Genomic DNA, 47,150 nt, shown 5'->3' with positions numbered 1-47,150 from the left:
AGAACTTTAGTGATTGCTGCTGTTAAAGTAGTTTTACCATGGTCAACGTGACCGATAGTACCAATGTTAACGTGTGGCTTATTACGTTCAAATTTTGCTTTTGCCATTTTGAATTGTCCTCCCGGATAATTAAAACTTTATATATAGTAATCCTGTGGGGCGTATAGCCCCACTAGATACACTTTTGATTAGCCATTTTTCTTAGCTTGAATTTCTTCAGCAATTTTCTTAGGCACTTCTTCATAATGATCGAATGTCATGGAGTAGTTACCGCGACCTTGTGTTTTGGAACGAAGGTCAGTAGCATATCCGAACATTTCGCTCAATGGAACATATGCTTTGATATGTTGGGAGCCGTTGCGAGCTTCCATTCCATCCATACGGCCACGACGGGAGTTCAAATCACCGATTACGTCGCCCATGTATTCTTCAGGAACTTCTACTTCAACAGCCATGTATGGTTCAAGTAATGCTGGGTCAGCTTTACGAGCACCCTCTTTGAAGCCCATGGAACCTGCAATTTTGAAGGCCATTTCAGAGGAGTCAACATCATGGTAAGAACCGTCAAATACGATAACTTTGATGTCAACCATTGGATAACCAGCGATAACACCGGATTCCATAGCCTCTTTAACACCGTTCTCAACTGGTCCAATGTATTCACGAGGAATAGAACCACCAACAACTTTATTTTCAAATTCGAAACCAGCACCTGGCTCTTGAGGAATGATTTCCAACCAGCAATGGCCGTATTGACCTTTACCACCAGATTGGCGAACGAATTTACCTTCAGATTTAACTGCTTTACGAATTGTTTCGCGGTATGCTACTTGAGGTTTACCTACATTACAGTCAACTTTGAACTCACGGTTCATACGGTCAACGATGATGTCAAGGTGAAGCTCACCCATACCGGAAATGATTGTTTGACCAGTTTCTTCATCAGTACGAACTTTGAAAGTTGGATCTTCTTCAGCCAAACGAGCTAATGCCATACCCATTTTTTCTTGGTCCGCTTTAGTTTTTGGTTCCACAGCAACAGAGATAACTGGTTCTGGGAATTCCATGGATTCAAGAATAACTTGCGCTTTGTCATCGCAAAGTGTATCGCCAGTAGTAGTATCTTTAAGACCTACTGCTGCAGCGATGTCACCAGCGTATACGCGGTCGATTTCTTGACGGCTGTTAGCATGCATTTGCAAGATACGGCCGATACGTTCTTTTTTACCTTTTGTAGAGTTGAATACATAAGAACCAGACTCTAATGTACCGGAGTACACACGGAAGAACGCTAATTTACCAACATAAGGGTCAGCCATAATTTTGAAAGCTAACGCAGCGAAAGGACCGTCATCAGTGGAAGGACGAGTTGTCTCTTCACCAGTGTTAGGGTCGATACCTTTAATCGCTGGTACATCTGTTGGAGCTGGCATGTAGTCAACTACAGCATCTAACAACATTTGTACACCTTTGTTTTTGTAGGAAGAACCGCAAAGAACTGGGAACAATGTGTTTTCACACACAGCTTTACGAAGAGCTGCTTTAATTTGTTCTTCAGAAATTTCTTCACCTTCCAAATATTTTTCCATCAATTCGTCATCAGTTTCAGCAACTGCATCCACTAACATTTCACGACGCTCTGCTGCAACATCAGCATATTCTTCTGGAATTTCAGTGATTTCGTATTCTTTTCCGTCATCACTGATGTAGATTTCAGCTTTCATAGTTACCAAGTCAATGATACCTTTGAAAGTGTCTTCTGCGCCGATAGGCACTTGGATAGCTACGCTATTAGCACCTAAACGAGCTTTCATCATATCAACTACGCGGAAGAAGTCAGCACCTACTGTATCCATTTTATTTACATAAGCGATACGAGGTACGCCGTATTTATCCGCTTGACGCCATACTGTTTCAGATTGAGGCTCTACGCCACCTTTCGCACTGAATACAGCTACGGAACCGTCTAATACACGAAGGGAACGTTCTACTTCTACTGTAAAGTCTACGTGACCAGGAGTATCGATAATGTTGATGCGATGACCTTTCCATTGAGTAGTAGTCGCAGCGGACGTGATAGTGATACCACGTTCTTGCTCCTGCTCCATCCAGTCCATCGTAGCAGCACCTTCATGTACTTCACCGATTTTGTGAACTCGACCAGTATAGTAAAGGATACGTTCCGTTGTGGTTGTTTTACCAGCATCGATGTGAGCCATGATACCGATATTACGAGTTTTCTCTAAAGAAACTTCTCTTGCCACTATATTTCTCCTTAACTAATTACCATTTGTAATGAGCAAATGCTTTATTAGCCTCTGCCATTTTATGAGTATCTTCTTTTTTCTTAATAGCTGCGCCAGTATTATTGAACGCGTCCATTAATTCGCCTGCTAAACGTTCTTTCATAGTGCGTTCACCACGAAGACGAGCATAGTTTACCATCCAGCGAATACCTAGAGATAAACGGCGATCAGCACGAACTTCAACCGGCACTTGGTAGTTAGCACCACCGATACGGCGAGCACGTACTTCTAATACAGGCATTACATTTTTTAAAGCCTGATCAAAAACTTCCATAGGGTCTTGACCCATTTTGGAACGAATAATTTCAAATGCATCATATACGATGGATTCAGCAATGCCTTTTTTGCCATCGTACATTACTTTGTTAATGAAACGTGTTACTAATTTGCTATTGTACACCGGATCTGGTAGTACATCGCGTTTCACAACAGGGCCTTTTCTTGGCATGTCAATTCCTCCTTTAACGATGTGTGTTCTCTAATCTTATGCTAAATTATTTTTTAGCACGTTTCGCGCCATATTTGGAGCGGCTTTGCATACGATTTTGTACGCCAGCTGTATCCAATGCACCACGAACGATGTGATAACGCACACCAGGAAGGTCCTTAACACGACCGCCTCTGATAAGTACAACGCTGTGTTCTTGTAAATTGTGACCAATGCCTGGGATGTATGCAGTTACTTCAATACCGTTTGTCAAACGAACACGGGCAACTTTACGAAGCGCGGAGTTCGGTTTTTTAGGCGTAGCTGTGTATACACGAGTACAAACACCACGTTTTTGTGGACACTCTTTCAAAGCTGGAGAGTCAGATTTACGCACTAAAGTTTTACGGCCTTTACGTACTAACTGGTTAATAGTTGGCATGTGGGCACCTCCTTTCCAAACAATTAGATTTATAATTGATCCGCTCGATAATATATCGTTCGGATATTACCAAAACTAGCGAAGCACGCCGATTGCGGCAGCTCCTACTTTAATATGAGCAGCTTGCCCAAGTTCTTCCATCGTATGATTTCGATCTACAGGCACATTGTGCTCTAAACAAATTTCCAGAATCGGCAAGATAATTCGGTCATCGCTATCAAGACCTACAAATACACACTCTACTTCATCGCGCCCCACGGCTTTGCGGGTTTGTTTCGCTCCTATTATGAGATTTGCATTTGAAAGCATATCGATTGTCATATGCGTCTCCTTCTTATTCGTTACTTGCTTTAGGGCGCACTGCTCCTTAAGCACTTTACTAGTTTACCATTGTTTATATGCCCTGTCAAACGATTTTATCCCTTACAAATCGCTAGAATAAAGCATTTTATATGTACATGCTTCCGTGCGGTTCAAAAATGTGTTTTTCTGTATATTTTGAGTTGGTTTTATACAGCTATCGTGCTTTATTTGTATGTATATGCATTGTATTTTCTTTTTTGTATTTTATCTATGCAAAATTGATATAACAAAATTATTTGTTTTTATATGACATAAAGAAATAAGCGGATAACTTCCTGCAGGTTGTTATCCGCTATTCCTTCCAACAATGTTAACTAGCTATCTATGCTCGTCTGATTGTCTTATATTATTCTGCTGTCTCTACATCTGTAGTTTCACTTGCTACATCTGCACTGACTACTTCTGTATCCACTACTAGATCTTCTAATTCAGGCGTATGTTTTACTACCTTAATTTTACGATAGCGGCTCATGCCTGTACCAGCTGGTATTAATTTACCAATGATAACATTTTCTTTTAAGCCAAGTAATGGATCAATTTTACCTTTGATCGCTGCTTCTGTAAGAACACGTGTTGTTTCTTGGAAGGAAGCTGCTGACAAGAAGCTGTCGGTTGCCAAGGCTGCTTTGGTAATACCCAATAGTGTACGAACACCAGTAGCTTCTTTTTTACCATTTAAGCGTAAACGACGGTTTTCATCTTCAAATGTATTTACATCGATAGAATCTCCTGGTAATACATCTGCATCGCCAGCATCTTCAATTTTCACTTTATGTAACATTTGACGAACGATAACCTCGATGTGTTTATCGTTAATTTCTACACCTTGAGATTTGTATACTTTTTGTACTTCATATACTAGGTAACGTTGCGTTGCTTCTGTACCCATTACACGCATAATGTCATGAGGGTTAATGGAACCTTCTGTTAAACGTGCGCCTAAAGATACTACGTCACCATCTTTCACAATGATGCGAGATCCATAAGGGATTAAGTAATCAAACTCTTCACCCTCAGCTGTAGTAATAAAGATGGTATTGGTACCTTTTTTATTATCGTTAGGAACGACACGTACAGTACCTTCTACTTCTGCAATGATAGCATTACGTTTTGGACGACGTGCTTCAAACAATTCTTCGACACGAGGTAAACCTTGTGTGATATCATCACCGGCAACACCGCCTGTATGGAATGTACGCATTGTTAACTGTGTACCTGGTTCACCGATGGATTGTGCCGCAATAATACCTACTGCTTCACCAACTTGTACTTGTCCACCAGTACCTAAGTCACGGCCATAGCATTTCATACATACGCCATATGGAGAACGACAAGTCAATACAGAACGGATTTTCACTGTGTCGTAATGTTTTACTACTTCATCAGCTAATTCATCAGTAATTTCACCATTCAATGGAACGATGACTTCACCAGTTTCTTTATTGATTAATTCTTCTGCTGCTGTACGGCCCACGATACGATCTTTCAATGGTTCGATAACGCCAGTACCTTCCACGATAGCTTCTACTTCAATGCCATGAATTTCATTGTTGCGTACTTGAACTTCTTTTACATCAGAGTTCAAGATAGCTTCGATAGCTTCTTCTGTTAATGCTGTATGGGCAGGGAAGATTTCTACACCTTCACTATCAATAACAGGATACACAGTATCTTTACCCAACATATTTTCAATCATTGTATTGCGTAATGTCGTACGAATGGTATCGTCCACTTCACCTAACGCAATGGTTTGAACAATATTAGTATGGTTGATGTCGCTGTCGCTACCCAATTGTGCGCCACGTAATGCGATAGATTTCACTTGAGATTCTGCTAATACTTCAATAGTTGCTTCTGTTACGATGCTTTCAGCGTCAGCAATCACTTCCCCAGTCATAGGGTCTACTACATCGCGATCTAACACACGACCGATTAAATCATCTTTTAAGTATGTTAACGCATCTTTTGTATTACGCGCTAAGCGAGCTCTTTCACGAGCTAAGTCGATACCTACCACATCGCAATCTTCCTCACGAACGATTACGTCTTGAGATACGTCAACAAGACGACGTGTTAAGTAACCAGAGTCAGCTGTACGAAGGGCTGTATCGGCCAAACCTTTACGGGCACCATGAGAGGACGTAAAGTAATCCAATACAGTCAAACCTTCTTTAAAGTTTGCTTTAATAGGCAAGTCGATGATACGACCAGATGGGTCCGCCATCAAACCACGCATACCTGCCAACTGACGAATCTGTTGTTTGTTACCACGGGCTCCGGAAATCGCCATCATATATACTGGGTTGAAACCATCTTGGTCAGCCGCCATATTATCCATCATGGCTTCTGTTACATTGTCGATAGCTTCATTCCAAAGTTCGATCGTTTTACGGTAACGTTCTTCTTCTGTAATTAAACCACGACGATATAGACGGGATACTTTATTAACTTCTGTATCTGCTTCTTCTACGATACCAGCTTTTACTTCTGGTACTTTAATATCCGCAATAGCAATTGTCATACCAGCACGGCGAGCGAAGGAGTAACCCAAGGATTTAATACGGTCCAATAGTTCTGCAGTTTTTTCGTTGCCGAACGCTTGGAAACATTGGTCGACTAATTTACCAACCATTTTCTTATCCATGACTTTACCCAAGGACCATGTGCCGTCTTCTTCTTTCACAAATTGACGGATTTCTGGATATAAAGCTTCGTTGAATATCAAACGACCTGCTGTTGTTTTAACTAGACCATATCCTTCGATACGAATGTAGATAACGTCTTGTAAGCCGATGGCACCAGAGTCATATGCCAACATCACTTCATCGTAATTTGCAAAGCGTTTTGCCTTATCTTCTGTACCTTTACGAACTACTGTTAGGTAGTAAGTACCCAAGATCATATCCTGAGATGGAACTGCTACTGGTTTACCATCTTTAGTAGATAAGATGTTATGGGATGAAAGCATCAAGGTACGTGCTTCTGATTGCGCTTCTACGGACAATGGTAAGTGACACGCCATTTGGTCACCGTCAAAGTCGGCGTTGAAGGCTGTACATACTAATGGATGCAATTTGATAGCACGGCCTTCCCAAAGGATTGGTTCGAAGGCTTGGATGCCTAATCTATGCAATGTAGGGGCACGGTTTAGTAATACTGGATGTTCTTTAATAACTTCTTCTAAAGCTTCCCAAACACCAGCACCGATACGCTCTACTTGACGTTTTGCGGCTTTAATATTGCTAGCTTGTCCACGTTCTACCAATCGTTTCATAACGAATGGCTTGAATAATTCCAATGCCATCTCTTTTGGAAGACCACATTGATGCATTTTCAATTCTGGACCAACTACGATAACGGAACGGCCGGAATAGTCAACACGTTTACCCAACAAGTTTTGACGGAAGCGACCTTGCTTACCTTTTAACATATCGGATAAGGATTTCAATGGACGGTTGCCAGGACCAGTCACAGGACGGCCACGACGACCATTGTCAATCAACGCATCCACAGCTTCTTGTAGCATACGTTTTTCGTTGCGCACGATAATATCAGGAGCGCCTAAATCCAGTAAACGATTTAAACGGTTATTACGATTGATAACACGACGATACAAATCATTCAAGTCAGAGGTAGCGAAACGACCACCATCTAATTGCACCATTGGGCGCAATTCAGGTGGGATAACTGGCACTACATCCATAATCATCCATTCTGGGCGATTGCCAGATTGACGGAATGCTTCTACTACTTCTAAACGGCGAACGGCACGAACTTTACGTTGACCTGTAGCAGTTTCTAATTCACTGCGCAACTCATCATTCAATGCTTCTAAGTCTAATTCGCAAAGTAATTCTTTAATCGCTTCTGCACCCATATCGATACACACGAATGTATTCTCTTCTAAGGCACCAAGCTCTAATTTTTCTTCACGAGTTAATACTTCGTATTCTTTTTCTTCTTCTGGAATTTCTGTATTCGCCGCAAGCTCTGCATTCACTTCTTCTTTGTGTTTTGCAGAATTGATTAATTGCAAACGTTCACGACGTTGTGCAATGGTTTCAATGATGACACTTTTACCACCGATTTTATAGTCAGCATCATTGAACATGGCTTCGTATTCACGGAATTCAGTTTCAAATAACAATTGTTGTTTAGACAATGGAGATTGACCTGGATCCACTACGATATACGCAGCAAAGTATAATACACGTTCCAAGGAACGAGGGGATATGTCAAGGATCAATCCCATGCGAGATGGGATACCCTTGAAATACCAAATATGAGACACTGGTGTAGCCAATTCAATATGGCCCATACGTTCACGACGCACTTTAGCACGAGTAACTTCTACACCACATTTATCACAGACAACACCTTTATAACGGATGCGTTTATATTTTCCACAATGACATTCCCAGTCCTTTGTTGGTCCGAAAATGCGCTCACAGAATAAACCATCTCGCTCTGGTTTTAAGGTGCGGTAGTTAATTGTTTCAGGTTTTTTAACTTCTCCATGAGACCACTCCAAAATTTGTTGTGGTGAAGCTAAACCGATTCGCATGGAATCAAATTCATTTACGTCTAGCACTGTATGCTCCCTCCTTTACGAGATAGTGGTACTTACTCATTATCAGAAGATTCTACATAGCCACTGATTTGGCTGATAATATCATCTTCTTCACCTGCTGTTACAGGCTCTTCTTCTACAATGTATCCGTCAGGTGTTCCTTCTACTGTGGAAGCTTCTCCTTCTGTAGTCGCTTCTGTAGTACCTTCTTCCATCACTTCACGAATATCATCATGACGTGGTACATCCTCATCATCTAATTCCTTGATAAGAACTTCTTCTTGATCTTCATTCAAGATTTTTACGTCAAGGCCAATACTTTGCAATTCTTTCAACAATACTTTGAAAGATTCAGGTACACCAGGTTCAGGAATATTTTCACCTTTTACGATTTTTTCGTAAGCTTTTACACGGCCCACAACATCGTCAGATTTCACAGTTAACAACTCTTGTAGTGTATACGCTGCGCCATACGCTTCAAGAGCCCACACTTCCATCTCACCGAAACGTTGTCCACCGAATTGAGCTTTACCACCCAATGGTTGTTGTGTAACAAGAGAGTACGGACCAGTAGAACGAGCATGGATTTTATCATCTACTAGATGGTGAAGTTTTAACATGTATACGTAACCAACGGTAACTTTGTTATCCATTTTCTCGCCTGTACGGCCATCGTATAATACAGTTTTACCATCATCATCACGACCAGCTATGCTAAGTGTATCGAACACATCACTTTCATGAGCACCATCAAATACTGGTGTCGCAATATGAATACCAGCCACGTCAGGTTTTGGCATACCATACATATCATAGTCATAACCAAATTTTTCCAATTCAGTACGTAAATGACTACGTTTTTCACGAACTTGCTGAATCGTTTCAATCACATATACTACACGACGAATTGCACGCAATTCCTCTTCTAAGGCTGGCTCCATTTCTGGACGTTCGGCTTCTACATCATCAAATGTTTCAATGCCTAATTCATAGATACGTTTTTCTTCAGCCAATAAGAAGTTATAGCGTTTTTCTCCACCAAGATCTTCAAATTTTTCTTGAGCTCGATGTAAAATTTTATCTAAGGCTACTACTTTTTGACTATCAATTTGTTTATCTGTTTCAAGGTAGTTAGCAATCATAGGATCTGCAATGGCTTGTTCTAAACTTTCAATTTCTGCATAGATATCTTTGATGCCATCAATTTCATCCCAATATGTACCGTTTAATTTAGCTTCTTTCAGTACTTCTTTGATTTTTAGATCAGTTGCCTTAATTTGCATACCTAATCCTTGTACTGCCCAACCTAAATGCGTTTCCAATACCTGTCCGATGTTCATACGAGACGGTACGCCTAATGGGTTCAATACGATTTGTACTGGTGTACCATCTGGTAAGAATGGCATATCTTCTTGACGCATAACGCGAGAAACGACACCTTTGTTACCATGACGACCCGCCATTTTATCGCCTTCGTGGATTTTACGTTTTTGCGCAATATATACACGAACTACTTTATTAACACCTGGTTGTAATTCATCACCGTTTTCACGCGTGAAGATTTTAACGTCCACAATCTTACCTGCTTCACCATGTGGTACACGCAAGGAAGTATCGCGAACTTCACGTTCTTTGTCGCCAAAAATAGCGCGTAATAAGCGTTCTTCTGGAGTTAATTCAGTTTCCCCTTTAGGAGTTACTTTACCAACTAAGATATCACCAGGTTTAACTTCTGCACCGATGCAGATAATACCATTTTCATCCAAGTTTTTAAGGTTATCATCACCAGTATTTGGCAATTCACGAGTGATTTCTTCGGCACCTAATTTCGTATCACGAGCATCACATTCGTACTCTTCGATATGGATGGATGTGTAGATATCTTCTTTACAAAGTTCTTCACTTAATAAGATCGCATCCTCGTAGTTATAACCTTCCCAAGGCATGAACGCTACCAATACATTGAAGCCTAATGCTAATTCGCCCCCATCTGTAGCTGGACCATCTGCCAATACTTGACCTTTCACCACGGATTGACCACGGTATACGATTGGTTTTTGGTTAAAGCATGTAGATTGGTTAGAACGCATGAATTTGTTCATTTTATATACGTCTACACGACCATTATCACGTTGTACATGAACTTCATTACCCCAACAACGTGTAACAATACCAGCTTCTTTTGCTAATACGCAAACGCCGGAGTCTGTTGCCGCTTTGTATTCCATACCTGTACCTACTAAAGGTGCTTGTGCACGAAGTAGAGGCACCGCTTGACGCTGCATGTTCGCACCCATCAAGGCACGGTTCGCATCGTCATTCTCTAAGAATGGAATCATAGCAGTACCGATAGATACTACTTCTTTTGGGCTTACGTCCATGTAGTCTACTTTATCTGGAGATACTTCTAATACATCATGACCACGACGACATGCAATGTTCTCAGATACGAAGTAACCTTCTTCATCAATACGAGAGTTCGCTTGGGCAATTGTCATGCCTTCTTCTTCATCTGCTGTCATATATACAACTTGGTCTGTAACACGAACTTTCAATACTTTGTTAGCATCTTCGCCTGTACCATATACTTTTTCAATTTTACGGTATGGTGCTTCGATGAAACCAAATTCATTCACTTTCGCATAGTTAGACAAGGAGTTAATCAAACCGATGTTTGGACCCTCTGGAGTTTCGATTGGACACATACGACCATAATGGGAATGATGCACGTCACGAACTTCGAAGCCTGCACGCTCACGAGATAAACCACCAGGTCCTAACGCGGATAGACGACGTTTATGTGTTAATTCGCCCAATGGGTTAGTTTGGTCCATGAACTGAGACAACTGAGAAGAACCAAAGAATTCTTTGATTGCTGCCACAACTGGACGGATATTCAATAATGCTTGTGGTGTAATAACAGATACGTCTTGGATTGTCATACGTTCTTTCACCACACGTTCCATACGAGTTAAACCGATACGGAATTGGTTTTGTAACAATTCGCCTACGCAACGAAGACGACGGTTACCCAAATGGTCAATATCATCAGTTTGACCAATGTTTTCGATCAAGTTCATCATGTAACTTACGTTAGCAATCATATCTTCACGAGTCACAGTACGATGACTAAATGGCAAATTGCTATTGTTACAAATCACTTTTACTACAGTGCCATCTGTATTCACTACGAAGAACTCAGGTACTACATCACCACTGTACACACCGCTATTAGCCACTACGTCAAGAACTTCTTCGTTCACATAGGTATTCGCTTCTACGATGATTTCGCCATTTTCGTCTACGATTGGTTCTGCCAAAGTTTGACCGAACATGCGTTGACGCCAGCCTAATTTTTTATTTAATTTATAACGACCTACACGAGCTAAATCATAGCGACGAGGATCAAAGAATAAGTTATCGAATAAGTTACGAGCACTTTCCACAGTTGGTGGTTCGCCTGGACGAAGTTTTTTGTAGATTTCTACTAATGCTTCATCAGAGGATTGTGTGCTGTCTTTTTCTAATGTACGAAGTAAACGTTCATCGTATTCAGGATGACCATTTTCGTCCACTTGTCCATTCCAGAATAATTCCAAGATGGATTCGTTAGTTTCCCAACCTAATGCACGTACTAATACTGTAGCTGGTAATTTACGGTTACGGTCGATACGTACGGACACAATGTCGTTCGCATCTTTTTCTAACTCGATCCAAGCACCACGGTTCGGAATTACTGTGGAATCATACAAACGGTTACCCATGGTATCGATACTGCCACCGTAGTACACACCTGGGGAACGAACTAATTGGGATACGATAACACGTTCCGCACCATTGATGATGAAAGTTCCTGTATCTGTCATCAATGGGAAGTCGCCCATGAATACTTCTTGTTCTTTAATATCTGGATTTTCTGGATCATTGTTAACGAGACGAACATTGACGCGCAATGGTGCTGCATACGTAGCATCACGATTTTTGCATTCGTTAATGTCATATTTTGGTTCTCCAAGGCTGAAACCTTCAAAGGAAAGAGCTAACTTTCCTGAATTGTCTTTAATCGGAGAAATATCGTTAAAAATATCTTGTAAACCGCTCTCTAAAAACCACTCATAGGACTTGCGTTGCACGTCTAACAAATGTGGCATTTCGAGAACTTCGTTGATCTTAGCGTAGGTATATCGAGTACGCTTACCCACTTGCTCAGGTTTGAACATGTTCTTTTCACCCCTCATAAAAATTGGCTTACATATTCTATAACGGTATGACTGCAGACGATTCCAGGTCTCAGTTTTCCTGCTGACCAATGACAAAATAAGCAAGGCTCGTAATTTTTTCTTGTGAACCTTGCTTTCCTCATTTCAGCACAACCTTGGATATATTCCTTCATCAATTCAATGTTATAGTTACTTTTTTGCAATTAAATATTATAATCTTCTTATATCTATTTGTCAATAGCTATTATACTAAAAGTTCTCCATAGTACGAATACCATGTAATACTCCATACCATTAACAACTAAAAAAGACTTGGTACACAAACATTTTATTCGTTCGTATCCAAGTCCTTTTCCTTTACCATCTGCACGGCACCTACTGGGCATATGGCATAACAGTCACCACAGTGAATGCACATGTCCTGATGGATGACATAGCGATCACCTTTGCGTGTAATAGCCTCTGCAGGGCAATCCATAGCACACCCTGCACAACAAACGCAGGTATCATTAATATAAAAGTACATAAGCAAGCCTCCTAGCCTTAGTATACTACGAGGCTCCCCACATGTCACTCTTCCACAATACACTGACACATCTTCATAGTCAATAGTGCCGCTTCATGGGATTCTTGTGTCACCCCTGCACAACATTTCGGATCCACATGAAGTGGAATTTCTGGCAATCCTGCTTTTAGAATCAAAGCATTGGAAACCACGCAAATATCCGTACATAAACCAATCAAGGTTAAAGATTCGATAGGTTCCTCTTCGTGCATTCCTTTAAGATGAGCCAACAAATCTAAGGACCCAAAGTTAGGTTTATCTAGTACATCCACCCGTTGACCTCGTTCACGAGCCACTTCCAATAGATCATCAGCAATCTCCCAACCTTTAGTGCCACGGGCACAATGTTCCACTGGCAAATGTTTACCCTCTTGGCTTTCAAGGTAACTACTATCGTGTGTATCACGAGTGAACACCATAGGACCAGTAAAATTGCGGATTTTTTCACGTACCGCCGGTACAATAGCCTGCGCCTGCGGCGAACCTAATGTTCCATCAATAAAATCATGTTGCATATCTATCACAATCAATACGTTCATAGGGTATCTCCTTTGTTAGAAAGTAGGCAAGGAAATGATACACTCCCTTGCCTCACCTAAATTGATAGTACTTAAACCTTTGACTACTTATGCTATTATCATTATCTCTTTACTACGTCAGCACAACGAGCACATAATGTTGGATGATCTGTATCTTGACCAACTGTGTCGCGGTGAATCCAACAGCGTTCACATTTTTCTAAGGCAGATGGAGTTACCACGATGGATAAGGCTCCGTCTTCTACTGTTACTGCGTTGGCTGGTGCATTGTCACGGCCTTCTACTACATGTGCTTCAGACACGATCAACAAGCTAGCTAGGGAATCACCGAATCCAGTCAATGCTTGGTACGCATCGCCATCTGCATAGACAGTGATGGATGCATCCAAGGAGTGACCGATGGCTTTATCACGGCGAGCGCCTTCTAAAGCTCTTGTCATTTCACTACGAAGGTCTAACATCGTTGCCCAACGTGCAGACAATTCCCCGTCCACATGCTCTGCATGACCTTGTGGCCAATCTGCCAACATTACGCTTTCTTCCATACCATCTTCTTTTGGCATGTATTGCCATACTTCTTCAGCTGTGAAAGAAAGAACTGGGGACACCATTTTAACTAGTGTTGTCAAGATTTCATAGATAGCAGTTTGCGCACTACGACGAGCCACGTTGTTTTCTTTCTCTGCATACATTGTATCTTTCAACACGTCTAAGTAGAAGGAAGATAAATCTACAGTACAGAAGTTATGAATTGTGTGATACAAGATGTGGAATTCATAGTTTTCGTAAGCATTTGTTACTTTTTGACGAACTTCTTCTAAACGATGCAACGCCCAACGATCCAATTCTGTTAACTCTTTATAAGCTACTTTATCAGTGTTAGGGTTAAAGTTATCTAAGTTACCCAACAAGAAACGGAATGTGTTACGGATTTTACGATATACTTCTGCCAATTGTTTTACGATGTCTTTGGACAAACGCACGTCTGCTTGGTAATCTGCAGAGGATACCCACAAACGCATTACGTCAGCACCGTGTACATCGATGATATCAGAAGGAGCCACTGTATTGCCTACAGATTTAGACATTTTACGGCCTTCCCCGTCCACTACGAAACCGTGAGTCAATACGGCGTTGTATGGTGCATGACCACGTGTAGCGATACCTGTTAACAAAGAAGAGTTAAACCAACCGCGATGTTGGTCAGAACCTTCTAAGTACATAGCGCAAGGCACATCCATTTCATTTTGTTCCAATACGCCAGACCAAGAGCTACCGCTGTCGAACCATACGTCCATGATATCTGTTTCTTTGTGGAAAGAATCATGTCCACAAGATGGACATGTGAATCCTGCTGGCAATAATTCTTTCGCTTCATGAGCCCACCAAGCATTAGAGCCTTCTTTGGCAAACCATTCTTGTAAGGAAGAGATAGTATCATCATTGATGATGTGCTCTCCACAATGATCACAATAGTAGATAGGAATTGGCACACCCCACGCACGTTGACGAGAGATAACCCAGTCCCCACGGTCTGCGATCATATTATAAATACGGTCATGGCCCCATTTAGGAATCCATTGTACTTGTTCATCGATGGCTTTCAAAGCTTCTTGACGGTAGCCATCCACAGAGGAGAACCATTGTTCTGTAGCACGATAGATAACAGGGTTTTTACAACGCCAGCAATGAGCATATTGGTGGCGGATATTGCCTTTTTGCACCAATGCACCATTGTGAGCCAAGATTTTGATCACTGGCACTTCTGCATCATGGATTTCAACGCCCGCTAGTGGTTGTTCTGTATCACCATAGCGAGGTTCATCTACTTTGGCAATATAACGACCAGTAGCATCTACTAAAGATAAAATTTCAAAGTCGATTTTACCCGCATCTTTGTATGCTTTTACTACATTAAAGTCATCTTCACCATGAGCAGGAGCTGTATGTACGCAACCTGTACCAGCGTCTAATGTAACGTGAGAACCCAACAAGATAGGAGCATTACGATCTGCAAATGGATGTTTAAAGTTCGCCAATTCTAATTCGCTACCTTTGAACGTATTCAACACTTCATAGGATTCTACGCCCATTTCTTTGGTAGCTGTTTCGATTAAACCATTCGCTAATAACCATGCCTCATCGCCGATTTTCACCCAAGAGTAATCTAATTCTGGGTTCACAGAGATAGCTTGGTTGGCAGGCATTGTCCAAGGAGTTGTTGTCCAGATGACGGAAAACAATTTGCTAGTGTCAAAACCTGCTGGCAATGTGCTGTCAGCACCGTTTACGTAAGCAAATTTAACATAGATGGAGAAAGATTTTTTCTCAGCATATTCAATTTCCGCTTCCGCCAAAGCAGTTTCACAATGCGTACACCAGTACACAGTTTTCAAACCTTTGTAGATGTAGCCACGTTTCGCCATTTCACCAAATACGCCGATTTGTTTCACTTCGAACTCAGGGCGCAATGTTAAATAAGGACGATCCCATTCACCAAGCACACCGAAACGGATGAAATCTTTCTTTTGTTCTTCTACACAATTCAATGCGTATTCACGACATTGATTGCGAAGATCCAATGGACTCATTTCATGACGATTCAATCCAGTGTTTTTGATAACTGCATGCTCGATAGGAAGACCATGTGTATCCCAACCAGGAATGTATGGTGTGTAATGACCTTGCATTGTTTTATATTTCATCACAATGTCTTTTAATGTTTTGTTCAAGGCATGACCGATGTGCAATTTACCATTTGCGTACGGAGGGCCATCATGTAAGATAAAAGATTTTTTACCTTTATTTTTCGCTAAGCGTTTTTCATAAATTTTATTATCTTCCCAAAACTTGATAAATTCTGGTTCGCGCTTTGGCAAATTACCGCGCATAGGAAATTCTGTTTCAGGCAAGTGCAAGGTCTTACCATAATCTACTTCATTAGACATTCTATTTCTCCTCTCAATAAAAAAAGCACCCGCTCCCCGAAGGGACGAATGCAAATCCGTGGTACCACCCTACTGATGATTCTTGTGAAAGATACCCCCAACGAATCATCGCTCAAACATATAACGGTGTCCACCGATGTGAGTACCCCCAGTACGGGCTCCCCAACATATACTCAAAAGTGATCCGCCATGCATTCACCCATGAGGCTTTCACCATCCCTCACTCGCTCGGAGCTACCTTGCATGACCGTCTTTATCAACGTATTAACATATATCGTTGTCAAATACAGATACAATTATATACTATCTGCAGAGTAGTTGCAATAGACCCAATCACATTCTATCCATGTTAGAAACGTATATCCCCTGACTGTGACGCTATTATATAGTCAAACGATCGTACTTCCTCATACATCATAAATGCTAGAACCATATGTATAAAAATCTACTCGGAATCCTACAAGAAACTATTAGAGGTATACCTAGATTAGGGGTATAATAAATCTCACTGATATGCTACCATAGATACATACATAGTTGGAAATTTATAGTAGGGTCGCCTACACGTACATAGGAGTCAGTATGGAACTTTGGAAACGCACCTTATACGTTTGTTTATTCGGGGCCTTCATGGCATCGGTGGGGCTCAGTCAAGCAGCTCCCCTCATTCCCTTATATTTACAGGACCTAGGAGTCCACGATCAAGGATCTCTTGCCAATTGGTCTGGTATCGCCATGGGTGTCACCTATCTTATGGTGGCCCTCGTCTCACCTTTTTGGGGAAAACTAGCTGATAGAAAAGGAAGAAAATTAATTTTACTACGAGCTAGTTTTGGAATGATGGTCACCAATGCACTTCTTGGGTTCGCACAAAGCCCTGAACATGTTGTGATGATCCGCATTCTAAATGGTATGGTATCTGGATTTTTTTCTGGATCCATTACGTTAGTAGCCACCCAAACTCCAGAGTCCAGAACTGGTTGGTCCTTAGGTCTATTATCCGCTGCCAACTTGGGAGGCTCTTTATTAGGACCTATGATTGGTGGTTATATGGGAAGTACCTTTGGTATTCGGTATGCTTTTTTTGTGGTATCCGCTTTACTAGGCATAGCTTTTTTATCTTCCTTATTATTCATAAAAGAAGACTTTACTCCTAAAGTAAAGGGCCCAGCTCCTTCTTTCAAAGACTTACAACAATCTATCTCCAATTGGAAAGGTCTTATCTTCGTATCTATCGCTTCTTTCATTTTTGCCTTCACTACCATGGCATCAGCTCCTATCCTTTCTGTATTCGTGCAACATATTGTAGGCCGTGGCCACGAACACATCGCATTACTAGCTGGTTTAGCTTTCACCTCTACAGGAATTGCTCAAATGTTAGCTAGCTCTGTACTCGGTCGCTACATCGATAAACTAGGCCCTCAATTCATTCTTTGGACAAGCTTTATTTATGTAGGATGCCTAACAATTCCACAAGCCTTTACAGATTCTATTATCGTCTTATGTATCATTCGATTTTTACTAGGCTTTGGATTAGGCGGACTATTGCCAGGAATCAACACCTATATTGCGAGTATTACACCAAAACATTTAGCTGGACAAATTTTTGCTTACAACCAATCCACTCTATTCTTCGGCTACTTTATGGGCGCTGTAGGTGGTTCAGCCATCGTATCGCAATGGGGCTTTAGTACCATGTTTATCGTGACAGGTATGATTATTGCATTAACAGGGGTCTTCTTGAAAGTAACATTAGGGCGCACTTCAACAGCCAGTCATTAGCATCATTCTTATAAACTACAATATAATTTTCCATCCTATATACTATGCATTACATATGCTTTATGATGATGCACATATGACAAAATACATAGAATATAAAAACAGAGGTCCTATCATCAAGGCCTCTGTTTTTTATCGTATTATATTGAAAACATTTTGAATCACTATCTACTATACTGACAGTGTAAACCTATAATGTATTAACCCCTGTTTCCAACGGGAACCCTTCATAAGTCACCCAATCGCTAGAACTGCCTACGTACATAGCAGGTTCTACACCTACTTCTGCTAACGCAATCATCAAGTTCGCCGCTGTCACTCCAGAGCCACAATAGGCAACGATAGGTTTCTCCACCTTAGTTAAGTCACCATAAGCTGTTTGTAATTCTACAATGGGACGTACACCATCAGCTGTAAATCCCCATTCATAGAAATGATTAATCGCTCCTGGTACATGTCCCGTCATGCCATCCATCGTATCCACTACCGATCCATCATACCGTTGTGGTGCCCGCGCATCGATGATGACATGACTGCCAGTTTGGCTAGCTTGTAACACTTCATCACGGCTCATCACTAAATGGTCTTGTAATGTATAGGCCAACGGTTTTGAATCTGCCACTGTTGGTGTCTCCTCTTGGGTCAACGAATACCCTTCCCGATGCCAGCGCTCAATACCACCGGCTAGGACTTTCACATTGGTGAAACCCATGTATAGTAGCAAGAACCGCAACCGACCGGCAAAGGAAATCCACGTATCGTACACCACTATGTGAGAATCCATGGTCACACCGCATTCACTCAAACGATTTGCTAAGACAGCCATGTCTGGCAAGGGATGACGACCACCGTGTACGCCTAAAGGACCACTCATGTGTGCATCCATATCGATGGCAAAGGATCCTGGAATGTGGGCTGCTGCATAGGCATCAAAGCCACGTGCATCAAGGACTACCACTCTATCTAATTCTTCTTGTAATTCTTTCGGAGAGATTAAAACACTCATCATTACACCTCCTATATATAAACTAGAATGCCATACACTCTATATAATCTAGTGTAACATAGATTATCTTCGATGTGTATGGCATTTCTATTCATACATGTATGATATGACATACTATTAATTTTTATCGGTTTTCATTACTCTTCATAAGAAAGGTTAATACTCATATTACTCTTTAATAGCTTGAAACGCTTCTTTTGCAATTTGTAATGTGTATGCCAAATCTTGATCGCTATGGCACGTAGATAAGAAGTTGCTTTCATATTGGCTGGCTGCATAATAGATGCCACGTTCCAAGTTGTAATGGAAGAATGTTTTAAACGCTTCCATATCACAAGCGCTGGCGTCATCGAAGTTATGCACTGCTTTATCTGTGAAGAAGAGAGTAAACATAGATCCTACTCGTTGTACTACTACAGGTACACCTACTTCTTTCGCCGCCGCTTCTAATCCTTGGCATAAGGCTTCTGTAGATTCCTCTACTTGACGGAATGCATTCGGATGTTTTTGCAACATAGACAAGGTAGCAAGACCTGCCGCCATGGCTACTGGATTACCACTCAAGGTGCCTGCTTGGTACACAGGACCGGATGGAGCAATGGAAGACATAATTTCTTTCTTGCCACCGAATACCGCCATTGGTAAGCCACCGCCTACGATTTTACCTAAGCATGTCAAATCTGGAATGACATTGTAATATTTTTGTGCCCCTCCAGAACTGGAGCGGAATCCGCACATCACTTCATCAAAGATGAGGACTGCACCGTGCTCTGTCGTTACTTCACGCAAAGTCTCCAAGAATCCTTCCACAGGAGGTACACAGCCCATATTACCTGCTACTGGTTCCACGATGATGGCTGCAATACTTTCACCATGAGCCTCGAACAATTGGCGAACTGCATCAGAATCATTGTACGGCAATGTAATCGTATCCCTTGCCACACCAGTTGGCACGCCGGGACTATCAGGCACGCCAAAGGTAGCTAAGCCAGAACCAGCTTTCACTAACAAGCTATCACTATGACCATGGTAACAGCCGATAAATTTCACAATTTTGTCACGACCTGTATAGCCACGAGCCAAACGCAAGGCACTCATAGTAGATTCTGTACCAGAGTTCACCATGCGTACCATTTCCATAGATGGATAGAAAGCTTGAATTTTTTTCGCCACTTCTGTTTCAAGCAGTGTTGGTGCTCCATAACTAGTACCACGAGGGATGGCTTCCAAAATAGACGCCACGATTTCAGGATTCGCATGACCTAGAATCATAGGACCCCAGGACAACACGTAATCGATATACTCATTGCCATCGATATCGTAAATGCGAGATCCGCTAGCAGAACTGATGAAAGGAGGATTGCCCCCTACACTGCGGTAGGAGCGAACAGGACTGTTCACACCACCTGGCATATATGTACGAGCCTCTGCGAAGGCTTGTTTTGATTTTTCTAAACTAAACATAATGGCTCCTATATTTTCACACTATTTTTCCTGTAGCCAACGTGCCACATCCAGGGCATGATAGGTAATAATCATCTTTGCTCCTGCTCGTTTCATGGATAGCAAGGTTTCCAAAGTAATGCGTTTTTCATCTACCAACCCCGCTGCCGCTGCTGTTTTAATCATGGCATATTCACCGCTGACATTGTAAACGGCTAAAGGACAATCGAAGTTATCCCGTACTTCGCGTACAATATCCAAATAGGATAGAGCTGGCTTAATCATAATGATATCCGCCCCTTCGATGATATCTTGTTCCACTTCACGCAACGCTTCTAAACGATTGGCCTCATCCATTTGATATCCTTTACGGTCCCCAAATCCCGGTGCAGAATGGACCGCATCACGGAATGGTCCATAATAGGCGGATGCATATTTCGCCGCATAACTCATGATGGATACATGGCTAAATCCCGCTGCATCTAAGGCTTCACGAATCGCAGCAATACGTCCATCCATCATGTCAGATGGTGCCACCATGTGAGCACCCGCTTTCGCATGGCTCACTGCTACATTACACAATAATGGCAACGTAGCATCATTAATGACTTCATGATGTTCCACATGACCGCAATGACCTGTAGATGTGTATTGGCAAAGGCATACGTCGGAAATCACGATCAACTCTGGCACTTCTTTACGGATCGCCATAATTGCTTGCTGTACCGGTTGTTCCATATCCCACGCAGAAGAACCATCTTCATCTTTGTAAGTAGGAATGCCGAAAATTTCGACTCCCTTAATACCTAAGTCATAGGCTTCTTTCGCCAATTTTACAGCCTCGTCCACGGACACATGATATTGTCCTGGTAAGGAAGAAATTTCTTCTTTCACCGCTGTTCCCGGAACAATAAATATAGGATAAATTAAGTCTTCTACTTGTAATGTTGTTTCACGAACCAACGCACGCATAGCTGGGCTGATGCGCAATCGTCTTGGTCGATTTCGTAATTCCATATTATGCCTCTTTCTATTTGCAATCGTTCAAGATTAGATCCACCATCGCAGGGATTGTAAAAGTTTCACCAATTAAATCTGGTTGAATCCCTTCTTCTACACAGGTAGCACCTGTAATCGGTCCAATGCAAACAACCTTCGTGTTTCCTAATAAATTCACTGCATCGGAGCCAAGCATATCTTTTGTATTCGTCACCGTAGAAGAACTTGTGAACGTAATGTAATCTACTTCACCTGCTCGCAAGGCTTCTTCTAAATATTCTTTATGGGACGTATCTTGTACCGTTTCATACAAACGCAATACCGTCACATCACATCCTGCCTGTGAAAGTCCTTTATAAATCACGTCGCGTGCCACTTTTGGTTGTACTAGCACAAAGCGCAAATCGCCTAGCGCTCGTTCTGGCCATACACGACTCTGTTCTACTGTAATGGTTTCCACCACAGATTCCGCTTGGTAATTCGGTGGCACGATGTCCGCACGAATGCCTCGATCTAATAAAGATTTTGCGGTAGCACTGCCGATAGCACATACTTTCATAGAACCTAACGCACGACTATCTAAGCCACGGTCTAATAAACCATCAAAGAAGAACCGCACCCCTTCGGCAGATGTAAAAATTAATCCATCGTAGGAAGATAAGCTATCATAAGCCACGTCCATCTCCTCTGTACGAGGTAATGCCTGTGTTTTGATAGCAGATGCTTCGATGACATGGGCCCCCAATTCTAGTAATCGTTCAGATAAGGCGCTAGCTTTACTACGAGCTCGTGTGACCACGATAGTTTTACCAAATAATGGTTTATTATCAAACCAACGTAATTGCTCCCGCAAAGATACTACTTCCCCAACGATAACAATAGCTGGTGCTTTCAATTGCGCTTTTTCTACATCTTCTACGACATGCTCCAATGTAGAGACCAACGTTTCTTGGATTGGTTTTGTTCCCCAACGGATGACTGCCACTGGAGTTTCCTTAGGACGACCATATTTGATTAAGTTTGTGGCAATGCTCGGCAAATTCGAGATACCCATCACAAAGGAGATCGTATCCACAGATTTGGCTAAGCCATCCCAGTTCATACCAGACTCTGGTTTTGTTGGATCTTCGTGACCAGTGACGATGGCAAAGGATGTGGCCATCGCCCGTTGTGTCACAGGAATCCCAGCATAGGCTGGCGCAGAAATACCAGATGTAATACCTGGTACAAATTCAAATGGCACGCCCGCTTCCACCAAAGCCAACGCTTCTTCACCACCACGACCAAAGACTAGCGGGTCGCCCCCTTTAAGACGAGCCACCACTTTACCTTCTAAGCCACATTTTACGAGAAGTTCGTTGATTTCCCATTGATGCATCGTATGATTGTTGCTTTTTTTACCTGCATAAATGATCTCTGCTCCTTCTTTCGCATAGGACAAGAAATGAGCATCTGCTAAATAGTCATAAACAATAACATCTGCTTTTTCAATACATTCCTTACCTTTTAGAGTGATTAATTTATGATCACCCGGTCCGGCACCAATTAAATATACAATGCCTGTCATTTCAATACTCCTCTTTCTACTAAATCGTCAATGATGGCTTTGCCCCCTTCTTCATAGAGAGCTTTCGCCAAGTTACGACCTAACATATCTGCTTTTTCTTTTGGTCCTGACAATTCACCTTCAAAACAATTTTTTCCATCTAAAGAAGCAATGATAGCTTTCAACGTTAATTGTCCTTTATAAATCGTCCCATGTACACCCATCGGTACTTGGCAACCACCTTCGAGTTGACGAAGGAAACTACGTTCTCCACGAGTAGCCCACATAGTATTTTCATCGTGCAATACAGATAACATATCTAGCATTTCTGTATCATCCTTGCGACATTCAATGCCCAATGCCCCTTGACCTACAGCAGGAATCATTTCATCGCTAGTGAAAGTCTGTGTAACAACAGATTCCAGCCCCAATCGTTTTAACCCTGCCTCTGCTAATACAATGGCATCAAAGTTTTCTGTTTCTAATTTGTTTAATCGCGTTTGGACATTCCCACGAAGTACAGAAACCTGCAAATCAGGTCGTTGATTCAACAATTGTGCTTGACGGCGTAAACTACTAGTCCCTACCTTAGCACCTTGTGGTAGTTGATCTAGTGTTTTATATTTTGGTGATACCAAAGCATCACATGGTGTTTCACGCTCTGTAATAGCACCTAGTACCAAATCTTCTGGCAATTCTGTAGGCATATCTTTCAAGCTGTGTACAGCCAAATCGATGCTACCATCACGCATAGATGCTTCTAGCTCTTCTGTAAATAAACCTTTACCACCGATTTCAGCCAATGGTTTTTCTAAAATACGATCACCTTTCGTACTGTGATGGACTAACTCCACCTTGCACTGTGGGTAATGTTTACGCAATGTATCTGCTACATAGTTGGCTTGCCATAAAGCAAGGGCACTACTACGGGTGCCTATACGAATTATGTTTCTCATAGTGTGTCGTCCTCCACTTCCAAAGCAAACATATCTTGGAATAACTTCCAATAATCTCGCTCTTCTTCTTTACCCGCTACTTCACCAAAATGAATCATTGGATCACGCAATAATTTACGTACCAACATGCGGGACATATTGCTAATAATCTTACGTTCTAGCTCTGTGGCATTAGGTAATTTTGCCATCGCTCGATGTACTTCACGTTTACGAATGGCTTCTGCTTTTTCACTAAGCAAGACCATAATAGGACGAACCGATAGATATTGTAATTTTTCTTCAATTTCTTGTAAGGCTTCTTCTAAGATAGGCTCTGCTTTTTGAGCTTCTTCTTCTCGTTGGTGTTTATTCGCTTCTACTACACTTTCCAAGGCATCAATGTTAAACAAATACACTCCTGGAATTTCTGTTACATCTGGGTTGATATCACGGGGAACAGCAATATCGATCATGACAATTGGTTTACCACCACGGCCATCCATGATTTCTTCCGCTTCTTCCCATTCAATCACATAATGAGGTGCACCAGTAGATGTAATAATAATATCTGCTACTTTGGCTTCTTCTACAAAATTGTCAAAATCAACGGCTTTACCATTGAATTGCTTTGCCAATTCTTCTGCTGTTTTGAACGTCCGATTGGACACGAAAATACTCTTTACCCCTTTAGCTTGTAAATGACGAGCTGTGAGCTCACTCATTTGACCAGCTCCCAAAATGAGAACCTTTGCCTCACTGATAGGAATATCTAAACTATCTTCCGCTAAATTGACTGCTGTATAACTAACAGATACTGGCGTATTCGCAATCCCCGTCATCGTACGCACACGTTTCCCTACAGCAATGGCTTTTTGGAAAATAATATTAAATACAGATGCTGTTAATCCCTTACTATAGGAAGAAATATAGGCCATTTTTAATTGGCTCAAAATTTGACCTTCTCCTAACACAAGAGAATCTAAACTAGATGCTACTCTAAATAAATGAGAAATACATGCCTTCCCTTCATATAGAAAAAACCATTTCTCATCTACGTCTACCGTTTCTTCACCTTTCAGATGCAGTAGTAAACGTATCATATATTCTTTTACATTCTCCATGTCATTTAGGACGACATAGAGTTCTGTGCGGTTACACGTCGATAAAAGGACGCATTCCTCTACTTCTTCATGAGCATAGATGTGATCCATAGCATGATCGAGAGCTTCTTTGGAAAAAGAAAATTTCTCTCGTACATCTACAGGTGCACTTCTATGATTCAGACCTAATACGACTAATTGCATGTACAATATTCTCCTTCACTGAGTCTCCTTGACCCTCTAATATTTGTATAAACTCCGATTCTCCTAAATTTGTACGCCAGAACTTCTCTCGTTCTTTTGGCGTATTTAATATATGCTGTAATTCTTGTCTCCATAGACGAATCTGAGGTAGCCACTCGGCTAATATGCCGTACCTGGTTTCTATATCCTGTCTAAGCAAGCGACTCACTCGTGGGCTCACTTGATTGGTAAATATAGAAATCTCCAAATCACCAATCTCCGTAGCACTGCCGAATACCCAAGTAGAATCATCTTTCACATCAGCCCGATTTATGAAGGCTTGTACTTCTTGAGCATCTTCCATGACTTGCGCATTCACAGCAGGAATATCCGTAGCAATAATGACAAACTGTTGCCCTACCATATATTCTGACCTATAAGGCTTCTCTATCCATTGTAATACGCCTGCTTCATGGTATGTTACAATGTCAGGTAATACATCAGGACTGACTACTATAATAGATGCCTCTTCGTCTATTAACTTTTCAATTCTACGCAGCGCTACTTGTCCTCCGCCGACTACAAGACAAGGCCTGTCTTTAAGTGAAAGTCCAACTGTTATCATCCTACTATCCTTATATGTCTCTACAATGGCAAAAACGGCTTGAATACTCAAGCCGAAATTCACCTTATACTTCTGTTTCTGTCTCTACAGGTTTTGTTTCCTCTAAAGCAATGCCATCTAATAATTGTAGTTGTGCTGTTAAAATTGATTCTACTTTTGCACGGAACACGGCCATTTCATTCGCAATGGTAGCATATTTAGCTTCTGCTTCTCGCAACGCACGATTGGCATCTTCTAAAATCGTAGATCGTTGTTGTTCCGCATTCTGTAAAATTAAATCAGCCTCTTTACGAGCTGCCTCTTTTACATTTTCACCAGTCTCTTGAGCAAGCACCAATGTATTGCGCATAGTTTCTTCCGTTGATTCATATTGATTCAAACGTTTTTCCATTTGCTCTACTTTATCAGTCATTTCACGGTTTTCACGATACAAGATTTCATAAGCTTGTACCACTTCATTCAAAAACTCGTTTACTTCATCACAATCAAAACCACGAATACTTTTTCCAAACTCTTTATTATGAATATCCATTGGTGTTAACATAGGATCAGCCTCCTTACATAAATCGTTTTAGATGTACTCCAATACGCCCTTTTTTAGACGTGCCGGTAATACTTTCTATTTGCATACGACCTCTGCCACGAAGAGAAATAATATCTCCTTCTTTTACTTCTTGCGCTGGTCCTTTCGCAGGTTGCCAATTCACTTGTACTAATCCTGCCTTAATGGCCTCCACAACTTTTGTACGAGATGTACTAAAACCTGAAGAAGCTATAGAATCCAACCGCATAGACGCAACAGTAGTTCGCACTTCTTTTATTTTTTCTTCTTTCGGTTGTAATTCACTCAATTCCATCCGTGATACTGTAACCGTGACCATAGCAATTTTTGTAAAGTTTTGAATCACAAAATCTGCTATCGTTGCATCTACGATTACCTGCGCCCCACCACTAGTGACGATAATATCTCCAAAATGAGTGCGATCAATACCAAGTCCCATTAAGGAACCCAACACATCGCGATGTGTCAATAATCGGAATCGTGGATCCCAAGATACTTTCAACACCGCGATTTGTAAGTCTACTGTTCCTTGAAAGTGAGGGGCCACAAAAGCCACTCGAAGGCGTTCTGCCCCTTCGTAACCACCACTGGAAATGATAGTAATACCACCAAAATTCGCTTTTACTGCATCTGCAATGACAAGGCCTGCAGGTGACATAAAATCTGTCACACGATAAGGTCGGCCTGCTTGTACTTGCTCCGCTAGATCAATCATACGTCTAGCCTCTTCGCCATTACCAGATGCTTCAAAATATCGAATTAACTTTTCTTTATCTTTCACGTTGTTTTCCTATTTCATTTGACCGTTCATAACAAGCTAAGATGCCTTCCATAATGGAAGAACGCAACCCTTCTTTTTCCATGGCTGCAATACCTGCTATAGTCGTACCTCCAGGAGATGTCACTTGATCCCTAAGTACGCTCGGATGAGCGCCTGTTTCTAAGGCAATCAAGCCAGAGCCATACATCGTCTGTACCGCTGCTTGCAACGCCAATGGCCTAGTGAGACCAATCCGAACACCTGCATTTGCCATAGCATCTAAAATGGTATACATATAGCCTGGACCTGCCCCTGCTAGAGCGCCAATACGGTCTAAATCAGCTTCTGAACATACCACGGCTTCACCTAAGGCTTCGAAAATGCGCAAAGCTTGTTCTCGCTCACCTGGTGTCACTTGTTCACTACTAGCAATCGCTGTAAAGCCAGCTTTTACCAAAATTGGAGTATTCGGCATAGCTCGTAACCAATGTACATGGGGTGCAAAGGATTGTAATGTATCCAATGTAATGCCTGCCGCAATAGAAATACATAATGTTCTCGCCTCGATTTGTGGTCCCACCTCTTCCATAAGAGACGGTAAGACTTGAGGTTTTACGCCAAATACAATGGTTCTGTACTCATCAAAAGCAGGTATGGCATCACAGTCCGTGAAGGCTGTGACACCTAACGTGCGCTCCAATTCTGATGCTTGCTCACTGCGACGCACTAGTACATCTACTTCCTCAGGGCCCCAAACACCTTGTTCCAAAGCCCCCTGTAAAATAGCACCACCCATCGATCCTACACCAATTAGTAGTATTTTTTGCATGGCTACCTCCTAATGCTTAGGCTTGTGGTTCTTTCCAAGCTAATTTGTCAGATATTTCTGTGTACTCTTTATCTGTATAATCTACTGTTACATTCACTGGTACACAGATGAAAATATCTTTGCCAATTTTTTCTAATTTGCCATCTAATGCAAATGTAGCACCACTTACAAAGTCCACAATACGTGCTGCTTCATGAGGGTCTGTATTTTCAAAGTTAATCACTACTGGACGCATATCGCGCAATTGATTTGTAATATTTTCAGAATCATCGAATGCTTTTGGCTCTACGATGACTACTTTCATACCGCTAGAACGTTGTGCCACTGTATTATATCCTCCTGTTTTTGGTCGTGCTGCAGATGCTACTGGTCCATTGCCACCTGCTACTGGTGCTGTTACTACTGGTTGTTGAGACTCTTCTTCATACATCTCATTATCATATTCATCAAATTCATATTGATCATCTTGATTACTACCAAAAAAACTTTTTACAGAATTCCAGCTATCTTTCAGTGCCATCGTTAATTCCTCCATTACTCATTATAGTGGCGTTCTCCAAATATTGCTGTTCCTACACGAACAATATTTGCACCTTCTTCAATTGCTACTTCAAAATCATGGGTCATCCCCATGGATATATATTCAATCTGACCTTCATTAAAATGAAGTTTCATGTCTTCAAATAAAGCGTGAGCGACTCTAAATATAGGGCGAGCCTCTTCCGGATCATCAAAAAATGGTGCCATACACATAAGCCCTTTTACCCGTATATTGGGTAATGATTTGGCATATTCCCGTATGGTTGGAAACTCTTCCACATCCATCCCAGACTTGCTTTCTTCTCGTGCCACATTCACTTGTAGTAATACTTCTTGTATAAGTCCTTCTCTAGCAGCAATACGTTGGATTTCATCCAACAATTTCACGCTATGAACTGAATGAATTAAAGAAAATTTACCCACTGCATTACGCACTTTATTGTTTTGTAATTGTCCAATTAAATGCCATTGGAGTTCCGGTCCCTGGTAGAGTTCCATTTTTTCTTTTGCTTCTTGTACACGATTTTCGCCCACAGTTCCTACACCTAGGTGAGCTACTTCTTGTACAGCCTCTACAGGATGATTCTTCGTTACTGCTACAAGTGTAACAGAATCCCTTCTCCCCACTCGTGCCTTAGCCGCTTCTATGCGTTCTTGCACGTTATGTAATGCTGTTGCAATCATATATGTCAGTCCTTTTTTCATCGTTACATTTCACTCTGAAAGGTCTTCACAAAAAAAATAATACTTTATCTTTTTTATTATAAACGAAAGAATAAGAAAAGTACATAGAAAAAGCATGATTTCAAGCCTAGTTCTTAAGATTTTCTTATTCTTTGTCATATTTTTTATTCTATTCTCAAACAATGCCTAAAAATGTATCTCTAAATTTCCGTGCTACTCATGTTCTATACAAGGTCTTATGATATACAAAACTATTGAAACTCCATCATCTATTAACCTTGATTTCGTAATACTGCAAACATAGCCATTCGTCCCGTCTTGCCTGCATTCCCTCGGTATGAATAACATCCTTCTGTCATCATCGTATCCGTAGCAGACAGAATCACTTGATCTATAGGCACACCTTTTTGTACGACACAAGCTGCAATATATCCTTTCAGATCTATATGTGGAGTAGGTGTCGCTTGTTCTAACCGTTGGAGATAACGCACGACTGCATTTACCTGTGAAAGTCCCAAATTACCCATATCCTGTCGAAATTGTTCAGCAATCTCTTCACTCACCTCAAAGGAGTCTTCTCCAATGGAGGGACCGATGAAGAGGTAGCAATCTTTTGGCAACGTTCCGTACGCATCGTGCATACTATCCATCGTGCGCTCCACAATGTGAGCGATGGCACCACGCCAACCTGCATGAACCACTGCCACCGCATGATGCACCGCATCATAGATAAGCACAGGCACACAGTCTGCCACGAGCAACAAGAGTGGCACATTCACCAAATTCGTATGAATCGCATCACTATCTGGGATACTGTCTTCCCAACTGAAAGCACCTCGACCGACCAGCTCTTCCGTCACCCTCGTCACGCCTACCCCATGCACTTGCTCACCACAAGTCAAATGATTTGAATCCACACCTAACACCTGCGCTAATCGTTTGCGGTTCTCTGCCACCGCTTTCGGATCATCACCCACATGCAGACCCATGTTAAAACTATTAAAGTTACCTTCACTGACACCACCATAGCGGTAGGTCACACCATGAGCCAGGGGAAAGCGCTCTAACAGTGGACTGTATTCATAGGTAATACTGGTGGAGCTATCCTGAGAAAATGGTGCGTGTCGAAGAGAGGAGGATAAATGGGGTGTTTTAGTTGTGTTCATGTTGGGGCCTCCTGTGTATTAGTTGAATAATATACATTATGAATTTAGATGTTATAATTCATAATAGATTAAATGGGAATTTACTTTATTAATTTCAGATGTAGATTACGGAAATAAACTTGATAAGTATCTTTTTAGGAATTAATAATCCTAATCTTAGTTACCTTTTCTCCATCATTTTCAAAAGTAATACCACTTTTGGCATCTGATGCCCATATAAAAGTTCCGTAGAAGCATTTTGTTTCCCTGCTTCATCCCAAAATTTTTCAATCTTTTTTCCATGTTTTAGACAACCAGCTAGCTTTTACATGTGTTGGCATGAAGATAGTGGCACTGAATAGTGCTAGTAAAATAGATGTGGTTAGCTTCTTCATAAAGATACCTCTCATTGAAAATATATATCAATGAGAATGCAGATGAACTTTCGTTACTCTTTCACCATCATTGTCAAAATAAATACCTGAAATATAGTCTGAATTCCACATGAATGCACCATAAAACCACGCATTATTGTCAAAAATATATGTTGGTCGACCATAGGCATTATACACCTGTTCTAATGTGTCACCTACTGCAATCCCACGATGAGTCGTAGCATCTCTATTCGTAATCTCAATATAATCTACCACGTTATTATCATAATAGTCGCCTTTTGTAAACGACATATCGAATCTTACTCCACCATATCTCATACCACGATTAATTTCAGTAGGTACACCAAGGCTATTTCTTACTTGTCTGAAAGTAGCTCCCATAGGAACTCCCAACACTTGATATTCAATAGCCTCTAATGAATGACCTACAACTTGATGAAGACCAAAGTTTCTTGGATACTCAGATCGTTGTGGTAAACGAATCGTGCTGGAAGATGTACTACTTATTCCAGTAGTGCTGCTTTGTTTCCCCGCTTCATTCCATGATTTTTCAACCTTTTTCCACGTTTTAGACAACCAACTCGCCTCTACATGGGTTGGTGTGAAGATGGTCACACTGAATAATGCTACTAGAATAGATGTAGTTAGTTTTTTCATGGTCTCTCTCTCTTTCATTGTGAATCATATACTATTCTAATATTGTCATATTTAATTATTAGTATATCATTTATACCTCTATACGTCCTACCTAAGCAATTAAACTTTTCACACATTCCACGATAGGTAAATCTGCTTCTAACCAATCTACATCATATAAGTTTTCTAAGTTTAACCAACGAGCTGCACTATGTTCTTGTAAATGAAATTCTCCTAATAACTCACATTGATAGGCATGCATAATAAGATGAAAGTTAGGATAGTCATACTCTACGGTTGTTAAAAAATCTCCTACTGTAATCTGCACATCTAATTCTTCTTGTATCTCACGAGATAAAGCTGCTTTATGATCTTCTCCAGACTCAATTTTACCTCCTGGAAATTCCCAACGGCCTTGTAAATCTCCATAACCTCTTTGTGTAGTTAATACTTGGTTATCTTTCAAAATAACTGCCGCTACTACTTCTATCGTCTTCATCCATATCTCCTTTAATAATTCACAAAATAATCGTACAAATCTTCACGTATCGGAGTTTCCAAATCATACATAATACGAACGGCTTTTTTCGTTGTACCTGGCATGGTAAATACTTCTGCTTCCCCTGTTGCATGTATATGACCTAAATAATAAAACTCTTTTGCCCCATCTTCATCATTCTTATTTTTTCGGATAAACAAATGCATAGTAATACCTTCTTTTTTTGCATGTAACGCTTTTTGTACCAAATTGTTACTAAGGTCCACACCACTTTTAGAAATAGCAATTAATTGTTGTGGAGATAATAATCTATCTTCATATCTAATAGTATCTGCAATATCTTCGCCCTTATCATAATTGATAAATACCGGATATGTTTTGGTAGCCTCATCATATTTATAACCACCAATATTTAATGGTACGATACTAGTTTCCCACTCCATTAACTGGCATACATCTTCATAGGTATATTTTTGATACAGCGTAAAAGAGGCTTCCTCATATCTTTGACTATAGTATTTTTGATTTCTTTGAAAGCCCACTTTCACATAGTCCTCGACCATATCACGGAACCCTTCATTTTCTAAAGCTTCACGGAATACCGCTGATATTTGCAATCCATCTACCACTTCATCGCACAACAGGGCATCCTTAAATCCAGCTTTGGAGGATCCTGTCTTAAACTGACCTGTAAATAAATTGATGATATTTCTTTCCGTATGAGTTGTACAAGGAATACCTAATCCTAGTAACTGTGTTCTCATATACGTCAGTGGATTAACTTCACCTTTCAACAAACCTTCCAATACATAGAGTTCATGTACTCGTTTGCCAAGTACCATATACTGGCCCATATACTCTAGTATTTTTGCTTCTACCGACGAAAACCTATGCGTGTAGTCTTTTTCATAGTCTACCAAAAACTTATAATATGTTTTTGCATTACTATTAAAGATTAATGAAATATCGATACTTCCATAGTTTTCAAAATCTATCAATTTAGGAATACGACCTAATTTATATTTTAAGTTTTTATAGGCTTGCCGAATATGTTTAATCTGTGTGAATTTAGCTGTGTCAATAGATTTAAAAATACGTTCTTGAGCAATCGCATCAAAATGAATCGTAGATGCACCCGGAATCACTCGCGTCCCTTCTTGCACATAATACCGCAAACTATCCTTGTTATGACTTACATCTCCGGACAGAGCTACAGGAATCATAAAGTTATTATTAAAGTTTCCAATAAAATCAAGAACGACCACGTAATCTTTACTGTTATGACGACGTAGTCCCCGACCTAACTGTTGCACAAACACAATGGGACTCTCTGTACCACGAACCATAACAACTTGATTGACCTCTGGAATATCGATACCTTCGTTAAAAATATCTACGGTCATAATATAATCTAACGCATCATTCGCATCCGGTCCTGATAATCGTTGAATAGCCTCTTCCCGAATTTCTTGCGAATCTGCACCACTTAAACTAATAGTTCTCATCCCTAGTTGATTAAAAGCCTTGGATAACTCTTGTGCTTCTTCAATACTATAACAGAATACTAACCCTTTTACTCGCTCTCCAGAATATCCATAAAAATTACATTGCTCTAGAATTAATCTAGCTCTTGTTTGGTAATCCCATTCATTGGCAAAAATGCTCTGTGCTTCATCACCCTCATAGGTTGTGATGCCATCAGATAATTGTCCGATACCAAAATAGTGAAATGGACATAGTAAATCTGCCTCTAATGCATGTTGTAATCGTATTTCATGAATAATATTATAATCAAATAGCTTATAAATATCGAAATCATCTGTACGCTCTGGACTAGCAGTCATAGCAAACCAAAACTTAGGCCTGAAATATTCCATAATTCTATGATAACTTTCAGATCCTGCTCGATGTGCCTCATCGATAACAATCACATCAAAATCTGTAGGGGAAAATCGTTCATAACAATCTGGCTTAGACATCATCTGCATGGTCGCAAATAAGTAGGTTTCAGAAAAACCTTTTGCTGCACCCGATAACACACCATATGTCACAGAGTCGCCAATTACCCGTTGATACGATTCCATCGCCTGTCTCGCTACCTGTTCACGATGCACTAAAAATAGTACTCGCTTTGGTTTTACACTACTGACAGCAAAGGCTGATGCATAAGTTTTACCTGTTCCTGTGGCAGAAATCAACAATCCTTTATTAGCACCTGATTGATACAACTCTGTAAACCTTTCCATCACATAGGACTGCATGCTGTTCGGCTGTAATACTTTTGGGACTTGATTAGATTCATTTATATTTGTATCTACCACCGCTGGTAATTGTTTTTTAGTAGAATCATTATATTGCTCATATAACATTCTGTACGTATCAATATAGTCTACATAAGTCTTTGTCTCATCTGCTGCCCACAAGCTTTCAAACTCTTCTAAGACAGACATCACAAAAGATTCTTGCTTATGAGAACTATAATGCACATTCCACTCTTTATTTCTTGTCAATGCGTGGAGCGTCATATTAGAGCTGCCCACGATAATAGTAAACTCATCCTCTAAATGGAATCCATATCCTTTTGTATGAAAACCTACATCAGATCCTTGTGCATCAAATATGCGGAGCTCTATATTACTAAACTGACTTAACTTGTCTAGTATTTTAGGATCATTAAACATCAAGAAATTTGTTGTCAAAATACGACCTGGAATATTTTTTCCTTCCAACTCTTTTAACGTCATTAATAATGGACTTAATCCACCTGCTGTAATAAAGGCTACACTGATAAAAAAGGATTCACACCGTTTTAATTCGCTCTCTATAGCGGAAATTACCTTCCGCCCTTCTTCTGCATTATTCGATACAAACTCTGGTCCACTATATTGTAATGATTTCGTAAAATTTATCGCACTCATCTCTATCTCCTATATACATGTATATAAGATCACTGTACCAGCTCTTATACATAAGATCAATAGAAAAATAAAAAGAACACTACACATCCTATAGCAAACTAAAATATTCTCATAGCTTGTCAAGAAATGCATAGCGTTCTTTCTTATTTTATGGTGATTGTATCAACTTTAAAAAGTATCTTACCACCATTCATTTATATATGTATTTTGTCTTGGATAAGCCCGATTCAATACTTCTAATATATCATCTGGTCCTTCTAATTTTTCTTCAAAAGCAAGTTCTGTAGCACTCATACGACCCATGAGAAGTAAGCTCAATGCACCTACAGAGAATACTAATTTAGCATTAATATCTACATGCTCTTTATGTTTTACTACTTGCGCCTTGCCTTCTTTATAAGACACTACATAGGTACCATGGTTCCACTCACATAATGGATCTTTCACACCGAATTGGATCGCTCCTTCTAATGCTACTGGTACAGGAATACTTTCCATAGCTAATTTGACATCTACAATACGACTCATCATAAATGGCATAGTACTGTGTCCTACTTTTCCATTAGGATGAAAGATATAGCCTTGATCCAGCATACCTTCATTCCACCGTACACTGTCACCTTGGGAGCGATGGTTGTACAAGAAGTTCATCAACGCTTTTTGCGCACGACGCGTAGTATACACAAATTCTGTCACAGCAATCTCAGGTTCCCCTAAGCGATAAAAACAATAGCCCTCTAATTGTCCAGAATCATTTTTCACATACCCTACTTGCACGCCTTCTGCAAAAATAGATTCTAATAAGCGAACCCATTCTTTTTCTTTACGCACAGCATAGCCAGATAATGGTTTGGTATATGTCTCATATACCCCTGCTAAACGTTTCCACTCCCGTGGAGACCGTAACATCCCAAAGGACATCGTTTTATCTGTAGTTTCTACTAGTGGGGCCAAATTATCTAGCTTCATGGTTTGTACCCATTGATGAGCGTATAAATCCCATCCATATTTTTGGTAAAACCCAGCATACGATGGCATTAAAATAGTGACTCCTTGTCCACGTTGTTTTAATTCTCCTAATGCTGATTTCAGTAATTTCTTGCCTACCCCACTACGACGTACAATAGGGTCTGTGGCAACTCCCACCATGTAAGACATAGACAGGTCCACACCACGAACACGTATAATATTTTGTCGTAAATGGACGGTACTCACCAAATAACTACGATCGATACCAACCATCGTATTTTCTGGTTCATAAGCAGTATCAAAATAATAGTTAAAAAATGGATGACCTTCTGGCTCAAAACAATAGGCCCACAAACGCTTTACATCTTTTGTGTCCGTATCTTTTGCTATTCTAAATTTCAAAATAATCCCTCTTCCATCGTTATGGTACATTGAAAATAGTTCGAATACTTTATATTAGTATTATATAAAAAAATAAGGGTCTACTGCTAGACCCTTTATGCACTTCTTTTCTGAAAGTTTACTATATATACAGTAATACTCCATCTATAAACAATTTCGCTCCATATCCGAATAAAATCAACCCACAGATACGGTTGATCCATACGAGTTGCGAAATTTTGATACGCTTTGCTAATTTGTGAATAATAGTCGATAATGCTCCAAACCAAGCAAAAGCAGACACGATGTATCCCAGTAAGAAATAGATGGATGACTCCTCAGGAATGCTGGCTTTCACAGCACCGAACATCATCGTCACATCAATAAGTGCCTGAGGGTTCAGCCATGCCACCGCAAAGGCAGTAGTCACAATATTCCAAATTGTCACATTCGTATCCACATGAGATACATTCGGCTCTGAATTAAACACGGTATAGCCCATGTAAAAGATAACCGCTCCTCCCAAAAGAAGTACGATGCCTTTCAAAAAAGGCCATATATCAAAGATAGCACCAATGCCATAAAACGCCGATACACTTAAGGTAAGATCGAAAAATGCCACGATTAGAATGGTAGTAATAATACGTGATGCCTTTTGTACCAGTGCTGTATTAATGATAAATAGATTCTGCATCCCTATGGGCGCCAACACAGCAAACCCAATCAGTAAGCCTTCCCAAAAATAGGTCATATTGGCTCCTTTCATTCTCTACATCAATCCCGTTACTGTCTAGTCATTATATACCTTGACGTGGGTCTTGCACAGTATCAGCAAGCGAACGCAAGGCCACATCGCAAGAACAAACGATTCCTTGGTCAGAAAGAAAATAAAACTCCTAGGAACTTATCATATGTCCCTAGGAATTATATACTATTCGCTACACGTTATTCTCACAGGCGCCTTGTTTGATACAACGAGCATCATATTTTTCAGCAAAATGATCTGGGTTGTAAGATTCTTTCGCCATGCGAAGCCCTGGTAATCCCATATCTTCTTCACGGTTGATAAACTGTGTATCTACGAACTCATGACGAATAAATTCATTATTGATGGCTTGATATAAACCACGGATGGTTGGATTTGCTTTCTCAATATGAATCAGCGCCATATGTTCATTCAACATTTCTCCAATGGTGAAAGCCTCTACTCGTCCGAACAATTTAATACAACCACCTACAAGACCCAATGCACCCCAATGGTCAAAGAGTAAATTAATAGCTGTTAGTTCATCTTCAATGCCTTCTTCATGATGTGTTTCCACCCATTGCTCTGCCGCTTCACGACATAAAGGAATTGTATTCTCATCAATTGGCATATATTCATAATTAGAATATTGCATACGGAATTGATTTAAATGGTTCTTCTTTTGACGTAACTTTTTACCTGCTAAGGTAATCATATCTTCTGTACGATAGATATATTCAAAGTTATCACGGTCAGGTGTAAATTCATAACAATCTGGACACAACTTTTGCATCCTTTCCATCATGATTGGATTAACACCTTTTAATAAAAATGGAATTTGGTTCTCTTTGAACCACTCTTTCGCCATTTGTAATCCATCTACAAACTTGGCATCTTTTCCAGCAAACGGTGGTAACATAAATGGAGATTCTGTCACTCCACCACCTTTAATAAATAACACACCTTCTTCTTCTGCCCAAGTAATGCCATAAATATCTTGCCACATAAACAATGTAGTAAAACTATTATCTGACGCTTCATAATGATGCTCTCCAAAGTACGCATCAATACGGGGCTTATCTTCTAAGGTAAAACGCTTAAAGTCTAAAATAGGACTCGCCTCCTAATACTCTGATTTTATGATATAACATTACTATTATATGCTATTCATCGATAAAATTCAATGCAGAAAAAGCGCCATTGTAGAATTGGTCTTTCTTGTCCCCTTATCTGACAAAATTCCACAAACGCAAGAAGAGCACGACATGTTCCGGAGCAAACCTAACCACTGTATCAGTTTGCGGAGGAATGTGTCGTGCTCTTCCCTTCTACTCAATTAAGAATGGCAAGAAAGCCGATATTAAAACAAGCTTTCATCTTCTTTTAGATCTTCTCCAGAAATAACCGCTACAGAGGCAATTTTATCTCCTTCGTCTAAGTTCTGTGTTTTCACGCCAGAAATAGCTTTACTTTTCTTCACCGCAATATCATTTACATCAAAGCGAATGATTTTACCTTGTTCAGAAATAAGCATCATTTCATCGTTGTCATTCACGATTTCTACGGCCACTACTTCACCAGTTTTTTCCGTGATTTTAAAGTTTTTCGTCCCTTTACCACCACGTTTTTGTACTGTATAGGAGCTTTCCACATTGCGTTTGCCATATCCTTCTTCACTGATAGTAAAGACTTGGCATTCTTCGCCAGTGCCGTGGATGATGCTAGCGCCTACAACTTCGTCACCAGTATTGAGATTAATACCTTTCACACCACGAGCTGCTCGTTTCATTAAACGTACATCAGATTCATGGAAGCGAATAGCCATACCTTTTTTCGTACCTAGCAATACATCTTGGTTACCATAGGTTAATCCTACGGAGATTAACTGATCTCCTTCATCCAATGCCACTGCATTCAAACCACCGCGACGAATATTGCGATACTCATCAATAGCCGTACGTTTTACAACGCCCTGTTTTGTGACCATAAACAAGTTCACATCGCTAGAGATGCGTTCTAAGTCGATCATGTTCGTCACTGTTTCCCCTACATTAAGAGGTAATACGTTAATGATGGCTGTACCACGTGAATTACGACTAGATGCTTCTGGCACTTCGTAGGCTTTTAAACGGTACGCACGACCTGTGGATGTGAAGAATAACAATGTATTATGTGTACGCACATGCATAATTTGTGCTACATAATCATCATCTTTTGTTTTCATTCCCACAACGCCTACGCCACCTTTATGTTGGTTGCGATACACATTAGCATTCATGCGTTTAATATAACCTTGACGAGTTAATGTGATAACCATTTCTTCATCAGCAATTAGATCTTCTACATCGAAGTCAGACGTATCAATCGTAATTTCACTACGGCGTTTGTCGCCATATTTTTCTTTCATGGCAATCAATTCTTCTTTGATAATTTCACGTTGACGTTCGTCGGAGGCTAAGATTGCTTTTAAATCTGCAATCAACACTAACAATGCTGCATGTTCTTCTTCGATTTTTTCGCGTTCCAAACCTGTTAAACGAGCTAACCGCATATCTAAGATAGCGTTCGCTTGAATTTCTGTAAGGCTGAACTTTTCAATCAAAGCGGCACGAGCAATATCTGTAGTTTGAGAACTACGGATAGTATGAATCACTTCATCAATGTGATCTAAAGCAATCAACAAACCTTCCAATACATGGGCACGAGCTTCTGCTTTCGCCAAGTCGAATTCTGTACGGCGTACGATCACTTCTTGACGGTGCGTTAGGTAATGACCTAGTACTTCTTTCAAAGTCAATACTTTTGGATGGCCTTTCACCAATGCTAGCATAATTACGCCAAATGTATCTTGTAATTGTGTATGTTTATATAGTTTATTCAACACAATATCTGGTTGTACGTCTGCACGCAATTCGATGACGATACGAAGACCACGACGGTCACTTTCATCACGAAGGGCCGTAATGCCGTCCACCACTTTATCACGGCTTAAATCTGCAATGGTTGCAATTAAGCGCGCTTTATTCACTTGGTACGGAATTTCTGTGACCACAATACGGTGTTTACCTTTCGTCATAGCCTCAATATGAGCTTTCGCACGCATTTTGATGCTACCGCGACCTGTGGCATAGGCTTTTTTTATGCCCTCACGGCCAAGGATAGACGCCCCTGTTGGGAAGTCTGGACCTTTGATAGCCGTCATCAGTTGATTCACATCTACCTCTGGGTCGTCGATAAGCATCACTAGACCATCTACCACTTCTCCTAAGTTGTGAGGCGGAATGTTCGTTGCCATCCCAACGGCAATGCCGGCGGAACCATTGATCAACAAATTTGGAATCTTTGCAGGAAGCACGGTTGGTTCTTCCAAAGATTCATCATAGTTCGGCATGAAGTCCACTGTTTTCTTCTCGATATCTGCTAGCATTTCTGTAGCAATACGAGACATACGAACTTCTGTATACCGCATAGCCGCTGCGGAGTCGCCGTCAATGGAACCAAAGTTACCATGACCATCTACCAGTGGATATCTTGTATTAAAATCTTGGGCTAAACGCACCGTTGCATCGTACACAGAACTATCACCATGTGGATGGTATTTACCAAGTACGTCGCCGACGATACGAGCCGATTTTTTGTACGGTTTCGACGGTGTCATGCCTGTTTCATGCATCGCATATAGAATACGACGGTGTACAGGTTTCAACCCATCACGTACATCTGGAAGGGCGCGCATAACGATAACGCTCATGGCGTAATCGATATAGGAGCTACGCATTTCTTTATCGATTTGGACTGGCACAATCTTGCCATGACTCCAAGCCTTTTCCTCCATTGTATCACCTCATTTTTAAAAACGAATCTATTAACTAAATTATTATACCATTTTATGCACTTTTTTTCTATCTTTTTACATAAAAATTTCAATATACTCAAATATAAACACTTGTGAACGTATATATTGAATAAATATTCTCACAGTTTTGTAGCTACCTGTCCAACATCATCGTATTCAATCGATTCATTCGAAATTGCTCTACCACCTCGATCATAAATCGTTCATCATGGATAGGATTCACATCCATTTTGAATAAATGTGAATCACAATGACAATCGCTACAGCCAAAGCCTTTCACCTCGTCTACGCTAATAGCCTTCATCGCCTTCGCCAATTCGCATTCTAAATCACTGGAACTACGAATCGGTAACGCAGCAATGACAGTACTAACACTTCGCAAATAATCTAAATGCCAATGTTTCTTTTTCCGCTTCCGTTTGTGACGTTCAATACGTTTTTCTAAATTGGCTTTCGCTGACCCTACATACACATAATAACCGGATTCAAAGTACATGTCTCCTTTACTTCCAATAGTTAAGGTCACTGGCTCTTCCACCTGCAACACCATGAGGTAATCGCCTCGGTCCTCCGCTTCTATGCGCACAACCACATCATTGTACAGGCACTCTCGTACCACCGTAGGCCTGTGAAAATCTGAAGTCCACTGTAATGCCATGGCCTTCCAATCTAATTGTGGTGCCACCTCAATAAATGTCTTAGTAAATTCCAAATCCGTGTGAAAGTCTGGGGAAAACCACAGAGCTCGTCCCCATTGCACTAAGAATAAAATACCTGCACGATATCCCTCTTGCTGTAATTCTTGCAAATGTAGTAAGTGCTTTCGACCTCGTTCTGTCACCGCATCAGGAAACATCGCCCCTTGATCGCCAAATAGTGTACAAGATTTTACTTCCAGTAAAAAATGTTCGCCCTTATCATTAGCGAGCAATAAGTCAAAGCGGCTATGACCTACTGTGTACTCTCGTCGTACCACTCGCCATTCTTCCCATCCAGGAATCAGTTGTTCCTCAATCATGTACTCTGCCATGTCATTACAATAATTAGTGTCCAACATAATGGGAACACCCTCTCGTTCAATACCGATGACACGATATTGTGTTTTCGCACCTTCTTTTGGATGATGCACCACATACATCTTTACCCCTACAAAAAGAAGTTCCCACATACGACCTGGATTCGGTAAATGAGCAGCTATGATTTGTCCCTGTAATTCTAAATGGACCACAAATCGATTAGGTCTCTCTACAAAGGTAGCAGTCTGTACATTTTCATATAATACTTTCATATATATCCTTATCTTTCTTTTCTATCACTTCATATATAACAGTGAATCCCTTGTAATATTTATGGGCTTCATAAGGTATTTAGCTAATGTATTTTCAACTAGTTATATACAAATTAAATCACATACTAAGATGCTATAACTTACTTGAATAAAACACTCCATAAATATTTTTTACCAACCATATATACACTATTTGTGGATAATTCTGTGGGTATCTTGTGTATACTCTGTGTGTAACTTCTAAGTATTGCAACTATTATACCGCACTGTGGATAACTATGTGATTATCTTGTGTATATTCTGTGGGTAATACGTAACTAACTATATTTTACATTTATTTTTCTCTTAACTTAATCACTTTTTGTGGATAATTCTGTGTATAACTTTAAATTTTCAGTGTATAAGCCGTGTATTATTTGTGAATAAAAACAGTTGCCTCGGCTACATACAAGATTCACTTCTTATAGTATACTAAGAGCATAGGCTTTCGCCTAGTCATATATAATATTTCATAACTTTGACATACATAAAAATTATCAACATTTACTCGATACTAAGGAGATACACATGGCACAAGTGGCAGGCAATTTACAGCGTATCCGTAATGGAAAACGCACCTATGCGATTACCCCTCGCATACCTGGTGGTTTCGTACAACCACAAATGTTACAAAAATTTATCGATGTGGCAAACACATTCCACGCAACTTTAAAGATTACAGGTGCACAACGCATCATGATTACCAACCTAAATGCAGAAGATGTGGACAAAGCATGGGCAATGCTAGGTATGGAACCAGCACACACTGTATCCAATCGTGTGCGTTCTGTAAAAATTTGCCCTGGTACAACATTCTGTAAACGGGCAAAACAAGACAGTGTTCACTTGGGCATGCAATTAGAACGAAAATACATTTCTAAAGAAATGCCATCCAAAATGAAAATTGGCGTATCTGGTTGCCCTAATTCTTGCTCCGAAGCGATTACAAAAGATATCGGCGTTATTGGCAACGATCAGGGTTGGCAAATCTATGCAGGTGGTAGTGCTGGCGCTCATCCACGCTTAGGCGATTTAATCACAGAAGTAGCTACTGAAGAAGAAGTACTCACTATCATCGATCGCATGATTGCCTACTACAAAGAAAATGCCCAAATCGAGCGTATCGGCCAATTCATTGACCGCATCGGTCTCGACGCATTCCGAGCTGCTGTGTTAGATACAGTGGATTCCCCAACATCTGCTGCTAAAGCATCGGCTGAACCAGTGGTCAAATTACCAGGTCAAGGTAATGCAGGACTTGCAGAAGCTGCTGCACCTGCTAACGACAAAGGAGCTACTCCACTTTCACCGGGACAACTCATTACAAAAGATACTATCGTTCGTCATATCGTCGACGTATATCCAGAATTGATTCCTATTTTACAATCCATGGGAATGGGCTGCCTAGGCTGTCCTTCTTCCACAGGGGAACCTCTATGGCAAGCGGCAAATATCCACGGCATGGATATCGATGAATTAGTAGCAAAACTCAATGCAGGTCGCAATGTATCTGAAATTGCTATTACAAAAGATTCCATCATTCGTGATATTATAGATATGTATCCACAAACGGTGCCTGTGTTGCAATCCATCGGTATGGGTTGTCTAGGCTGTCCTTCCTCGACAGGAGAACCATTATGGCAAGCCGCTAGCATTCACGGCATGGATGTGGATGAACTTGTTTCCAAATTAGAAGTCGCACGAAAAGGAGCTTAACATGTCAGCAGTACTGGGACACATTCATTTCTGGTTATACAAAAAAATTCAGCTTATCGCTGAACGCGAACAATTGATTAAAAAAGAGGCACACACTCGCCTCGACGATTTAGCAGATGAGTTATATGCAACCGCTATCGATTTGTATGGAAAACCAATTCCTCCAGATCGCCAGTTGGATCGTATCATCGACCATAATAATATTCATGGTTGGTTACACAACCAATTACAAACATCTTCTGTTCGTGAAGCTACTTTTATCAAAGATTTAACTGATTGTGGTGGCGATGATGGCATTGACGCTGTATTAGAAGCTTTTATCAAACAAGGTGCAATGTGCGGTACAGAAGCGAAAGAAAAACTGACAGCTCAAACAGCACCAGCGATCTACACTGTGATGCAAGACTACTATGTGAACGGTATGCCTTGTGACCCAAGTGATACTGTGCTCGAGCAAACCGATACTACCTTTAGTTGGTACGGAAATCACCAAAATCAAATTTCTTATTGGAAAACAGCAGGCGTGAATCCAATTATTATGGCCGCTGCCTTCCAAGCATGGTTCAGTGCCTTCGTCAGTCACGTAGCATCGGACTTTGCATTCAGCGTGAACCTTGATGGTGATATTCCTGTATATACAATTGCTAAAAGCTAAGTAGCTTATCCTTTTTATATTATATATGGCAGCACATTCGCTGCAGTGATTGACTTTCACCACTGTGAAAGTCCCCAGAATAGGAGGTTCTACTATGGCAGGAACTGTAAAACAAGAACTAGGTTTAATTTTTGATGGCCCAAACTACAAAATCGTGAAAAAAGGCGGCGTCGCTGGTGATCAAGTGGAAAAACACAATCATCCAGAGGCTAACGTTATCTTCACTGTGGTAAAAGGTAAAGTGAACGTATTCCTTAACGAAACAGAATCCCATATCTTAACACCAGGAGAAGTATTGCACTTCGACGGCAACAACTACATCCAAGCTACATTGGTGGAAGATAGCGAGTTCATTGTAAACCTAATTCATAAATAATAGAAAGGTGTGAATCCATGCTAGTCATTAGCATTGGGTTCACACCTTTTTTGTATAATGGATGATGATTTTCTTATCCACTTATCTGAATCAGATTTATTTTTCATTTAAAATTCTTAACTTATTATTTAATATTAATTGGTCATGTTCTAACAAAACTTTTGCTAGCTCATGTTTAGCATAAGTATCTACAGGAATAAATAATGGGTAAGAATCTTCTTTAACTTTCAAAAATAAACTATAATTACTTCTATTAATAATTGCTTGATGCAATTTATTATCTATCATATAGTTACCTATTGATACTACTTTTCCATCCTTTATCATAGTTTCTTTTCCAGGAACTACACCCATATTATGAAGTAAAATAGGATTTGATATATCATTACTACCCCGTTGATATGTATAGTATAAAGCCTCTTGTGTTAATACTGTACCAGAATTAGTTATTAGATCAATATGAATAATATCTCCAGTAATCATTGCCATATTCATCTCTATATTGGAGTCATAAACTTTTTTATTAACATTCATCGATGGAACAACCATTATAACCTGTTTTTCACTGCCAGATCCTTCCACAGTGGTTCCTATATCTCTAGCAAAAATTGTAGAATATGAAAGTAATATTACTATTCCTAATAAACTAACTTTCATACATGTTAAAAATTTTTTCATAGTCTCTCCTCTTATAAGTAATTTCTTCACAAATTAATACCATCCTCTTTTTTTATAAAAGTTTCCATCAATTGGCATCACTAACTTCTGATCTGTTGCAGCATCTACTGCAATAATTTCCATAGGTTCACCATCGAAAAGGTTGATATCAAATGCATACACATTAGATGAAACAAATTTAGCTAACATAATAGGAGCTTCAACTTCTTTTGCATGGTAAATTTTCCCATTCTTTTTAATAACTAAATTCTTAATTACAGTTCCATAAAATCCATAACTATCTAAGGAGTATGGGATAATATACACTTTATCCTTTGAATCTATTATGGCTTGCTTTTCAGCGTTATCAACAATGACAAAGTTCTCTGTCTCTTCATAATATAAGTTACGAAGTTGACTATATGGTGTGGATAAAGCTAATCTAAGATTTGCTTTGTTTACTCCATTCACCATGGCATCCCAAAAACTTCTACCCTTCTCGTATAGATCATAAGATGCACGTTTTCCTTTGCTCGCCTCTTTTTTTGCTTTTTCAATATCTTCAGCTGAAAGAGTGGACAGAATAGTTTTTGTTGTTACTTTTTCATCAAGCGCTTCATAATTAGAACCATTTAATATATTAACCAACTCTCTATTATTCATAAATTTGGCAATATTTTTTAGTGGTTGCCCACCTACTACTATATCTGTTTTGGCTCCGGCATTAATTAAACTTTTAACAGTTGGAATATCTTGAGATGTAACTGCCAAACTGATCGGATAGATATCCATTCCAGCTTGTTTATTCGGCGTATTAACATCGGCTCCCTTATTTATCAAAAGATTAACCGCCTCTGTATTTCTCATTAATACTGCATAAGTCAATAAGTTTTGGCCTGTAACAGTCATTGAGTTTGGATCTGCACCAGACTGTAAAAATTCTTCAAGCCGCACATTATTTTTATCTCGCACTGCATCTAATACATCCATTGGTACAGTTTCAGCATATGTATTAATGAATGTAAGACTTAATAAAATACTCATACTTAATAATGTTTTTTTCATAGTATTGTCAACCTTTCCTAAAATTAATGACTCTTAAACTTTCTATGAAACGCTTTATAGAATACAAAGTTTGCCGCATCAGCGGATAGCCCATTCTTCCAGCTTATAAACATAGTTGTTAAATGATTACTTTCAATAAATCGCCCATTTAAATCAAAAGAAGTCCTTCCAATTGCACGATATTTAAGAGGCTTTGTCGCATCATAACTTTCATCATAATACACTTCTTGTTCCCAGATATCCATGGTATTTTGTTGATAATTCTTAAACATTTCCCTATATCGTATCATATAATATGGAGGGTCATTTCGTACTACCTGAATGGAATCTGTATCAACATATACTGTTACTGACTGATTATATCCCACCTTAACAAAATTTTCAGCTTTGCTATAGTTAGCTCCTACCATATAAATACATATAACTAAAAATATAT

At 40.2% G+C, this 47,150-nt stretch carries 38 protein-coding genes (1 of these 38 only partly in view); 4 read left to right on the top strand and 34 right to left on the bottom strand.

Going from position 1 to position 47,150, the window contains the following annotated elements; translation table 11 throughout:
* The 10 genes from EO111_RS07580 to ileS all read right to left on the bottom strand — a co-directional run.
* Nucleotides 1–107: GTP-binding protein (locus EO111_RS07580; RefSeq protein WP_149306083.1), on the bottom strand; the 107-nt coding region annotated here is incomplete at its 3' end.
* An 81-nt stretch (nucleotides 108–188) separates the two neighbouring features.
* Nucleotides 189–2,264, bottom strand: coding sequence for an elongation factor G (gene fusA, locus EO111_RS07575; protein WP_009353908.1), 2,076 nt, complete (start codon nucleotides 2,262–2,264; stop codon nucleotides 189–191).
* 19 nt (nucleotides 2,265–2,283) lie between these two features.
* Nucleotides 2,284–2,754: a 30S ribosomal protein S7 gene (gene rpsG / locus EO111_RS07570; RefSeq protein WP_009353884.1), complete on the bottom strand. Its 471-nt coding sequence runs from the start codon at nucleotides 2,752–2,754 to the stop codon at nucleotides 2,284–2,286.
* Nucleotides 2,755–2,800: 46 nt separating this feature from the next.
* The gene (gene rpsL / locus EO111_RS07565; protein ID WP_009353904.1) at nucleotides 2,801–3,175 is read right to left on the bottom strand and encodes a 30S ribosomal protein S12; all 375 of its coding nucleotides are present in this window, start codon (nucleotides 3,173–3,175) and stop codon (nucleotides 2,801–2,803) included.
* 75 nt (nucleotides 3,176–3,250) lie between these two features.
* Nucleotides 3,251–3,496 (bottom strand): ribosomal L7Ae/L30e/S12e/Gadd45 family protein, encoded by a 246-nt coding sequence (locus tag EO111_RS07560; protein WP_009353939.1) that lies wholly within the window; start codon nucleotides 3,494–3,496, stop codon nucleotides 3,251–3,253.
* A gap of 388 nt (nucleotides 3,497–3,884) precedes the next feature.
* On the bottom strand, nucleotides 3,885–8,129 hold the full coding sequence (gene rpoC / locus EO111_RS07555) for a DNA-directed RNA polymerase subunit beta' (RefSeq protein ID WP_127011182.1): 4,245 nt from the start codon (nucleotides 8,127–8,129) through the stop codon (nucleotides 3,885–3,887).
* A 32-nt stretch (nucleotides 8,130–8,161) separates the two neighbouring features.
* Nucleotides 8,162–12,328: a DNA-directed RNA polymerase subunit beta gene (gene rpoB / locus EO111_RS07550; protein ID WP_127011181.1), complete on the bottom strand. Its 4,167-nt coding sequence runs from the start codon at nucleotides 12,326–12,328 to the stop codon at nucleotides 8,162–8,164.
* Nucleotides 12,329–12,656: 328 nt separating this feature from the next.
* Nucleotides 12,657–12,854: a DUF362 domain-containing protein gene (locus EO111_RS07545; protein WP_062400936.1), complete on the bottom strand. Its 198-nt coding sequence runs from the start codon at nucleotides 12,852–12,854 to the stop codon at nucleotides 12,657–12,659.
* A 44-nt stretch (nucleotides 12,855–12,898) separates the two neighbouring features.
* A complete protein-coding gene (locus tag EO111_RS07540; RefSeq protein WP_127011180.1) occupies nucleotides 12,899–13,432 on the bottom strand; it encodes a cysteine hydrolase family protein in 534 nt (177 codons plus the stop codon).
* A gap of 101 nt (nucleotides 13,433–13,533) precedes the next feature.
* The gene (gene ileS / locus EO111_RS07535) at nucleotides 13,534–16,380 is read right to left on the bottom strand and encodes an isoleucine--tRNA ligase (RefSeq protein ID WP_127011179.1); all 2,847 of its coding nucleotides are present in this window, start codon (nucleotides 16,378–16,380) and stop codon (nucleotides 13,534–13,536) included.
* A gap of 582 nt (nucleotides 16,381–16,962) precedes the next feature.
* Here ileS and EO111_RS07530 point away from each other — a divergent pair.
* On the top strand, nucleotides 16,963–18,162 hold the full coding sequence (locus EO111_RS07530) for an MFS transporter (protein ID WP_127011178.1): 1,200 nt from the start codon (nucleotides 16,963–16,965) through the stop codon (nucleotides 18,160–18,162).
* 190 nt (nucleotides 18,163–18,352) lie between these two features.
* On the opposite strand, the gene EO111_RS07525 is transcribed toward EO111_RS07530, so the two are convergent.
* The 21 genes from EO111_RS07525 to sfsA all read right to left on the bottom strand — a co-directional run bounded on the left by EO111_RS07525 (nucleotide 18,353) and on the right by sfsA (nucleotide 42,206).
* Entirely contained in the window at nucleotides 18,353–19,168 is an 816-nt protein-coding gene (locus tag EO111_RS07525; RefSeq protein ID WP_127011177.1) for a sulfurtransferase, read from the bottom strand.
* A 168-nt stretch (nucleotides 19,169–19,336) separates the two neighbouring features.
* On the bottom strand, nucleotides 19,337–20,632 hold the full coding sequence (gene hemL, locus EO111_RS07520) for a glutamate-1-semialdehyde 2,1-aminomutase (protein ID WP_127011176.1): 1,296 nt from the start codon (nucleotides 20,630–20,632) through the stop codon (nucleotides 19,337–19,339).
* A gap of 21 nt (nucleotides 20,633–20,653) precedes the next feature.
* A complete protein-coding gene (gene hemB, locus EO111_RS07515; RefSeq protein ID WP_009353881.1) occupies nucleotides 20,654–21,628 on the bottom strand; it encodes a porphobilinogen synthase in 975 nt (324 codons plus the stop codon).
* 13 nt (nucleotides 21,629–21,641) lie between these two features.
* Complete coding sequence (gene cobA / locus EO111_RS07510) at nucleotides 21,642–23,177, bottom strand: uroporphyrinogen-III C-methyltransferase (protein ID WP_009353913.1); 1,536 nt, start codon at nucleotides 23,175–23,177, stop codon at nucleotides 21,642–21,644.
* Nucleotides 23,174–24,112, bottom strand: a complete 939-nt coding sequence (gene hemC, locus EO111_RS07505) for a hydroxymethylbilane synthase (protein WP_127011175.1) — start codon at nucleotides 24,110–24,112, stop codon at nucleotides 23,174–23,176. Before hemC ends, cobA begins: the two co-directional genes overlap by 4 nt.
* A complete protein-coding gene (hemA, locus tag EO111_RS07500; protein ID WP_127011174.1) occupies nucleotides 24,109–25,395 on the bottom strand; it encodes a glutamyl-tRNA reductase in 1,287 nt (428 codons plus the stop codon). Before hemA ends, hemC begins: the two co-directional genes overlap by 4 nt.
* Nucleotides 25,364–25,999, bottom strand: a complete 636-nt coding sequence (locus EO111_RS07495) for a bifunctional precorrin-2 dehydrogenase/sirohydrochlorin ferrochelatase (protein WP_127011173.1) — start codon at nucleotides 25,997–25,999, stop codon at nucleotides 25,364–25,366. The genes hemA and EO111_RS07495 overlap by 32 nt, the downstream gene beginning before the upstream one ends.
* A gap of 64 nt (nucleotides 26,000–26,063) precedes the next feature.
* Nucleotides 26,064–26,543: a DivIVA domain-containing protein gene (locus EO111_RS07490; RefSeq protein WP_009353901.1), complete on the bottom strand. Its 480-nt coding sequence runs from the start codon at nucleotides 26,541–26,543 to the stop codon at nucleotides 26,064–26,066.
* 13 nt (nucleotides 26,544–26,556) lie between these two features.
* Entirely contained in the window at nucleotides 26,557–27,342 is a 786-nt protein-coding gene (locus EO111_RS07485) for an RNA-binding protein (RefSeq protein WP_127011172.1), read from the bottom strand.
* Nucleotides 27,332–28,150, bottom strand: coding sequence for a pyrroline-5-carboxylate reductase (gene proC, locus EO111_RS07480; RefSeq protein ID WP_127011171.1), 819 nt, complete (start codon nucleotides 28,148–28,150; stop codon nucleotides 27,332–27,334). Before proC ends, EO111_RS07485 begins: the two co-directional genes overlap by 11 nt.
* 16 nt (nucleotides 28,151–28,166) lie before the next feature.
* Nucleotides 28,167–28,670 (bottom strand): cell division protein SepF, encoded by a 504-nt coding sequence (locus EO111_RS07475; protein WP_009353917.1) that lies wholly within the window; start codon nucleotides 28,668–28,670, stop codon nucleotides 28,167–28,169.
* Between the two features lie 14 nt (nucleotides 28,671–28,684).
* A complete protein-coding gene (locus tag EO111_RS07470) occupies nucleotides 28,685–29,374 on the bottom strand; it encodes a YggS family pyridoxal phosphate-dependent enzyme (RefSeq protein WP_127011170.1) in 690 nt (229 codons plus the stop codon).
* A 272-nt stretch (nucleotides 29,375–29,646) separates the two neighbouring features.
* A complete protein-coding gene (gene pgeF, locus EO111_RS07465) occupies nucleotides 29,647–30,540 on the bottom strand; it encodes a peptidoglycan editing factor PgeF (protein WP_127011169.1) in 894 nt (297 codons plus the stop codon).
* A 401-nt stretch (nucleotides 30,541–30,941) separates the two neighbouring features.
* Entirely contained in the window at nucleotides 30,942–31,571 is a 630-nt protein-coding gene (locus EO111_RS07460) for a TonB-dependent receptor (protein WP_127011168.1), read from the bottom strand.
* A gap of 91 nt (nucleotides 31,572–31,662) precedes the next feature.
* Nucleotides 31,663–32,049, bottom strand: a complete 387-nt coding sequence (locus EO111_RS07455) for a (deoxy)nucleoside triphosphate pyrophosphohydrolase (protein ID WP_127011167.1) — start codon at nucleotides 32,047–32,049, stop codon at nucleotides 31,663–31,665.
* Between the two features lie 11 nt (nucleotides 32,050–32,060).
* On the bottom strand, nucleotides 32,061–34,967 hold the full coding sequence (locus tag EO111_RS07450) for a DUF3427 domain-containing protein (RefSeq protein WP_127011166.1): 2,907 nt from the start codon (nucleotides 34,965–34,967) through the stop codon (nucleotides 32,061–32,063).
* Nucleotides 34,968–35,147: 180 nt separating this feature from the next.
* Nucleotides 35,148–36,338, bottom strand: a complete 1,191-nt coding sequence (gene eis / locus EO111_RS07445) for an enhanced intracellular survival protein Eis (RefSeq protein ID WP_126940980.1) — start codon at nucleotides 36,336–36,338, stop codon at nucleotides 35,148–35,150.
* A 121-nt stretch (nucleotides 36,339–36,459) separates the two neighbouring features.
* Nucleotides 36,460–37,068: a LysE/ArgO family amino acid transporter gene (locus EO111_RS07440; protein ID WP_127011165.1), complete on the bottom strand. Its 609-nt coding sequence runs from the start codon at nucleotides 37,066–37,068 to the stop codon at nucleotides 36,460–36,462.
* Nucleotides 37,069–37,255: 187 nt separating this feature from the next.
* Nucleotides 37,256–38,173 (bottom strand): DUF2156 domain-containing protein, encoded by a 918-nt coding sequence (locus tag EO111_RS07435; RefSeq protein ID WP_127011164.1) that lies wholly within the window; start codon nucleotides 38,171–38,173, stop codon nucleotides 37,256–37,258.
* 249 nt (nucleotides 38,174–38,422) lie between these two features.
* Nucleotides 38,423–40,897, bottom strand: a complete 2,475-nt coding sequence (gene gyrA / locus EO111_RS07430) for a DNA gyrase subunit A (RefSeq protein WP_009353770.1) — start codon at nucleotides 40,895–40,897, stop codon at nucleotides 38,423–38,425.
* 154 nt (nucleotides 40,898–41,051) lie between these two features.
* Nucleotides 41,052–42,206 carry a DNA/RNA nuclease SfsA gene (gene sfsA, locus EO111_RS07425; RefSeq protein WP_126940983.1) on the bottom strand — a complete coding sequence of 385 codons (1,155 nt, stop codon included), beginning with the start codon at nucleotides 42,204–42,206 and terminating at the stop codon, nucleotides 41,052–41,054.
* A 567-nt stretch (nucleotides 42,207–42,773) separates the two neighbouring features.
* On the opposite strand from sfsA, the gene EO111_RS07420 reads away from it, so the two are divergent.
* The 3 genes from EO111_RS07420 to EO111_RS07410 all read left to right on the top strand — a co-directional run bounded on the left by EO111_RS07420 (nucleotide 42,774) and on the right by EO111_RS07410 (nucleotide 44,992).
* A complete protein-coding gene (locus EO111_RS07420; RefSeq protein ID WP_127011163.1) occupies nucleotides 42,774–43,961 on the top strand; it encodes a DUF1858 domain-containing protein in 1,188 nt (395 codons plus the stop codon).
* A 1-nt stretch (nucleotide 43,962) separates the two neighbouring features.
* Complete coding sequence (locus EO111_RS07415; RefSeq protein WP_127011162.1) at nucleotides 43,963–44,616, top strand: hypothetical protein; 654 nt, start codon at nucleotides 43,963–43,965, stop codon at nucleotides 44,614–44,616.
* A 94-nt stretch (nucleotides 44,617–44,710) separates the two neighbouring features.
* Nucleotides 44,711–44,992, top strand: coding sequence for a Cro/Cl family transcriptional regulator (locus tag EO111_RS07410; protein WP_009353764.1), 282 nt, complete (start codon nucleotides 44,711–44,713; stop codon nucleotides 44,990–44,992).
* A 96-nt stretch (nucleotides 44,993–45,088) separates the two neighbouring features.
* Here EO111_RS07410 and EO111_RS07405 read toward each other — a convergent pair whose 3' ends face one another.
* The 3 genes in view from EO111_RS07405 to EO111_RS07395 are tightly spaced (at most 33 nt apart) and all read right to left on the bottom strand, a layout consistent with a single transcriptional unit that may run on beyond the window.
* Nucleotides 45,089–45,670 carry a hypothetical protein gene (locus EO111_RS07405; protein WP_127011161.1) on the bottom strand — a complete coding sequence of 194 codons (582 nt, stop codon included), beginning with the start codon at nucleotides 45,668–45,670 and terminating at the stop codon, nucleotides 45,089–45,091.
* A gap of 33 nt (nucleotides 45,671–45,703) precedes the next feature.
* The gene (locus tag EO111_RS07400) at nucleotides 45,704–46,714 is read right to left on the bottom strand and encodes an ankyrin repeat domain-containing protein (RefSeq protein ID WP_127011160.1); all 1,011 of its coding nucleotides are present in this window, start codon (nucleotides 46,712–46,714) and stop codon (nucleotides 45,704–45,706) included.
* Between the two features lie 23 nt (nucleotides 46,715–46,737).
* A protein-coding gene (locus tag EO111_RS07395) for a hypothetical protein (protein ID WP_127011159.1) crosses the window boundary here: on the bottom strand, nucleotides 46,738–47,150 show its 3' portion. The gene runs 16 nt beyond the window's last position; the window shows 413 of its 429 coding nt (coding positions 17–429); the start codon falls outside the window, past its right edge; its stop codon occupies nucleotides 46,738–46,740.

The organism is Veillonella sp. CHU594 (genome assembly GCF_003992265.1).
In the GTDB taxonomy this organism is placed as follows: Bacteria; Bacillota; Negativicutes; order Veillonellales; family Veillonellaceae; genus F0422.
This window is presented reverse-complemented; position numbering and strand designations above follow the sequence as displayed.

Excerpts from the sequence above, each read along its gene's own strand:
- rpsG (WP_009353884.1), bottom strand. The coding sequence starts at position 2,754 with ATGCCAAGAAAAGGCCCTGTTGTGAAACGCGATGTACTACCAGATCCG.
- rpsL (WP_009353904.1), bottom strand. The coding sequence starts at position 3,175 with ATGCCAACTATTAACCAGTTAGTACGTAAAGGCCGTAAAACTTTAGTG.
- EO111_RS07560 (WP_009353939.1), bottom strand. The coding sequence starts at position 3,496 with ATGACAATCGATATGCTTTCAAATGCAAATCTCATAATAGGAGCGAAA.
- rpoB (WP_127011181.1), bottom strand. The coding sequence starts at position 12,328 with ATGTTCAAACCTGAGCAAGTGGGTAAGCGTACTCGATATACCTACGCT.
- EO111_RS07545 (WP_062400936.1), bottom strand. The coding sequence starts at position 12,854 with ATGTACTTTTATATTAATGATACCTGCGTTTGTTGTGCAGGGTGTGCT.
- EO111_RS07540 (WP_127011180.1), bottom strand. The coding sequence starts at position 13,432 with ATGAACGTATTGATTGTGATAGATATGCAACATGATTTTATTGATGGA.
- ileS (WP_127011179.1), bottom strand. The coding sequence starts at position 16,380 with ATGTCTAATGAAGTAGATTATGGTAAGACCTTGCACTTGCCTGAAACA.
- EO111_RS07530 (WP_127011178.1), top strand. The coding sequence starts at position 16,963 with ATGGAACTTTGGAAACGCACCTTATACGTTTGTTTATTCGGGGCCTTC.
- EO111_RS07525 (WP_127011177.1), bottom strand. The coding sequence starts at position 19,168 with ATGAGTGTTTTAATCTCTCCGAAAGAATTACAAGAAGAATTAGATAGA.
- hemL (WP_127011176.1), bottom strand. The coding sequence starts at position 20,632 with ATGTTTAGTTTAGAAAAATCAAAACAAGCCTTCGCAGAGGCTCGTACA.
- hemB (WP_009353881.1), bottom strand. The coding sequence starts at position 21,628 with ATGGAATTACGAAATCGACCAAGACGATTGCGCATCAGCCCAGCTATG.
- cobA (WP_009353913.1), bottom strand. The coding sequence starts at position 23,177 with ATGACAGGCATTGTATATTTAATTGGTGCCGGACCGGGTGATCATAAA.
- hemC (WP_127011175.1), bottom strand. The coding sequence starts at position 24,112 with ATGAGAAACATAATTCGTATAGGCACCCGTAGTAGTGCCCTTGCTTTA.
- hemA (WP_127011174.1), bottom strand. The coding sequence starts at position 25,395 with ATGCAATTAGTCGTATTAGGTCTGAATCATAGAAGTGCACCTGTAGAT.
- EO111_RS07495 (WP_127011173.1), bottom strand. The coding sequence starts at position 25,999 with ATGATAACAGTTGGACTTTCACTTAAAGACAGGCCTTGTCTTGTAGTC.
- EO111_RS07490 (WP_009353901.1), bottom strand. The coding sequence starts at position 26,543 with ATGTTAACACCAATGGATATTCATAATAAAGAGTTTGGAAAAAGTATT.
- proC (WP_127011171.1), bottom strand. The coding sequence starts at position 28,150 with ATGCAAAAAATACTACTAATTGGTGTAGGATCGATGGGTGGTGCTATT.
- EO111_RS07475 (WP_009353917.1), bottom strand. The coding sequence starts at position 28,670 with ATGGCACTGAAAGATAGCTGGAATTCTGTAAAAAGTTTTTTTGGTAGT.
- EO111_RS07470 (WP_127011170.1), bottom strand. The coding sequence starts at position 29,374 with ATGATTGCAACAGCATTACATAACGTGCAAGAACGCATAGAAGCGGCT.
- pgeF (WP_127011169.1), bottom strand. The coding sequence starts at position 30,540 with ATGAACACAACTAAAACACCCCATTTATCCTCCTCTCTTCGACACGCA.
- EO111_RS07460 (WP_127011168.1), bottom strand. The coding sequence starts at position 31,571 with ATGAAAAAACTAACTACATCTATTCTAGTAGCATTATTCAGTGTGACC.
- EO111_RS07455 (WP_127011167.1), bottom strand. The coding sequence starts at position 32,049 with ATGAAGACGATAGAAGTAGTAGCGGCAGTTATTTTGAAAGATAACCAA.
- EO111_RS07450 (WP_127011166.1), bottom strand. The coding sequence starts at position 34,967 with ATGAGTGCGATAAATTTTACGAAATCATTACAATATAGTGGACCAGAG.
- EO111_RS07440 (WP_127011165.1), bottom strand. The coding sequence starts at position 37,068 with ATGACCTATTTTTGGGAAGGCTTACTGATTGGGTTTGCTGTGTTGGCG.
- gyrA (WP_009353770.1), bottom strand. The coding sequence starts at position 40,897 with ATGGAGGAAAAGGCTTGGAGTCATGGCAAGATTGTGCCAGTCCAAATC.
- sfsA (WP_126940983.1), bottom strand. The coding sequence starts at position 42,206 with ATGAAAGTATTATATGAAAATGTACAGACTGCTACCTTTGTAGAGAGA.
- EO111_RS07420 (WP_127011163.1), top strand. The coding sequence starts at position 42,774 with ATGGCACAAGTGGCAGGCAATTTACAGCGTATCCGTAATGGAAAACGC.
- EO111_RS07415 (WP_127011162.1), top strand. The coding sequence starts at position 43,963 with ATGTCAGCAGTACTGGGACACATTCATTTCTGGTTATACAAAAAAATT.
- EO111_RS07410 (WP_009353764.1), top strand. The coding sequence starts at position 44,711 with ATGGCAGGAACTGTAAAACAAGAACTAGGTTTAATTTTTGATGGCCCA.
- EO111_RS07405 (WP_127011161.1), bottom strand. The coding sequence starts at position 45,670 with ATGAAAAAATTTTTAACATGTATGAAAGTTAGTTTATTAGGAATAGTA.
- EO111_RS07400 (WP_127011160.1), bottom strand. The coding sequence starts at position 46,714 with ATGAAAAAAACATTATTAAGTATGAGTATTTTATTAAGTCTTACATTC.